Raw genomic sequence first — 57,671 nt, 5'->3', positions numbered from 1 at the left:
AGCGGAAAAATCTTTGGCTTTCCTGCCCAGCACTTTTTCGATATCTGAAATTATACTGGAATTTCGGCCGTCTAAAACCTGTTCAAAAAGATAATTGATCAGCCCAATATGATCCTCAGGAACCTGATATTCCCGAAGCATTGTGCTGTATTCTTCTAAAGTTAATCCCTGAAAAGTGATATTCCTGCCGCTGGCATGGGCAATTTCAGTTATGGCCTGTTCGAAAGTTAATAATGTCGGCCCCGTTAATTCATACGTTTGTCTGTTGTGTTTATCGTCTAAAAGAGCAGCAGTGACGACATCTGCAATATCATCGGCGTCAGTAAAGGGTTCTAAAGCTTCCGCTCTTGGCAAGGCAACGATTCCGGCTAAAACAGGATCTAAAAAGAAGCTTTCGCTAAAATTTTGGTTGAACCAGCTGGCGCTAACAATCGTCCAGTTTTTGGCATTTGTTTTTACGATTTCTTCGCAAAGTTGTGCTTCTTTTTCGCCTCTTCCGGAAAGCAAAACCATTTTTTGTACGCCCAATTTTGTTGCAAGATGCGTAAAGTTCTGAATGGAATCTACGGCCGAAGGAATAGCCAAATCGGGCTGAAAAGTAATATAAACCGAATCGATACCCTGAAGAACAGCTTCCCAGGTTTCCGGTTTCTCCCAATCAAAAGAGATTTTTTCGTTTCTGGAGCCTAAACGAATTTCGATGTTTTCTAATTTTTCTAATCTTTCGACTACCCTGCGTCCGGTTTTTCCGTTGGAACCCAGGACTAAAATTTTTGTATTTTTCATATCAATATCTTTTTAAATGAATACTGATACAAAGATGTTGAGATTAAAAAAAAATCATTTGTCGCAAAAGAATTAAGATTTGTCTGAAAGGAATTGTTGCCGAACTTCATTAGGACGCATTCCAAATTTTTTATAAAAGGCATTCGAGAACGAGCTTAAACTTTCATATCCCACTTCCCAAGCCGATTCCTGTACTGTTTTTTCGCTGTCACGAAGCAATTCATACGCTTTATGAAGCCTTTCTTCCTGCACAAATTTAAAAACCGGAATGCCAAAAAGTTCTTTAAAATTCTTTTTCAGTTTATTGCTATTCAAACCTACCATTTGGGATAATTGCGTAATCGATGGTGGTTTTGAGTAGCTATTGGTCACAATTTCTTTGGCTTTATACAATTTGTTTTTATCGATTTCAGAGAAATCAATTTTTGTTCCTGTAGCTAATAATGCATAGAAATGCGCCAAAAGTTCATTGACCTGACTTTTTAAAAATAACAATCTTGTGTTGCCGGTATAAGTAGTATTGAAAATTTTCTGAACGGCCAGTTGCATGTCTAAAGTCATATAAAAAGACGGACCTTTTACAAAATGCTCTTTCGGGTGTAATAACTCGGGAAGATAGTTTTCGAAAATCTCCTTTTCGGCCTGAGGTAAAGAGTGGAGGTGTTTTGGTTTTGTAAAAATACTGATCGACTGCAAAGGTTTATCCGGTTCTATTTTATGGGAGAATGCTACTTTTTGATTTCCGAAAAAGCAAATCGCCAAACCTGTCGTATTCATTAAATATTTGGTTTGATCATTGTGTTTGATTTCCAGTTCGACATTGCCCGAACCATAAAATGCAAATCCCACAGCATCGCCGTCGATTTCGCATTGCTGAACAAATGGTTTATCGGTATTGGATTGTTCGATTAAAACAATAAAATCATTTAATTCTATGATGTCTGTAGTCATGGATTTTTAAATGTTGGTCTGAAAAAAGTATGAAAAGTTACGATTTAATTCAAATCACAAATAAAAAAATCCCAAATTCCAATTAAGGAATTTGAGATTTTTTATTTCAGTTTTTTAGAATTTGGTCCCGATAGCTATCGGGATAAAAATTGGAATTTAATTTTGTTCTGCAATTACAGATTTATTAAGCTTGATGACCCTAATCGTTTTATTAGTGTTATCAGACAGAAACAAACGATCGTTGAGTTGTGCAACCCCCACAATAGTTCCAAAAGGATTTGCTCCCAAAATATCAGAAGCATTCACGCTGGCAGTATACTTATGTGCCATGAAATCTGCCTTAGGGTACAAACGTAAATAATTGGCACTTCCTGAATTTTCTGAAGTAATAGCCCAATCTTTGCTAAAGCTAATCGCAATTGGCTTTGCATTAAAAGTTTCGGTTACCGGTTTTAATGGTTCCGTAAGAGAAGCTGCAGCATTGGCTTTGATACCGGCAATGTCATAATACAAATAGCTTTTGGCATCTCTTCCGGCTACTACTAAATTTCCGGCTTCTACATCCAGTGAATACACCTGATCAAAACCGTTTAAAGTATTGAGTTTGGCAATTGGTTTTAAATCCCAGGCACTGGTTTCTGTAATCTGAGAAGTTTCGAAAATCTTTATAGACGTTTCTTTTTCTTTTACGAATACCAATCCGTCTTTTACGACAACACCAAAAACGTGTACAAAAGTATTCCACCATTGACCGTTTCCAACTGTACTAATTCCGGCGTTTGTATTTTCATCCATCACAAATAGTCTTGAATCGACACTTCCAATGTAAATTCTTCCGTTATCAACCGCAACAGAAGAAATTTTAGTAAACGGAATTGTAGTAGTGCCTTTTTTATATTCTGTAATGGTTTTGAGATGTGCCAAAGTTACAGCGTTAAAAACCTCTAGTACATCACCATTTGCTACGTATAATTTTTCGTTTGCAATTGTGATGCCTTTAGGATCTAAAGTTCCGGTTCCTGCACCAATTTGTGCTGCCGTAATTGTGGCTTCATCTGTTGGATAGAAATAGTTATAAGTAGTTGGTTCTTCACCTGCTGAATCTTTGCTGCAATTGGTAAACAAGCAAAGTAGTAGTAGTAAAAATGGTATTTTGTTCATGGTAGTTTTATAGGTTATTTCCATTTTCCTTCTTCTTTATATTTTACTAAAAATGGGTTTTTTGGGTCAACTTTAAAAACAGGCTTGCTATAAGTACCTGTTAAATATTTCGTCTTTGTATATCCTTTTAATACATCAGGATCAGTAAAAGGAAGATCATTCAGATAGATTAAATATTTATAAAAATGCGTTAACATTTCTTGCTGACCACCGCCTTCGCCACTATTGGCCAAATTACTGGTATGACTGTAACCACTATGATGTGAGTATTCGTGGGACCAAACTGACATTTCGCCTTTCCAGTGCCCCGTTACATAACCAGATTCCCATTGAGAAGCTAATGCACCGCCTCCCCAGGCAGAACCTCCGCCAACCATGGCCATATTCAAAGTTCTGTTGTCGATGTAGGTGTTGTAAGCCGTTTCAATTTGAGCTTTGGTCAAATAGTCATATACACCGTTTGCGGCATCATCGTCAGCATTTCCGTGCCAGTTTAATGCACCATTTATTGCAGTTCCTGCCGTTGCTGCCTGCTCTCTTTTGTATCGGTCAAAATTCATAAAAGTGTCGTAATACAAAGGATGACTTATTGCATACGAATAATTGATAATCATTGTAATGGCTTCTTTGGCCAAAACAGGATTCATGGGTAAAAATTTATTAGGATCATCAGCAGGATTATTAAGGTGGTATTGCGTACTGAATTGTACCAGTCGTGCCGATTTAATTTTTTTGAATTTTGCAAATAGAGGATCACTTGATTCTACCGAAAATTCGATTGCACCGGAAGAAAATCCGTCAATTTTATCAATAGTAACTGTTTTACCATTCTCTAACTGATAATCATGTTTTCCTTCTACTAAAGGAAGTTGGTGAAATGAACGGTGGAAAGCAGGAACTTTAGAAAATTCGTAAATTAAAAAGCGCTTGTCATAGTTGGCTAATTTAGCATAGACTTTTACGTCACTTAATCCAACTGGGGAATAAAGGGAAACTTGTACGGAATCTTTTCCTTTTTGGATGATTTGCATCGGCTGATTGACACGAAACCAACGGTCTTTGTTATCGTACATTTTTGAAGCACTTTCGTCGTCTTCAAACATCGTCATTGGCCTGTTTTCTTTGGGTAAAGCAGTCGCATCAATGACGGTCAGATAATTGGGATTGTAATTGTCGCCTTTTGAGTCATCATCGCTGCAGCTAAATAGTACGGTTGCGAATAATGCCAATGGCAAAAAATAAGAAATGGTTTTTCTCATAAGGTTTGTAGGTTAAATTTGGGGTTTAATTATAAAACGCAAAACTATCAATATCATTATAAAAAACAAGAATATTGACAGAAAATTGCTGTTTTAATTTGTTATAGAAGTAGGTTTTTTAAGAGTTTGATTGCTATACGGTTATCGGTCTTTCTTTTGTTTTTTTACTAAAACGAAGATAAAAATGAATGGGAATAAGGACTTTCAAATTTGATTAAAAATATTTCGATTTTGTCTCAAACAAAAAGGTGTTTACAGAAAATTTCAACACTTTTTAGTAATCAAAACGTTTAAAGGCTTCGATTGCTTCGTATTCTGCCAATCCTAAATCATCGTATAAGATGGCTGTGTTTTTGTTACGGTCTTCGGCTCTCACCCAGAATTCCCTAGAGTCATTTCCCTGAAACATTACTCTGTCTTTTTGAGACTGGTGGTATAAAATCGCGTGACGTTTCAGTAATACTTCTGATGGAGAAAGCGGAACAGCCATATCAATTTCGTGAATGTCCCATTCGTGCCACGCCCCTCTGTACAACCATAACCAGCAATCGTCCATGTATTTTTCTGGTTTTAATTGTTTCATGGCGGCAAAAATTGCGTTCAGACATACTTCGTGCGTTCCGTGCGGATCGGCAAGATCTCCTGCTGCAAAAACCTGATGTGGTTTTATTTGTGCAATGATATCTTTTACAATCGCAATATCTTCTGCTCCTAACGGATTTTTCTTTACCTGTCCGGTTTCGTAAAACGGAAGGTCTAAAAAGTGGGTATTCTCATCTTTTAAACCAATATATCTTGTCGCGGCATATGATTCTCTTCTACGGATTAGTCCTTTTAATTTTCGGACTTCCAGTGAATCAATTTCGTTTTCTGATTTATGGTTTAAAAATTCAATTACCGATTTGAAGTCGATTCCACTTGCTGCGTCACCAACAAAATCTTTGGCAACCTCAGCAAATTTTAATGCTTCGTCATCTGTAACGGCTATATTTCCGGAGGTTTGATATACTACGTGTACATCGTGGCCTTGTTTTATCAATTTTGAAAAAGTGCCTCCCATAGAAATCACATCATCATCCGGATGTGGACTAAAAAGAATCACTCGTTTTTTTGCAGGATTGGCTCTTTCCGGACGGTGTGAATCGTCAGTATTGGGTTTTCCACCCGGCCATCCTGTGATGGTATGCTGCAAGACGTTGAACATATTGATGTTCAAATCATAAGCAGAACCTTCCTGTGCCAAAAGATCAGACATTCCGTTGTTGTTGTAATCTCTGTCTGTTAATTTTAAAATGGATTGTTTTGTTTTTTGGCACAACCAAACAATCGCTTTGCTTTTTAATTCTTGTGTCCAGATGCATTCTCCTACTAACCAAGGTGTTTTAAAACGGGTTAATTCTGATGCTGCAGACTGGTCTAATACAAAGGTGGCATTGGCATGATTTTGTAAAAAAGTAGCCGGAACTTCTGAACTGATATCGCCCTGAATGGTTCTCTTGATGATATCGGCTTTGTTTTGTCCCCAAGCCATAAGTACAATTCTTTTAGACCTCATAATGGTAGAAACTCCCATGGTAATCGCTCTTTTAGGAACGTTGTCGATACCATTAAAATCAGATGAAGCATCGACTCTTGTAATGTGATCCAGTGTAATAATTCTAGTTCCTGAGTTGATGTGCGATCCCGGCTCATTGAAACCTACGTGACCGGTACGACCAATACCTAATAATTGAAAATCAAGACCTCCTGCGTTTTTAATATTCATTTCGTAATCGATGCAATATTGGTTGAGTTCCTCAATTGCAACGGTACCATCGGGAATATTGACATTCTCCGGTTTGATATCAATATGATTAAAAAGATGCTGGTGCATGAAATAATGATAGCTCTGATTGTTCTCTTTGGTCATTGGATAATATTCATCCAGATTGAAAGTGATCACATTGCTAAAACTTAATCCTTCTTCTCTGTGCATTCTCACTAACTCTTCATAGACTTTTATAGGAGAAGAACCTGTTGCTAAACCTAATACGCAAGATTTTCCTTTTTCTTGTTTAGATCTAATTAATTGCGCGATTTCCTGCGCTACAATTATCGAAGCTTCTGTAGAATTTCTGAAGATTTCGTTGTGGATTTTCTCAAATCGGGTCTCTTCAAATTTTCCCGCGCTTTTATAGCTGATATCAGGTTTGGTTTCTAAATCAGTTTCCATTTTTATTAATTTTATTTGATTGTTTAAATTTGTTGATCAATAGTATTTTAAGAGTCCCATAGGGACGCTATATTTATAGCATTTAGGTTTATCTTATATGAACCCCAAGTGGGGTGGCATATTTTCATAATAAAAATTACAATAGAAATATTGCCCAATATAAGTGTTTGAGATATTACGCTCTTCCGGAGCTTTGATGAATGCTAATGATTAAATATTATGCTCCTCCAGAGCTAATTAGCAGCGCTTTTTATTTATTTCTAAATTTATGTTTCTATGTGTTTAATAATTTTTTTATCAGAAGAAAGAGTGGTGTACAATCCTACGATTACAAATACAACTCCAAAAAGAGTGTACCAAGTAAGCGGTTCATCGACCATAAAATAGGCAATTAAAAATCCGAATATCGGACACAGAAAAAGCCAATACGAAGCTTTGATTGGATTGTTTTTTAATAAATACAGCCAAAACTGAACGGCTCCAATAGAAACTGCAATTGCTAGCCACGAAGTCGAAAACCAAAAATCGCTGTTGAAAATATTCTGATCAGATTCGTACGTTAAAAACAAAACCGGAAGCAGGAATACCCCTCCAATAATGGTTTGCCACCCATTGATGGTAAGAATGTGTAATCCGTTCCAGTTTTGTCTGGAGTAATAAATCGTTCCCAATGAATACGCAATCATACTGGTCACTAAAATAAGTATGCCGCCGGGGGTCGCAAAGCTGCTTTGTAATAATGGGTAAGCCGCTAGAAATACACCAATAAAACACAACATTAAACTAAGGATGTTTTTGAACTTGATTTTATGCGATAACCAAATAGCCGAGATCAAAACAATAAAAACAGGATTAGTAGCAACAGCCAGACTCCCCAAACCGGCAGATACTTTTTGCATGGCAATGACATACAATCCCAAATAAATAGTGATGTTGAACAAACCATAAATACTGATCTGAACCCATTCTTTTTTTTGGGGTAATCGTTTTGCCATTATAATGTGTGAAAGAATAAGCATAATGCTCCCGGCTATTATAAACCTGAAAATAGAAATCACAAAGGGCTGCGCAGCATGTAACCCAATTTTGGTCGCTGTTGAAGCTGATGCCCATAAAAAAGCAAACAATATTCCGGCAATAATGATTTTAAATTCTTTGATTTTAGTAGTAATCGGGAGCATTTTTTCTTTCATCATTTTTTATGAAACAGAAATTGATGATTGAGAAAAATCCAAGGTTGCTATTTCAGATAAATCCTCATTGAACTGAACAAAAGTGGCAGGAAATCCGGCTTTTATTTTTCCGAATTGATCTTGTAAACCAATCGCACTTGCCACGCGTGAAGTGGCCATTTTGATTGCTTCATCTACAGAAACGTCTAAATGTTTGTAGGCATTCTGAACTGCTTCTAACATCGAAATTGTGGCTCCGGCCAAATTGCCATCGTCATTTCTATAAAAACCATTGTCAAGATGCGCATCAAAATTATCCCATTTAAAGTTTGCTACTTTTCGGCCTAAAAAGGTGGCATCACTAATCAAAAAGAATTTTTCCTGTTTTAGTTTATATGCCACTTTTGCAGCAGCATAATCACAATGTGCACCATCTAAAATAACAGGAGCATAAACATTTTCGTTTTCAAAAGTGGCTCCAACCAGACCCGGTTCACGATGGCCGAATTGTGTCATGGCATTAAATAAATGCGTCACGAGTTTTATACCTTTCGAAAAATAAACCTGAGCTTCTTTGTGCGTTACAGTCGAATGTCCAATTGAAATTACGATATCACTTTCGATCAACATATTCAGTTGTTCTTCTGTAAAACATTCCGGTGCAATCGTGATTACTTTGATAACATCTTTTCCAAGTCTGATAATTTCTTCAAGCTCTCGATTCGTTGGTTTGCGAACCTGATCAATACTATGCGCACCACGTTTTAACGGATTCAAAAAAGGACCTTCAAGATGCATTCCGATTACGCCATTATCATGCTTTTTCATGTAACTACGAACCGCTTCAATTCCCTGAAGAATCGTTTCATGCGAAGACGAAATCAAACACGGAAGCACATGAGTTGTTCCGTATTTTAAACTGGCATCATAAATATCCTGAATTGTTTCTTCGGTTGGAGTCTGACTAAAATAAAGTCTTTCTCCGCCATTGATCTGAATATCAATAAAGCCTGCTGCAATATGATTTCCTTTTAAATCGATTGTTTCTATATCCTTTGGGATTTCTTTTTGTACCGAAAGAATAGTTCCGTTTTCGATAATAATGACTCCGTTGGTCATAATTTCATCGCCCGTGTGCACGGTTGTATTGATAATCACTTGTTTCATTTTATAACTGTATTTTTTAATAGTGTTGTCCGGAATAAATCCTGTTCTACAAAATTAACCAAGCCAATGGCTCTTTTCTTTATTTTTTAATTATTTTACGGCTGAGTGTGGTATCTGAATCATTAATTTGTAAAATGTAAATACCACTGGCTTTATTGCCTAACGAAAATGTTTTGCTCGTTTCGAAAGTACTAAGTGTTGTTTTTTGAATTACTTTTCCGGAAACATCTACTATTTTGACGGTAACATTTCCTTTTGCGTTATTAAGGGTCATATTAAAAATATCGCTGGTTGGATTGGGTTCTACCAAAACATCGAATTTTGAATCAATATCAGAAACCGCTGTTTTTTTTGTTGAAAGGTTTGAATAAGCGCTTACCGGATAATCATTAAACGTAAGAGCACCAATTCCTTTTGTATTGGTTAAGTACGGACCAGAATAAATACCCGAATTGTCGTTGTACATACTATTAGATAAATACGATATTTTTTGAGCAGAACCTGAAGCTGTTAGATCTAAAGTCACCGTATTACCAGTAATAGATAAAGCAGAGATTTTTCCCGAAATACCATCCAAATAGAAATAATCTTTTAACGCATAACTTGCTACGTTACTCTGAGCAATTAAATTATTGTTATCAAAAACTAATTTAATTTGAGTTCTGTCACTTTTGCTAAAATAAGCATCGATAATGTTTGGCGCTAATGGATTTTCGGTAAAGGATAAATCATACAGGTCTTTTTCTACCACATACGAAACGCGTTCTCCCATTGTTTTATAACCCTGTAATCCGTAATGGCAATAAGGAGATTCATTGCCGTCTCCGGTTTGCATAGCAGGAGTTCCTACCATTGGAAAAACGGTAATATCACTGTGCAATTGTGGCAAAGTACGTTGCCATTCGCGCATTTTAGACTGATTTACACTGGCAGCTGCATAACACGAATTTAGATTGGTCTGAAAAACATATACTTTATTAAGCGATGGATAATCAGCTTTCCAGCTATTGTACATTGTTTCGAAATTTGTTGGATAATTGGTAAAAGTTCCATCAGCATTTTTTTCTCCCTGATGCCAAAAAACGGCTTTAATATCATTTTGAAGACCTGCTTTTTGGACTCTGTATAAAGTACGACCGTACACGGTTGACAAATCTAAACGGTTTGTGCTGCTTGGGATATTTTGTTCGATTGTACTGGAACCTGCACCACCATTAATAACACAAATCGGAATTTGCAATTCAGCAGACAATTTATCCATCATCTCTAATCCCCAAACACCTACCATATAGGGTCCGGCAAAATAAGTTGGGTTTGCAGAACTTATCGCTCCGGTTTGATTCGCTTGTGCCAATCCCCACGATTGTTGAGTTGGATCACTGGTATTATAGGTATCATAATTGGTATTGCCGGTTTGAATGCCGTAACTCCTTAAAAACGGATTGGTAAAAGTATATCCCGGACGTGTAGGATGCGAATTAGATTGGCCCATAATTACAAATGAATCTCCGGCAACCAAATCTTTTCTTTCTGTTATTACTTTTTTGTTTCCAGACAAATCAATTGTACTTACAATAATTTTATATTGTGCTAATTCTGCTTTAATAGTCCCCGATAAATCAAATGAGGCACTTCCGTTGTTATAAACCAATTTTTGATTGACTGACTTTAGAAAAATATCATTACGATAAAAATCGACTGTTACCGTATTTAGATTCTGAATTTGTGTTACTCCTGCAACTTTAACTGTTGCGGTATTCGTATTGTTTCGGGCATAAAATTGCATGTCCTGAGGTATTGACGAAAAGGTAACCGCACTGTTTGGGGCTGTATACGTATCTGCTCCATTCGTTAACCAATTTAAACTGAAACGAACAAAATACATTTGATAGGTAGAGCTTTCTCCGTTTTCATAATAAATTCCAATTGTTCCGTCGGGCAAAATTGTTAGACTCGAATAAGCCGAAGCTCCTGTAAAAATAGTCTTTGCTGCTCCCCACGTTGTTCCTTCGTCTGTACTCAATTGTACGCTTACATTTTTTCGGCTTCCTGAAAACGGGATTGAATGCAATAATCGGTTTTTGTCATAACCGTCAAGGGTAGAAGTATAGCGAATAAAATCACCATCGCAATTAGGGTCAGTAATACTTGATTGGTTATAAGCTGTTCCCCAGGTTGCGCCTTTATCTGTCGAAACATTAAAACGACGTGTTCCCGGATTACGAATACTCATCATGATATTGCCATTGTTTAGTTCTACAACTTTGGCCTCGTCTCCGTCTAATTCAGCTCTTCCGGTCGAAGCGGTCCAGGTAATTCCGTGATCAGCGCTTGTAATCATATAATTATTGATATGTTCAACTCCAGAAACATTTTCGCGAACAGCAATCGCGGCAACAATTTTTCCGTCACGTAATTGATGTGCTCTTCCTGAAGCTACAAATAAACCTTTCCAACCCGGATTTGGTCCGTAAATCTGATTTGTAATGTCAACTGGAGCTCCCCAGGTTACGCCATTGTCTGTACTATGGATCACTAAAACTTTGGCTGGAGCCGAATTTGTAGAAGCAAAAAAGCCTTTTTCAGCAGAAACCAGACACAATAATTCGCCAGTAGTTTTATCCAAAACCAAAGCTGCATCGCCCGCTCCGGTTGAAGCACCAAAATTGGCAATAACGATAGGAGCAGACCAGGTTTTTCCGTTGTCTGTACTACGACGAACAACAGGATCTATTTTAGCAGCCAAATCTCCGGCACCGTTCCATCTTTTATCCGTTACCGTTACCAATGAACCATCGGCAGCGGTAATAATGGCCGGAATACGATAACTTGCAGAACCTGCATCTCCGGGTGTAAACAATAAAGTATTCGCCAATAAAATAACGCGATTTCCAGAAACCGTATTGGATGTTGTATTGTAAGTAATGCTATTAGCAACAATAGATTCGCAAGTGGCATCGAGTAAATTTCCTTCATTGGCTGTAGCCGAAATATCATACGTAATCCAGAAATAATTATCTCCGTTTACTAATGCTTTTGAGCCATTCGCAACCAAATTTCCGCTTGACGGAGAAACGGTTCCAAACAAAGTTGCCGTTGCTGAATCGAAAATGGCCGTACTTCCGCTAGAATAAATTTTGATATTCGTAACATCAGAAACATTCGTAGTTCCAGACATTGTAAATTTTAAAGCACTAACAGTAAGCGGATTTATTGTGCCGCTTACAGAAGCTTTTACGGCAATAATTCGTTGGTTTACGTCTCCAATTCCGGTTGGCAATTCGGTTTGAACCAATGAAACCGAATTAATCTGCATTTCGTTAGTCTGTGCAATTACCATTGCGCCATTATTTAAAGTTCCCGGATGATTGTTTCCTGAAATATCGGGAACCGTCACACCGCTTATATTTTCGAAATCCCAGGCTGCAATTAAGTTGGTTTGTGGCCCGTTTACAATCGCTGTTTTATCGGTTACAATTTCTGCAGCGGTCATGGCTTTATTCCAAAAACGAATATCGTCTAATTGTGCATTCATATAGGAAGCAAAATTGCTGAGTGTTCCAAATAATAAATCTCCGGTGTTTGAAACCGTATTGGTTCCGCCAATATTGGTTGTGGTTTTGGTTTGTTGTAAAACGCCGTCAACATAAATTTTACAACTCGTTGAAGCAACATCAACAACCATGGCCAAATGATGCCATATATTGTCGGCAATATTGGAAGTTCCGTATGGAGGTCCCGCAGATCCTGCACTTGTAGTTAAATTAACGCCAAATTGCCCGCCACCGGCAGAAGTATTATTGATAAATTCATAGCCAATTCCTGCACCTCCGGGACGTTTGCTTAAAATACGTTTTCCAAAATCTGAAGTTTTAATTTTGCACGTAATCGTTAAACTTTGACCCGCTGCGATATTAAAATCAGCATGATTGGCAACTGACATATAATCGTTTACACCATCTAATGTCAAAATCATTGGGAAAGCATTTGAAGTTGTTGGCGATCCAACCAAAGTTCCGGGATGGTTATTGCCCGAAACATCAGGAACCGAAGTGCCGCTAATGTTTTCAAAATTCCATGCCGCCAGAAGATTGGGTGCAGGAGCATTGACAATGGCAGTCATATCGGTTTGCAATTCAAGTGCTGTCATGGCCTTATTCCAAATGCGAACATTATCGATTTGACCCGCCCATTTATAACTGTTTGAAGCATCAGAAGTTGCTCCAATAACAAAATTTAAAGCATTTGAGAAATCAGAAGTGACAGATGTAAATGTTTTTCCGGTATTGGCCAAAACGCCATCGATATAACCGTACATCGTGCGATTGCTCGACGCATCTAAAACCAAAGCAATATGATGCCAGGTTCCGTCAGCAATAGAATTAGCCGAATATCCTGCCGTACTAATGTTGTTGGGAGTTCCGGTTCCGCTCATGTTCATGGCAAATTTTCCGGCGTTGGTTCCGTTTCCAGTCCAAAATTCGAAGCCGTTTCCTGAAGCTCCGTTTCGTTTGGCAAAAATTCTGGGTGTTCCTGTCGAAGTCGTTGTTTTTATCCAACAGGTGATTGTTTTGTTCTGGCTTGCGCCGAAGTCTAAATCGGGATGATCTGCGACCGTCATAAAAGTTGAAATTCCATCGAGGTTCAAAACCTTACCACTTTGTGCCTTTATACTAATACCGTATAAACACATAAAACACGAACAAAATAAGCGTAATAAATTTTTCATAGTTTTTATTTTGGTTAAAATTGGTTAATAAGCATAAGGTTTAATAACGAACGACTTGATGGAAAAACAGGTTTTTATGATAACATGATGATCGTATTTGTGTTTTTTTTTACGCAGATTTTGCAGATTTTTTTTTAAAATCTGTTTAATCTTTTAATCTGTGGCTTTAATTTAAAACACATAGAAATATACATTTGAATTGATTGTGCCTAACGGCACATCCAAACAATCTGATTTTTCTACCGACCATTTGTGCTAATGGCATATTCAATCATAAATATCGATTTACAAACTTTGATTTTCATGTTTGATTGTTTTCTCAAGATATTCGTTTAATATTTGTGTGCAATACCATTCTTGTCGTGGTAAATGAAAAGGCCCTTTGTATAGATTTCCTTTTGCAGTTTGTGCCACACTTCCGTCTCTGTGTAAATATCCAAACCATTCTCCGTTTTCTTTATCGTGAAATTTACTGTACGCATAATCATGAATCATTTTATGCCATTTTGCATATTTTTCGTCTCCGGTCATGGTGTAAGCCAATAATGTTGCAATAATGACTTCGTTATGTGGCCACCAGAATTTCATGTCCTGCCAATATTCCTGAACGGGTTTACCGTAAACATCACAGAAATATAAAATTCCGCCATGTTCTTTATCCCAACCGCGTTCCCACATATAATCCAGCATTTTACACCCCAATGCAATTAAATGCGGATCATTATTTCTGTATTTTGCTTCGTGCAAAATGAACCACGCGCCTTCAATGGCGTGTCCCGGATTTAAAGTTCTTCCGTCGATATGATCAATAATATCACCATTTGGAGCTACTTGTTCCATCACACATTTAATATCGTCTTTTACAAAATCTCGCTCGATTTCGGCAATCCATTTGGTGATCCATTCGTCGCAACGCGGATCTCCGATTGTTTCTCTCACTTGTTGCGCGGTATTGATCATAATCATCGGAGAGCCAATTCCTTTCGACGGGCGTTCACTTGTATATTTGGGTTCTAATAATCCCGGAGTACTCGAATATTTAATACATTCACCAAATAAATGGCGTGCTTGTTCTGCAATTTTTTCGTCTCCACTAGCTTTTGCGTAAGCGCTCATCGCAATAGTAGCAAAGGTTTCAGAAAAATAATAGCGACGTTTACGAATCGGATTTCCGTTGCGGGTTACGTGAAAAAACATTCTTCCATCAGTATCAAAACAATGCTGATTAATGAAGTCGATTCCGGATTTGGCGCCATCCAGCCATTCTTGTTTTGGGGCAATCGTATTATAAAGCGTCGATAACAACCAGGCCGTTCTTCCTTGAAACCAAACCGATTTATCATCGTCGATTAAATTTCCATTTTGATCACGCATTAGTAAATAACCGCCGTGAATGGTGTCTATAGATTGCGGAAACCAAAAAGGCACGGTATCCTGTAATAATTGGTGCTGATAAAAATCTTTTAATTGTATTAGATCAGTATTTGAATAACTCATTTTTTATATGTTTTTGACTTAGTGTTTAATATTTACTAAGTGTTGATTTTTTTATTTTTTTAGCACGCAGATCACGCAGATTTAAACAGATTTTATTTCTTCCTTCTATCTCTCAAATCTTGCTTCTCACATCTTACTTCTTTCATCTTGCTTCTCACATCTTGCTTCTCACATCTTGCTTCTCACATCTTGCTTCTCACATCTTGCTTCTCACATCTTGCTTCTTTCATCTTGCTTCTCACATCTTACCTTCCTCTATCTAAATCTATTTGAAAAGTCGAACACGGCAAATTTGCTTCATTAACCAGATTTGCTTTTGTGTACGGTTTCCAGGCATACAAAACGGCTTTGATTTTTTCGTCTTTCGGAATCAGGATAGAAACGGCATCTGTAATAATCGTCGCTTTACTTTCGATTCTTATTCCTTTTTCAGTTACCAATTCAAAACCCGTTAGTTCTTTTTTATTGGTCGTAGATAATTGTTTAGCATTCGAAAAAGAAATGATTATCTGATTTCCTTTTTGTATTGCTTTTATTACCGATGGTCTGTTTGCGATTACGTTTTTTCCGTAAGTATATTTTAAGGCTAAAAGCGCCAGACGATCTCCAACCTGCTTTTTTTGAATAGGATGAACATTTGTAGGATCACCATAATCCATACTAATCGCCATGCCGCTATTGGGGATATTTTTCTGAATTTTGGTTTGTGCATCTCTAAAGGACGGCCAGGTCGGACGATCTGTTCCTGACAATTGAACATAATAAAACGGTAAGGAAGTTCCCCAGGCTTTGCGCCAGCTCTCCACCAATACCGGCATTAAATGTTCGTACAATTCGATATTATGTGCGTTACTTTCGCCCTGATACCAAATAATTCCTTTTATCGCGAAATCGGTAAAATGAGTTACTCCGGCTTCATAATTGTAACACGGTCCGTAAGGATGTCTTTGTTTTGGGTTTGTAGCATTTTTTAAGTTTTCATCGGCACGGGATCTTACCCACGGCATCATAAAATCTGATTTTCGCCAGTTGGTTAATACATCAACGACTTTATCATCATGTTCTAAAGTATAGCGATCGATCCAGGATTCTATGGGCGATCCGCCAACGGCAACTTGTATTAAACCAATCGGAACATTTTCTTCGTGGACTATATTTTCTCCGAAGTAATAGGCTATTGCCGAAAAAGCTGCGGCACTTACAGCATCACTTATTTTCCATTTTCCGGAGAAGAATTGTAATCGATTTGTTTTTTCTAAAGTGATAGAATCCCAGGCTTTTTCATCAGTTTCAGCAATGGCTTCAAAATTGAATAAACGAAGATTGGTGTTTTTGATCGCATTTTTTACGGCAGCGATTCCGTTTTCTGATTTCTGAAGCGGGAATGCCATATTTGATTGTCCGGAACAAAACCAAACATCGCCAATCAAAATATTTTTTAGAACGATACTTTTTTCTTTTGATGAAATTGTAATTTCGTGTGTTCCGCCTGATTTCATTGCGGGAAAAATCGCTTTCCATTTTCCGAATTCGTTTGTGGAGACAATTTCTTTTTTATTATTAAAAGTGATTTTGATTTTGTCTCCGCCATTTGCAGTTCCATAAATTACAATCGGTTGGTTTCTTTGCAATACCATATTATCAGTAAAAATGGGAGACAATTTCAATCCTCCAAAATCTTGGGTAATAGTACTGTAAACTGTTTGTGCGAGAATCGTTGCACCTTCTTTTATTGGATGTAAAGCATCGGGGAAAAGATCAGGACGATCGTATAATTTTTCGTGAAGATCAATTAAACCTGTATTATTCGCTTTTGCAATTGCCGAAATATGTTCCTGAATTTGCCAGAACCAATCTCTTGTTCCCGATTTAAAACGTGGATGTTCGTTGAATATCGGCGTCATTTTGCAGATGTAGATTTTAACTTTCGGATTCTGCTTTTTTAACGTGTCTATTAACCACGAATAATCGGCATCAAAATCTTCTTTATAATTGGGCCAGTTTCTAGGGTCTGTATCGTTTAATCCCAAATGAATAATCGCAATATCAGGATGATAAGCGATGGCTTCCGCACATTTTTCGGTTTTAAAATAAGGCGTACTTCCTTTCTTTAAAAGTGTTGCTCCGCTATATCCAAAATTTTTGACTTCATATTGATTTCCCATAAAAACCTGAAGTTGTGAAGGATATGATTCTGTTGAAGGATTATTTAAAAGATAACCCGCCGTAACCGAATCGCCAATACAGGCAATTTTTGTTTGCGCTTTCATTTCAAGATTAAAAATCAGGGAAAGAAGCAGTATTATTATAAAAACATTTCGATTTTTTGTTCTCATTTTTTCTTAGAACTATTATTAAAAAAGTGGCGATTATAAGCTGGGCAGAACGCATAGCTCCGCCCGGGCTTATTGAAAAACCAAAAAACAACTAACTCTTAAATTGTAAAAAGCGGAATGAACTTTATATCCTAAGCATCTGCAAAATCATTGACTTTCGGGCGCAGAAAACCAACCTGAACGAGTAGTGCAACCAACACGACTCCGGCCATTAAGGCAAAACCAAAACCTAAAGTTCCGCTATCAGCAGATTTCCCTAATAATGAAGTAACCAATGCACCGCAGCCTACTCCGGTCATATTCAGAACTCCGTAAGCAGTTGCCCGATGTTTAGAGGAAACAAACTGACAAATGATAGGCATATTATTCGCATCGAACATACCGTATCCGATACCAAAACATAAAACAGCTCCAACCACATGAAATAAGGAATGCCCAAAACCAATCAGCATTAAGGCAGGAATGGTTAAACTTAGTCCGATGGCGCTGGTGTAAACGCGGCCTTTAATGTTTTTTTGAACCCATTTGTCAGATAAAATTCCTCCGAAAATAACGCCTATTAAGGATGAAACTGAAATTGTAATGGTGGCGATAGGTCCGGCCTGATCCATTGAGATATTTAAGTTGTCAGAGAATAGGGTAGGAAGCCAGTTTTTTGTTGCCCATCCCGGTAAACTGATGATGGCGAAATAAAATAAAATCACCCAAAACGAAATATTGGTAAACAATAACGCCAGGCCTTTGAAAAGGGAATCTTTTTCATGGGTTTTATTAAACTCAGGATCAAATACTTTGGTTACTACTTTTTTCTCGTATAAAAAGAAAACCAACACAATCGAATACACAATTCCAACAATACCAAAATGATGAAAAGTAGTATGCCATGAAAACTTTGCGGCGATTGTAGCTCCAAAACCTCCTAAAGCTGAACCTACATAAAGCCCGGTCATGTGAATACCAATTGCCAACGATCTTGTTTTTTGCTGATGATAATCGGCGATTAAAGACAATCCTGCCGGAATATACAAGGCTTCACTCACGCCCATAATGGCTCTTAACCAGTAAATTTGACTGAATGTTGTGGCATATCCCATTGCATAAGTTACGGCCGACCAAACAAATAAACTACCAATAATCAACCATTTTCGGTTTAATTTGTCGGCGATAATTCCGGAAACGGGACTCATTAAAGCATAAATCCAAAGGAAAATAGCCATTAAACGCCCGAAGTTTTCACCCGAAACCAATTCCGGAATGTCGGCTTCCATAGACGGTCGCATGGTTGCCAGCATTTGCCTATCCATATAGTTGAGCAACGCTACAATCCAGAGTAACGCAACGACTAACCAGGGATAATATTTAGAGTTTTTCATATTTTGATTCTTGTCAGACCTAACAGGTTTTTAAAACCTGTTAGGTCTTCTTCGGTTAATTTTAGTTTTTTTGCTCGCAGATTCGGCAGATTGCGCAGATTTTAATTTTGTTAAACCTGTCAGGTTTAGAACTGTTGAATTAATTATTTGATGGTTCCTAACATTACGTCAGGAGTACGGATCCCGGGTTTTATTTCTCCATTCGATAAAACTATTTTATCATTCCAGATCGTTGCGGTTGTTGTGACTTGGGCAAGAAAAGGCAATTCGCCAAGTTTTGACCATTTATTGGTGTGTGTGTTGTATAATAAAATATCGTTGTAAAAACCTTTGTGTGTTGTATTTAAAATGTTTTTTTCGGCGATAAGCTTTAATTTTTCTTCTTCAGAAGTTGCGCTTGCAATTTGAGATAAATAGGTTTCGATTTTATGAAAAGTAGTTCCGTTATCTCCTCCAAGAATTAAAATGTTTTTAGTACCAATGGCAACTCCGGCTCCGGCAGAAAAGTTGGTAGTTTGTTTTCCGTCAGAGATATTCACTTTGGTTTCCCAAGTTTGTTTTTTTAGATCGAAAGCCAAAGTTGTGTTATGTAAATCACTAATTCCCGATGCTGTTTTGGTTCTTCCTCCAATAACATAAATCTTTTTATTTTGAATTATCGAAACTGAATTCGCTAAAGCGAAAGGCAATTTGGTCAACAACTTCCATTCTGGTTTTTCGGCATTCAAATCAAAAGTAAAAACTAAATCTGAGGATTGTTTTGCTTGGTCTCCGCCAATAGCATAAATTATATTGTCTAAATGTGTAAGCGCAATATTAGTAATCGCTATTGGGAAATCGGGTAACGATTTTGTTTCGACTTCATTTTTATCAGCATTCCAATTTAAGATATAAGTTTTATTCGAAAGTCCGTTTTCATTTTCTCCGCCTACATAAACGATTCCTGAATTTGTGGTTACATTTCCCGGATAGGCGATTGGTTCCGGTAATGTATGTATTGCTTTTTTGTTCCAATGAAAATCGTCACCTGATTTTTCTAAAACATGAATTTCATTCGAATACTGTTTTTTTCCTCCTTCCCAAGGCATTTTATCGGGAAAATTAGCTCCTCCGGCAACAATCAAAACATTATTGCTAATTCCGTTTATTGGCCCTGCAAAACCTAAAGAAAGACTTCCGTCAGCATTTTGCAATTGTGCTGCTTTTTTCCATTCGACATTTGTAATCTTTGTTTTTTGCGAAAAACCAACTGTTGTAGACATAATTAAAATAATAAGGATTAAGGAAGAAAAAGACGTATTCATAGGGTTTGTTTTAGAGAAAACGAACTGATTTATTTAGATTTGAAAGCATCAAAATTTAAACCTGCAACATCTTTTTTGAATAATTCAAATTGTTCTGCGCTCATGTTTTTAACCGGTAATCTGAATTCGCCTAAATCCTGACCCACTAATTTCATATACGCTTTTCCCACAGAGATTCCGCCATATTTACCTAAGAAACGAATCATATCAATTGATTTCTGCTGAAGTTGGCGTGCTTTAACCAAATCATTATTATTGAAAGCATCAATTAAATCATAATATAATGGAGCAGCATAATTAAAAGTACTTCCAACAGCGCCTTTTGCACCAAGAACTAAAGCCGATAACATATTTTCGTCACGTCCCCAAAGCATATCAAATTTTCCGTTTTCGTAGCTCATACAACTTTGAAAATCCATAAAATCTTCGTGTGTGTATTTTACTCCCGCAAAGTTTGGAAGTTTATTGTCTAATGCTCTTACCAAATCATACATGGCAACGTTTACGCCTGTTAATACCGGAATGTGGTAATAATAGAAAGGCATATTTGGAACGCTTTCTCCCACTTTAATACAGATTTCGGCAAGTGTATCTACATTGTTTGGTTTGAAATAAAATGCTCCGGTTAAAGAAACAGCATACAAACCAATTTCGTAAGCGTGTTTCGCCAAATCGATACAATCTGAAAGACAAGTTCCGCCAAGGAAAACCATTACTTTAAAATCGGCATCGTGGTTCGAACAATCTGCCCAGGCTTGTGCTACGGCTTTTTTCTCTTCTAATGTAATAGAAACTCCTTCGCCCGTTGATCCGTTAATAAAAGCACCCGTAATTCCGTTTCTTTTTAGAAATGCATAATAAGGCGCAATCAGGCTTACATCTAATTTTCCGTTGCTGTCAAAAGGAGTGAAGGGTGCGGAAATCAGACCTTGTAAATGTTCAATTTTCATGAGTATGTTTTTTTGTTGTTTGTGTGTTTTGTTTGATTAGACTGAGAATTTTTAGACTCCCAGTCTAATTTTAAACTATAGTTTTAATCTTATTTACTAAGCGGATTTTGAACAATTTTCGGATTAAAGTTGATCGTGTTTTGAGAAATTGGAAACAAAACTTGTTTGCCTGCAGTCATTGATGGAACTAAACTTGTTTTATTAAAACGAACCAGATCCCACCATGCTTTTCCTTCAAAAGCCAATTCTTTTAAACGTTCATTTAAAATCACATTATCATTGTTTGCGGGAGAATCATTTGTAAACGAAGCTGAAGGATCTGCTCTTTTCATTACCAAATTCATTTCTGTACTTGGATCTTGTCCTAAAGCATTTTTGATTTCTGCTTTCATCAATAAAATATCTGCCCAACGGTAAATGATAATATCACTTACAAATCGTCTTAAAGTTCCGTCTACAGTTCCGTTATATTTTACTAATCCTGTCACTACAGGAACTGCACCATTGTATAAAGTTAAATAAGTAGCTGCTTTTCTGGTATCTGTAGCGGCAAAGTTAAATCGTGTAATATCCGGCTGAACTCTTGAGATTCCTGCATTTCCGGCCCCAGTTCCCAATGTTCCAAAAGTTGCAGTTGCGGTTGCAGAGGTTAGTGGTGCAAAATCACTTGGACCGACAAACATAAACTGATTCCAGTTGTCTGATAAATTTGATGGTAAATCAGCCAGAGAATAACGAACAGCAAATACAACCTCAGCATTTGCTTTTTTGTCGTAAGCAAAAACATCTTTAAAATTAGGCAATAAAGTTGGAGTTCCGATGGCATCAATAGCAGTTAAAGCTGTATTTAAATCTGTTGTTCCTCCGCCCAATTGTTTTGCTGTCCATAAATTGACATCGGCTTTCAAAGCATAAATTGACGGAAGTGCTAATTGTGTTTTGTTATTTGTAGCGTCCGGAAAACTTGCAATTGCAGCATCGATATCTTTTTTAATGAAAGCAAATGTTTCCTCAATTGTATTACGCGGAATAATGTATTGCGACTGATTGGCATTTTCAGTAGGATCTGTTACGATTGGAACACCTCCCCACGAACGCGCCATGATAAAATAACATAAAGCACGCATTGAATAGGCTTGTGCAATGTATCGTTTTTGCTCGTTTACCGTTGTTGGACTAAAGGTAATTTGTGGTACATATTTTAAAACTAAGTTTGCCGAATGTATTACGGTATATAATCCAGCCCAGTCTACGTCGATATTTTGTGGCGTAAGCAGGTTATTATAATAATTGGCTAATGTTAATGGCGACTGAACACCTCCTGTAATTTCGGCACTTCTGGCTCCGCCCAACAAGTAATAATTTTGTTGTGTCTGGATTCTAAAGTTTACATACATTCCGTTTACGCCAGCTTTGGCATCATCTTCTGTTTTCCAAAAACTATCAGATGTAATGATACTATCAGAAGTTAGTTCTAAATCATCCTGACAGGAATTGAATAGAGAAAGACTAGTGAAAAGTAGTGTATAGAGAAGAAATTTCTTTTTCATGATTTTAGTATTAAAATTTACAAACTGATATTTAAACCAAGGATAATATTTCTGGGAACAGGATAAGTTCCTGTTGAACCTGCTGCAGATAATCCTAAACTAGATCCTCCGTCGATGCCTTGTACTTCAGGGCTCAAACCGCTGTATTTAGTAAAGTAGTATAAGTTACTTCCGGTTACGTACATGCGAAGCGAGGCTAATCTGGCTTTTTCTACCCATGTTTTTGGGAAGTTGTAGCTAAACGTAATTTCTCTAATACATAAGTAATCTCCGCTTTCGTAGTAACGGCTATTTCCCTGAAACATATTCGTGTTGTAAGCCGCTCCACTAGCTTCTGATCTAAATAAGTTGTTTTGGTTGGTTTGATCTGCCCAACGGTAGCGAGGTACATTTGTAATGTCACCTTCTTTTTGCCAGGATTGTCCGCTTTCTGCCAATAATCCGTAGTTACCCTGAAACTGACCTAAGAAACGAGCTCTTGCTTCGTTGTAAATTGTAGCTCCTAGAGAGTAATCTGTTCTTACGGTTAAAGAGAATCCTTTGTATGAAGCATCAAAATTAAAACCTCCCACAAATGTTGGGAACATATTCCCCATATACTTTCTGTCTCTGCTGTCGATTATGCCATTTCCGTCAGTATCTTCGAACACCGCATCTCCGGCGAATTTTTTACCTTCTGGATTACCACCTCCGGCAGCTGTTTTGGTTACATAAGTATCATGAACTTTTAAGTTGTAAGCATCTGCTTCTGCCTGAGTCGAAAGAATGTATAATTGTTTATGTGCATAGAAGTTTCCAATTTTTTGTCCTTCTTGTAAACCTCCTACATATTGGTATGTTCCACTATTTTGATCGAAAATTTCAGTTCCGCCAATTCTGTTGTTTAAATTTCCGTTTGATGGAAGTTTTTCAATCGTGTTGGTGTTGTGAGAAACGTTTGCTCCAACATTAATTTTCCAGTCGTTTTGATTGTAAACATTTGCTTGAATTTCTAATTCGAAACCTTTACTTCTTAATCCTCCAAGATTGGTTAAAACTGTAGAGAAACCACTATTAGAAGGAAGCGTTAAGTTCGTTAATAAATCAGAAGTTAATTTGTTGTAGAAATCCCCAATAATTCTGATTTTATCTTCGTTGAAACCTAAGTCAAAACCACCATTTATGGTTTCAGATTGTTCCCATTTTAAACCCGGATTTGCAATTTGTGAGTTGATAATTGCCGATTGTCCGTTGTAGCTGTTGGCTACACCATTTGTTGAACCAGAATACAATCCGCCAGCCTGAAAATCTCCTAAAGTTCCTAAGTTACCATTTACACCATAACTTCCTCTAAGCTTAAGCGAAGAAACCACTTTTGGCATTGTAGCCGCCCAGAATTTTTCTTCCTGCATGTTCCATCCTGCCGAAATTCCAGGAAAGAAACCGTATCTGTTATCTGGTCCTAAACTTGATGATCCATCATAACGGAAAGAAGCTGTTGCAAAATATCGGTTTTTATAATCGTAATTTAAACGTCCGAAAACACTATTTAAAACCAATTTTGTATTGTTGCTGTAAACCGAAACCGGAACAGGAGAAGAGTCTAAAGTCTGTGCCAAATCTGATGGGCTGCCTTTTCCTGATGCATTAAACGATTTTATAGTACGATCGTATTTTGATGCTCCCAATTTGGCATCAAAATTACCAATGCTTTCCCAGTCTTTTTTATAAGCAAAAACACCTTCGTATTGTACTTGCGAAATTTGATTGCTTAGTCGTGTCGCTGTACGCGTATTGTCTACCAAACCACTGCTTCCGCTTAAAAATGCCTGCTGAAAAGTGTTGTCATTCTCATTTTCGCTATAAAGCGACATCGAAGGTGTAAAGGTAAAATCTTTGGCCAGTTTTAATTCGCCATCAACGCTCATTTGTAATTTATTGTTTTCGTTGATTCCTTTCATTTTACCCATTTGGTACAATGGATTTCCGTTAATGTTATTTTGACCCGGAGCCAATGTTCCGTCTTCTAAATACATTTTTGTAGTGGGCGAGTTTCCTAAATATCGGTTGAAAACAACACTATTGGCAACGACCTGATTGTTGCTTGCTTTAGAAAATAACATTCGACCATTAATCGTAAAATTGTCGGCTACTTTAAGCGAAGCATTCAATTTACTCGTGAACCTTTGATATCCTGTAAATATAGTAATACCATCACCTTTTAAATAGCCTAAACTTAAATCGAAAACTCCCGTATCATTACCTCCGCTAAAACCAAGTGTATGGCTTTGCGTCATCGCAGTCTGAAACAAAACATCGTTCCAGTCTGTGCTTTTGTACATAATAGTACTGTTCGGATTTAAAGGATCTTGTAATTCCTGCCATCCTTTTGCCTGAAGCGTATTAATAGTTTCAGTTGATAAATTAGATTTTAATAAAGTAGCAAACGGAGTATTGTTTTGAAGATTATTTCCTGTACCGGCCGGAGTTGCACCCGTTAACTGACCCAATCTTGCAATACCTGTTGTAGTAGAAAGTCCGGCAAGTTCTGCCGCATTATAAAGACCCTGACGTTGAAATTTGATATAATCTCCGCCATCCATAAAATTATATTTTTTACCAATTGTGCTGCTTTGAGTCGAAACACTATAAGTAACTTTCATTTTACCGGCTTTACCTGTATTGGTTGTAATAATAATAACTCCATTAGAAGCTCGTGCTCCATAAATTGAGGTTGCAGCAGCATCTTTTAAAACCTGAAGCGAAGCAATATCAAGAGAGTTAATATCATCAATTTGAGTACGAATAACACCATCTACTATATATAAAGGAGTAGCACCGGCAGGATTATCGATAGAGGTACCTCCACGAACCAGGATGTTCGAAGCTTTTCCGGGTTGACCAGAAGATGTTTTTACCACCAAACCCGTTACGTTTCCTTGCAAAGATTGTGTTACGTTAGAGTAAGGTACATTTTCTAATACTTTTTTATCCAGTTTAGAAACCGCAGTACTCAAAGTTCTTCTGTTTTGAGAACCGTATCCTACTACAATTACTTCATTCATTTGTTGTCCTATTTCTTTAAGAACAATATTAAGAGGAGAAGTACCAATCGTTACTTCTTGTTCCTGAAGACCTATATAAGAAACGATTAATGTAGTCGCATTATCCGGTACATCAATCGTAAATTTTCCGTCAAAATCTGTTTGAGCGCTAAAGTTGGTTCCTTTAGCCACAATATTTACACCAGGCAAAGCTTCCCCTTTTTCGTTTGTAACCTGACCTGTTACTTTCTTTTGATCCAATTTATTTTTTGCGGGATTTTTATAAGTAAGTGTAGTACTTTTTTCTGTTTTCGCAGCGGTTAACTGCATGGTAAAAACTAAAAGCAACGTGGAGGTTAGTTTTAAAACTTTTCCGTGTTTAGGAGTAAACCTACAATTTATAGGTTTACTTTTAGGCAATAATTTCATACTTTTGTAATGGTTTGGTTAATAATAACTTTGTTAAAGGTCTGTTTATTAATTTTCAAGTCATTGTTCCTGCGAGGGAACCAGCCAGCAATGTTGCAAGCATTCGCTGGCTTTTTTATGACTAAAAACAAATATTTTATGCAATGGTTTGAATTGATATTATAGTTGATCTTTAATCTTTACTTCATATATAAAACTTATATTCTTTTTGTTGTACTCTTTTTGAGAGGATTTCTTTTTACTCCTTTACTGTTTGCCTTTTTATTTTTTAGAATTCCCGATTTAATAAATATTTGAGCCAAGTGCTGATTAAAATGAATTTTGCTTATTATAAGTAATTTGTAAATAAGTTTGTCATTTTGTCGGTCATTTAACAATGAAATTTTACATTGCTAATAAATGTTACCAGAACTTTAACGATAAATTAATTTATTATCATGAGGTAAAGATATAAAATATTTTAAAATAACAATATTGGTTATTAAAATATTTTAATAATTAAGAAGAGGTTGGAAAATTTAGTTATTAATTAACGGGAATAACATCTTTTCTTTGATGACACAACAAGCGCCAATAACGCCCGCACGACGGCCTAAAGCAGACTTTTTAAGCTTCATATCACGGTTTACTAAACCTAGTGAATATTTTTTTAATGCAGATTGAATAGGAAGTAAGGCATAGTCGCCTAATTGTGCGAAATCTCCGCCAATTACCAGTAGATCAGGGTTGAAGATATTTAATAAAATAGATAAATAACGTCCCATTTTTTCGCTTTGTTGTGTAACCAGATCAACACAAAGTGTGTCTTCGAGATTCACGGCTCCGGCAATAATAGCATTATGTTGTAGTGTAGAAGAACTTTCGTCAAGAGTAACTTTGGATTGTTTTCCTTCTTTTACGGCTTCTTTAAATTGATTGATCAACGACCAGCCTGAAATTTCAGTTTCCAGACAACCTAGTTTTCCACATTGGCACATGATCTCATTATTAAAAATGGTACTATGACCAAATTCTCCTGAATATCCTGATTTTCCGTAATATAGTTTACCATCTGTAATCATTCCAATGGCGACTCCCCAGCTGTAATTGACAAAAATGATGTTCTGTTCGTCGTCTACCACACCTTCGCAATATTCGCCAAAGGCCATGGCACGTGTATCGTTTTCTAAATGAACCGGAAGATCTAATTGTTCTGAAATGATTTCGTTTAAAGGCCTGTTTTCACTAAAGAAATAGTTATAACTAAAACCTTCCATCGAATTGATTCGGCCAGAAAAGTTGATGCAAACACCCACAATCAGTTTTTTATCTACAGAACTGTCTTCGATAAAAGAATTGATTAATTCGCAAAACTTTAATAATGATTTCTGAGTATTTTCTAAAATGAAAGAAGTGCCTAATTCTACGCTAACCAATTCATTTTTGATGTTTTGTAAACCAATAGACATGCTGCTGATTCCCACCTCAACACCCAAAAAATAAGCACAAGTTGGGTTAATGCTATATAAGGAAGGTCTTCGTCCGCCGCTGTTGGTAATTTTTCCCATGTCGATCACGTAACCTTCAGTCAATAATTCATTTACCGCTTTGGTTACCGTGGGAACGCTAGATTGTAATTCAGTACTTAACTCGGCAATGGTAGAATTACCGCCCGAAAGCAAACGTTTCGTTATAGATTGTCTTAGCATATGCCACTTTTGGCCGGAAAGACTTTTATCTTTACTATTGTCTAATAAATCTTTTAAACTCATCGTTTTTTATAATTGCGTGTCTCCTACAAACTTACTATATTTTTTAAATAATTATAAGAATTGGCTTTAATTATTAAATTTTTTTTTTTAATGTGACATCTATTTTAAAAAGGAAGAGTATTTGAATTTTTTAGCTGCCTGAAATTACCGAATACTTTTTGGGTTTAATGCCAATATGTTGTTCAAAAACCCTTGAAAAATGACTCAGGTTGGTAAAACCCAATTGATAACCCACCTCAGAAACCGTTAAATGTTTATCTTTTAATAATCTCGCTGCTTCCTGTATTCTTGCCGATTGAAAATATTCAAAAACACCTTTTCCAAACGTTTGCTTAAAAAGTTTACGCAATTTAGGTTCGCTCATTCCGGCTTCTTTTGCCAGTAAAGCAATGTTAGGGGATTCGCTTAAAGCTGATTGCAAACGTAGCTTGATTGCATAGATCGATTTGATATCCTCAATATGCATATTGCTGGTTGGGAGGGTTTCACGTTGTATCAATTGCGCAAAAATGCAGCACAGTAATTCTTCGCATTTGAGTTTACAATAATGACTTTCCAGACTCTCTGATACAGGTTGCAGAATTTCGCTGGCCGTTTTGACCATTTCGGGAGAAATGCCCGTCTCATAAGCAAAATTATCTTTACTATTCAAAATGCTGTCCACAATAGGATGTGTTATATTTCCAAAAGTCCCACGCAGGTATTCACGCGAAACAGCAATCGTAATACTTCTGAAAAAAGTATTCGAAGGCATCGTAATTACAGAAGAAATAGCATGCATACAAATAAACACATTGGGTTGTTCCGGCTGCAATTGTTTTTCGGTTTCTAAAGTGGGCGGAAAAATACCACTTAGCATAAAAACAACATCATCCTGTCCTTCAACAAGTTCATTGGTTCGCTCGATTAGAATTTCTTCCTTCAGGTAATAGTTTCTCAGCATCATTCGCAACTCATTATTTCCCCAGGAAAATCCGGTAATATAACCTCCGCCTTTGCTTGCAGGAATATCTATAAAACGTCCGCGAACAGTTGCACCAATAGCGTGAGCAAACTGAAGTGTAATACCTGTATTTTGTTTATCTGTAACGGATATTTTCATTTGCGACTATTTTAATATTATATATGAATATTTTATTCGTAAAAGTAACAATAATTTTGTCACGACAATAAAATAGAAATCAAACAAATAAAAAATATAAGTATGGTACTAAAAGATAAAAAAGTGGCAATTGTGGGCGGTGGTCCCGGAGGATTGACATTAGCAAGATTGCTTCAGCTTAAAGGAGTTGATGTAAAAGTATACGAAAGAGATGTTCATGCAGAAATTCGCCATCAGGGTTCTACACTTGATCTTCATGAAGAATCAGGATTAGAAGCACTTCGAAGAGCGAATTTAATGACCCAATTCAAAACCAATCACCGTCCAAATGCAGGGAGATTTGTGATTTTAGATAAAAACGGAAATATACTATTAGACGAACATGCTCTGGGAGATGATTATGAAGAAACACGTCCTGAAATAGATCGTCAGGCATTGCGTACTATTTTATTACAGTCGCTAAATCCTGATACGATTGTTTGGGACAGTCATTTTGTTGCTATGGAACCTAAAGGCGAAGGATGGCTATTACATTTTAAAAATCAAACGGCCTATGCCGATTTTGTTGTTGCGGCAGATGGAGCCAATTCTAAAATAAGACCTTATATTACAGCCATTAAGCCCATTTATTCTGATATTACAATTATAGAAGGTAACGTCTATAATGCTGCGAAGAATGCACCAAAAATGTGGGAACTAACCAATAATGGAGCTGGATCTGTAATGATTTTAGGTGACAATCAATCTTTATCGATGAATACAAAAGCTGATGGAACATTGAGTTTTTATTCCGGCAATAAATTCCCTGAAAACTGGGTTGCTGAAAGCGGAATCGATTTTAAGGATAAAAAAGCAGTTGAAGTTTGGTTTAAGGAGCAATTTGGTTCCTGGCATCCTATGTATCAGGAACTTTTGGCAAGTGATGAAGTAAGTATAGTGCCAAGACCTATGTATCATTTTCCTTTTGATCAAACCTGGGAAACTTTACCTAATCTTACCATGCTGGGAGATGCAGCGCACAGAATGCCTCCATACGCGGGAGAAGGCGTAAATATGGCCATGCAGGATGCTTTTGAACTAGCAGAATGTTTGACCAGTAGTGAATTTGACGATATTACAGATGCTGTTTCAAAATACGAATTGAACATGCAAAAAAGAGCTTCAGAAGTGACGCAGGATACTTTGCAAAACACTCAAATAATACATTCTGATGATGCTATCGAAAAAATGTTAGCGATGTTGAGTGGCGAGTAAACTGAATTAGTATTAGACGGAATGTATTGGTGCAGGAAATTTCAAAGGGAATAGTTTTTTAACTGTTCCCTTTTTTTATGGAGTTCATAAACGATATTACACAAATATCTGACACGTAACATCTAAGACACGAAATGTTAATACAATGTTTTATAACCGGACATTTTTATTAATGTAAACGTAACCTTGCAGACCTACCCTGATTTCTAATTTTGGAGACATATATAAAACAACACACTACAGTATATGTCATTTTTAAAATTAAGAATACATCGCAAAAAAATAAGTAAAACAGGTGATTTAGCAACCGCCGCTCATTCGATAAAAAATACAAAAGTGACCTGTTATGTATAAAGGTTTTACCGATGAGCAACTTGTCGAATTATTGCGACAAGGCAAAGACAAAGCATTTGATGAACTGTATTTTCGGTATCGGGATGTATTGGTTCGCTTTGTTTACGTGCGAATGAAATCGGTTCCGGTTGCCGAAGAAATTGTTCAGGAAGTTTTTACCACCATTTGGGAACGCAGGAAGACTTTGGTTATCCAAAAGAAATTCTCAGCTTACATCTATACTTCAGTTCGTTATGTGACTTTAGATTATATAAAATCACACCTTATTACCGATCAATATATAAAGGAAGTTACTGATCGAAATACGAATGATCATAATAGTACAAATGCAACCGAAAATTCCATCTACTACGAAGAACTTCAGGAAGCGGTAGATAAGGCCACTTTATTATTGCCTAAAAAATCCAAGGAAGTTTTTATTCTCAGCCGCATCAAACATTACACCAACAAAGAAATAGCCGAAGAATTGAATGTGTCGCACGAAACCGTAAAGTATCATATTGCCTATGCGCTAAAATTTATGCGAAACTATTTGGGTGAATTCAATTGATAATGGTTTGCTGAAAATTAGGGCTGAACGTTTTTTCTTAACAAAAGCGTAACCTTAAGCGCCTACCTGAAAGTAACAATCCTAAGACATACTATTAAAGAGATAAACAAATTATAATGCCTGAAAAATTACACCAAGATATACAACTTTTTTTAGAAGGGAAACCTTCTGAAAAAGGAGAAGAATTATGGAATAACTGGTACGATCACCCGGAAGAAAATTTAGATCCTGTTTTATTGATACAATCTAATCATTCGAAATTGAAAAAAGAAATCAGACAAATTAAAAAAACAAATACCGTTGTTTTTCTTTCTCCTCGAAATTGGGCTATGGCAGCTTCTTTGATCTTTTTAATGGGTTTATCCTGTTTTTTTTATCTGTCATTTACAAAAACAGTTTCTAAAGAATATGCAACCAAATTGGGCGAACACGCCAAAATAACATTAAGCGACGGAACCCAGATTTGGCTTAATGCCGGAAGTCATTTAAAATATCCCATAAAGTTTAAAGGCGGAACACGTGAAGTATACCTTACCGGAGAAGCTTTTTTTGATGTAGCCAAAGACAAAGAACATCCTTTTATTATTCATACCGATAAAATGGATACCAAAGTTTTAGGAACCAGTTTTAATGTTCAGGCTTATCCGGATCATGCCATGCAGGAAGTTTCGGTTTTAACCGGAAGAGTAAATGTAAAATCGACCGTTACAGATGAAAATGTGTATGTAACTCCGGGACAAAAAGTAGTTTTTAAATCGAAAAATAATAAGCTGCAAGCGTTTACAAACATTCCGGTGAACTCTATTTCGTTATGGCGAAAAAACATCATCGTTTTTGAAGATGCTCCGTTGCCGGAAGTCATCGCAACAATCAATCGCAATTATAATGTAGCGATCCAGATCGATAATAAGAACCTCAACAATTTGAAAATCAGTGCTTATTTTAAAGAGTTGCCTGTTAACCAAGTCGTGGCTTTGGTATGCAATATCATCAATGCTAATTATAAAATCGAATCAGGAATTTATATAATCCAATAAGAGACCTAAGAGGTTTTTAAAAACTGTTAGGTCTGACAAAGTGTTTACAAAAAATAAAATCAATCATCTACGTAGAAACCAAGCAATAATCCAAACACAAATTAAAACTCCAAAAACATGAATCAAAAACAAATGCGGTATGTTGTAAACTGCCAGAGCATTAAAAAATCGGTATTAAGAAAAGCGCTTCTGTTTGTGGCTTTATTTTTTATCGGATCAACAATGAAGGCAGCAAGCGTTAACATTAGCAAGAGAGTAACCTTAAAAGTAGACAATGAAAGTATAAAAAATGTTTTTCAGAAAATCGAAAAACAGGCCGATGTACATTTTATGTACGAGACGAATCAGGTAAACACCAATCAAAAGATTAGTTTAAAACTGAATAACGTAACCTTAGAACAGGCATTAGATAAAATATGCAGCAATTTTTTTCTTAAATATGAAATTGTAAGCAACAATATTGTAATCAAAAAAAATCAAAAAGTGGCTGATGCTGATCAGGGAAAAATAAGCCTTTCAGGAACTGTTTTTGGTGGAGACGACGGAATGCCGTTGCCAGGTGTTGGCATCAAAGACAAAGATTCTGATGCAACAGCCACAACAGATTTTGACGGAACTTTCAAGATGGAAATTAACGCATCTCAAGCTATACTTGTTTTCTCGTACGTGGGTTATATCACGCAAGAAGTAAAAGTATCAAGCCTGGATAAAAACATAAGCGTTAAGTTATTGGCAGATATGAAACAACTACAAGAAGTGGTAGTTATGGGATACGGTTCTGTAAAAAAGAACGAAGTTTTAGGAGCTGTTGGAACGGTTTCTATGAAAGAATCTTCGAGCAGAACCTATAATAGTGCAGCCGAATTATTGCAAGGTACAGTGGCGGGTGTTACGGTAATAAGTAGTGGTGGAGATCCTACGGCTGAGCCAACAATCAACATTCGTGGTATTGGTTCTTTGAATGCCGAAACACCTCTTATCGTTCTTGACGGAATCATCTACAGCGGATCTTTAAACACATTAAACCCAAATGATATTGCATCGATTAGTGTGCTAAAAGATGCGGCTTCGGCAGCAATTTATGGTGCGAGAGCTTCCGGTGGTGTAATTTTAATTACGTCTAAAAAAGGAATTTCAGATCATATTAATGTAAATGTAAATTATCAGGGAGGTTTTCAGAGTGTGGCTAAAAAACTGGATGTTCTGGATGCAGCAGGATATGCTGATGCGATGAACACGGCGAGAGATAATGCCGGAATGCCAAGAATTCCTGCTTTTGATCCTGCTTTTGAACCAACAGCAAGAACAACAAAAACAAACTGGATGGATGAAATTTTCCGTACAGGAGAAATTCAGGATTTATCTATTTCTGTAAAGGGAAAAACAGAGAAATCGAATTTCTTTTTATCAGGAAGTTATAGAAAAAACGAAGGTATTTTATTAAATACTTATGGGACAAGATATACGGCAAGAGCGAACTCTTCTTTTAAACTGGCGCCTAATTTTACCTTTGGAGAAAACTTTTCTTATTCCTTAACCGATGGTCAGGCGGCAAACACAACAAGTGGTTATACAGGAGCAATTTTGGCAGCGATTTTTTATCCGCCCAATGCTACCATTTACAGAGAAGACGGTTCAGGGCAATTTGGTGGAGTTCCTGAAAAATACATTGGTTCTTATGGAGACGTAATTAATCCGGTGGCCTATTTAAAAAGATTAGACAACAGAAATCCTATTTCGACAGTTTTAATTAATCCTTATGCCGAATGGGAAATTATCGAAGGTTTAAAAATAAAATCGAATTTGGGGTATACCAGAATACAAAATAATTCGACAGACTTTGCAACTAAAATTACCGAGCCTGGAAAAATATTTGATTTTAACAGATTAACTTTAACCAACTCAACAACAACAGATTTGTTAGGCGAGCAAACGGTTTCTTACGAAAAATCATTAGGCAAGCATAACTTCAAAGCTTTGGCAGGATATACGTATCAACAAACCAAAAGAGATTTTTATACCGTGCAAGGTACAGGTTTTGATAGCGAAGATCCTTCGCAACGTTATTTATTGAATGCAAAATTGGTTCAGCAAATAGAAGCAGGTATGGCGGAAGAAATTATCTCTTCGTATGTAGGAAGGCTGAATTATGACTTTAACCAAAAATATTTAATTTCTGGAATTGTTCGTCGCGACGGAACTTCAAAATTAACATCTGAAAATCGTTGGAAAGTATATCCATCTGTTTCTGCAGGTTGGTTAATCTCTGAAGAAGGATTTATGAAAGGTATTAATCCAATCGTAAACAACTTAAAATTACGCGGAAGCTGGGGACAAATAGGAAATTTAGGAAACCTGGGACCTTACCAATTTAGTGTCCCATTAAACCAGACACAATCTCTTATTGGTTCAAGTCCAACAATTAATTACGGATATTCAGAAAGCGAATTATCGAACCCTAATTTAAGATGGGAAAGTTCTGAGCAAACCAACCTAGGTTTAGATTTTAGCTTATTCAATAATGCTTTATCAGGATCTGTAGATGCTTATGTAAAAACAAACAAAGACATGTTGGTTCGTGATCAGCTTCCGGGTGTTTCAGGAACTCCAAAAGGTAGAATTGTAAACTCTGGAGATGTAGAAAATAAAGGTCTTGAATTGAGTTTAATGTATCAAAAAACGCGCGGGGATTTTAAATTTGATATCACAGCCAACGCAGCCTTTTTAAGCAATAAAATTGTTTCGATCAAAGACGATTTAACGTCACTTGAACCTTTAAATTTAAGCAGAGTTCGTAGTTTGCCTTTAGCCAATATTTATCAGGTCGGAAGTCCGGTTGGTGCTTTTTACGGATATTCGACTGATGGATTATTCCAGAGTAATGCCGAAGCAAAAGCGTATGTAAATGCAAAAGGTGAGGTATATCAGCCAAATGCTGTTGCAGGAGATATTAAATTTAAAGATATAAACGGAGACGGTGTTATCAATAACAACGATAGAGTAGTACTAGGAAATCCTTTTCCTAAAACGACTTTTAGTTTAAACACCAACTTTAGATACAAAGGTTTTGATATGAATATCTTTTTTAGCGGAGCAGCCGGAAATAGTGTTTTTAATGCTGTAAAACATACCGGTTTAAACGGTTCTTTTCCTGGATATAATTTATTGGCTGAATCTAGAAATGCCTGGTCACCAACGAATACCAATACTAATATTCCGGTACTTTCTGCAACAGATAACAACAATAACTTTGGTAGAATCTCTGATTTTTATATCGAAGATGCTTCTTTCGTAAGATTAAGAAACGTTTCTATAGGTTATACAGTAAATGACCAATGGTTGCACGGAAAAGCGAAACTTAGATTTTTTATCTCAGGACAAAACCTTTTTACGATCACCAATTATTCAGGAATGGACCCGGAAATTGGACTTAAAAACTTTGGTATGGACTTAGGGAAATATCCACTTTCCCGTATTTATATGACGGGTGTAAATGCAACTTTTTAAAAAACATAAAACAAATAAAATGAAAAATTTAAGTCTTTTAGTATTGAGTTTTGTGCTTTTATTAAGCACTACAGCTTGCGAAAGCGAACTTGATCTGGTTCCGCAAGGAGCGCCGTCAAGTTCCAATTTCTGGAAAACTCCAGCAGATGCAAAAGCAGGAGTAAATGCTATTTATGCTTTGTATTCTGATGATAATATGTACGGTCGTGGTTTTTTCTGGCTGAACAATGCAAGTGATGATATAGGGACAAAACCAAGACAAAATGCAGAACGTATCAAGAATTTTATTGTTGATGGAGCAGAGTCTGATACCAAAGATATCTGGAGGATTCACTATGAAATTATGAAACATTGCAACGATGTGATTCGTAATATTCCGAAGATTTCATTAGATGAAAAAACAAAAAATATGATGCTGGGTGAAGCATACTTCAATCATGCCGTAATGCATTTAGAACTGGCGTATCATTACGGAGATGATCGGGCCGGAATCCCCATTCAGGACAGAGAAAATCCTACGAATGTTTATGTGCCACGCGCTAAAAATGTAGCTGAGAATTATGCTTATATTGCCGCAGATTTAATAAAAGCTGCAGATTTATTGCCTTATTTCAATGAGCTCACTTCAGACAATTACGGACGTGCCCACAAAACAGCGGCCTGGGGATATTTAGTTCGTACTTATTTGTATGCAAAAGATTGGGACAATGCGATTAAATATGCCAATATGATTGTGGCAAGCGGAAAACATAAGTTGCTGGATAATTTTGAAGATGTCTTCAAAATCAAAAATAACTGGTCTTCAGAATACATTTGGTCGGTAACTTCAAGTGCAGAAAACACTTCTTTAGGATCGATTTTTCCGGGAGTTTGTCTGGAGGATAAAGGTTGGGGCGTTTATAATGGCTGGGGGAATTTTTATCCTACTAAAGAGCTGTTTGATACCTATGATCCCACAGATAAAAGACGCAGTGCTACGATTTTGCAAAAAGGAGATAAATTCATGTATTTTGGTGAATTAGTAACTTTTAATGAAGGAAAATATATTGTAAGTTCCAGTAACAGAACCGGTTATCAGTTTAATAAATACATGGAGCCGTTTGGTTACGCTAAAACAACTTCTGGCGGAATCGATATTCGTTATGTAAATGCTAATGGGAGATAAACCTTCGACTGCCTTAAACGTGCCTCTTTTACGTTATGCCGATGTGATTTTGATGCTAGCAGAAGCCAAATTAATGAAAGGTCTAAATGCTGATACCGAAATCAATATGATTCGTCGTCGTGCAGGTTTAGGAAACCTTGCCGGAGCAACATTAACCGATTTAAAAAGAGAAAGACGTTGCGAATTGGCCGGAGAATGGACAGACCGTCATTTCGATTTAGTACGTTGGGGAGATGCTCAGGCAACCTATGCAAAACCATTACACCATTATAACGGAACCGTAATTTATCCTGCTCGTAATTTTAACCCTGCAATTCACCACGTTTGGCCAATACCGCCAGATGAAATCGCAGTGAGCAAAGGAGTGCTTACGCAAAATCAAGGCTGGTAGTTTCAGTTTGTTTATTTTGTTTTTTTCTACGCTGCAAGCTTGTCGGAGCTTGCAGTTGTACGAAAAAGCAAATGAATTTTATATAAAAGTAAGCCAGTCTTTTTTTAGGAAAAGGCTGGTTTGTGTTTAAATTTTATAGCCACAGATTAATAAGATTAAAATGATTTTTAATCGGTGATAAACAATTTTAAAGAGTAATTAAAGTAAGTCCCAGCGGGACGATATATTTATAGCAATTCAATTTTAGATAAAAAAAAAGCCCCATCGGGGTGACCTATGTATCGCTCCGCTGGAGCTTTAATTTGAGAGAACGTAATAATTGCTATAAATATGGCACTCCGCTGGAGCTTTTATAATATGCAAAAACAATCCCAATATTTCATTTCGAGGAACGATAAATCACACTAGAAATGCCTAGCCCCGATAGAAGTGGAAATCCTTTTGTGTCCACCGCGGCGGATACAAAAGATTGGAACGTATAGCGGGATTAGCTCCTGAAAAAAAAGAATATAATAAATAAAGTCACCTACAACTTTAGAAAATAAACAAACCCAATTTTTCCCATGAAAAAAATAATCATCCTTTTTTGCCTTCAATTTTTCCTGTTTGCACAAGCGCAGGAATACAGTTCATCCAACATTCATTCGCATAATGATTATGCAAGCAAACTTCCTTTTTACGAAGCTTATTCTAACGAAACCGGTGTTATCGAAGCCGATGTTTTTTTAGTAAATAATGAGCTTTTTGTGGCACATACTTCTAAAGAAATTAATCAGCAGAATACGCTTAAAAGCCAATATTTGGATCCACTTTCTGTAAAATTAAAAAGCTTGGGAGGAAAAGCGTATCCAAGTAATAAACCATTGATTTTAATGATTGATATCAAGACAGAAGCTGATGCAACTTTAAAATTAATTGCCCAACAAATCAAAACCTATCCTGATTTAATTTCGAATAAAAATATAAAAGTGGTTATTTCAGGAAACCGACCATCTCCAACAAATTGGAAAGAGTATCCGGAATTTATTTATTTTGATGGAAGACTGAACGAAAATTATTCGGCTGAGCAATTGTCACGTGTCGAAATGATCAGCGAGGATTTAAAAGAAATCACCATCTGGAACGGTAAAGGAGTAATGACACAAACCGATGCCGAAAAAGTGCAGGCGATTATCAAAAAAGTACACGATCAACACAAAAAAGTCAGATTTTGGGCGACACAGGATAATGTAAATACCTGGATGACGTTGATGAACCTGAAAGTTGATTTTATTGGTACTGACAATGTTCCGGAACTAACACATTTCATTAACAATATCAAATCTACGTTTTATCAAAATACCGAGTTTCATGAGGCTTATGTCCCTAAAAATGTTTCGGCTTTCGCTAAAAAGAAACCTAAAAATGTAATTCTTCTTATTGGTGACGGAATGGGGTTAACACAGATTTATTCCGGTTACACGGCCAATAAAGGTCAGTTGAGTTTGTTTAATATTCCAACGCAGGGATTTTCGATCACCAAATCTTCAGACAGTTATATTACCGATTCGGCTGCGGGAGCAACAGCAATGGCAACAGGACATAAAACCAATAACCGTTTTATTAGTGTTGACGAAAACGGAAAACCTCTGGAATTAATCACACAACAATTGGCAAAGAAAAACTATAAAACGGCCATAATTTCAGCAGGAAATATTACCGATGCTACTCCTGCTTGTTTTTACGCACATCAGCCAGAGAGAAGTTACAGTGAACCTATTGCCGAAGATTTCTTATCGAATCCGTCAGATATTTTGATTGGAGGGGGAACAAAAGAATTTACATCCCGAAAAGATGGTAAAGATTTATCGAAAGTTTTAATACAAAAAGGCTATACTTTTTCGGATAAATTTAGTTCACTTGACACGATCAAAAACTTCAAATTTGTTGTTTTAGACGATGCTTCGATGGTTTCTATGAAAAACGGAAGAGGAGATTTTCTAACGAAATCTTTGGCGAAAGCAACCTCAACTTTTACCAAAACAAAAAATCCGTTTTTTATCATGGCCGAAGGGGCGCAAATTGATTATGGCGGACATCAGAATAACGTAGAATATGTGGTTCGTGAAATGCTGGATTTTGACAAACTGGTAGGACAGGCAATGGAATTTATAGATAAAAATCCCGAGACATTATTAATTGTTACGGCAGATCACGAAACTGGTGGACTTTCCTTAATTGACGGAAGCATAGAAAAAGGATTTGTACACGGAAGTTTCAGTACCAATGATCATACGGCAGTTCCGGTTCCTGTTTTTGCCTATGGACCGGGAGCGAAAATTTTATGGGAGTGTACCAGAATACTGAAATTTATATTAAGATTTTAAAGCTGCTATTTAAGAAATAAAGCGCTGTTTAAGAAATAAAAGCTGCTTCTTCAAGTAACCATGAAGAAGCGGCTTTTTTTGTTTTTTTTAATAACGCTAATTGTTCTTAATTGATACTGGCAGCTTTAGTTCAACCATCGTTTTTAAGAGCTTCTGCATGAGTTTGAATATAGTTTCTAACTTTTATTTTTCAACTGATTGCTAACAATTATTTTAGATAGTTAACCCAAAGTCCTAAGAGTGAGAATAACACGGTTGGCTTTGTTTCTTTTCCTGCTTAATAAGATGCTTTGTGAGGTTGAATATTTTGTTTCTGCAGTTTTTTTCTAATGCAGGTTTAAGTCAAAATAGCCAAAAATCTTCCGAAAATAATTAATTATACTTTTTTTGATTGCTCATAAGCTCTTCAATTTTTTTTAATTCTGAAGTTATTGATGTACAAAGAACTTCATATAAAGTGGTTCGTGAAATGGGATAAACCGGGTAAATGTACTTGCGCCAGACAACCGTTGTAGGGATGTCATCTGTTTTGTGCTTCTGATACAGTTCTTTGACAAGTTTGTAGCGTAGTAGTTTATTTTTTTGAATTCCGAGACTTCTGTTTGCAGATATAGGCATGAGGATATGGTATTATAAGGTGGCAGAAAAGATGAAGAAAGTTTTTTTTAAAAATTAAAATAAGGATTAATACAATGAGGATATAGTATTTTTTAATTCATTCAGAAACATTTATCTTTTAATCTCTAGATAAAAGAAAGTCCTTTGAATCTTTGTAAGTAGCTTTGGTGTGTTTCTTAAATCTGGGATTTTTAATTACTATATTTTCATACTGATCAAAAGCATAACGCTCTTGATGGGAGAGATCATTTTTGGAAGTCCATTTGCCATGTCCATCCTTAAAAACAGTATGATTATTTACCTCATAGCTTGTATGGTCCTTAATAGGTCTTATTTTTACGCTCATTTATATATTGTTTAAAGGTTGTTTTTATTCTAAAGTGAAGCCATTCCCGAAATAGTAGTATTGGCTTTAAGTTTGTTGTAATTAATAAAATAGCTAAAAGCGCTGATGCGTAAATATCATTATTAGGCTGCATTTGTATGTTCGTTTTGTTGATTAAAAAAATTAAAAGCATAACCATTTAAAAACTCAACAGATGACATCGATAACGGAATATTCATTTTCGTACCATTTTCGTTGATTAAGCTTGACTCGATAAACCAACTTGAGCGTATAGGCTTAAAAGAAGATGCAATAATTTCTACACCATCAGTAAACTCGTCATTATTAAAATCTTTTGTAAGTTTCTGCAGTTCGAGAACTCTTGAGCCCTTTAAATTTCCCTTTGCATCTTTTTTAAGAAGATTAAAAACAATTTTGACCAGTGAAGCCGTTTCTTTGCTTGTAGAAAGTGATGAAATATAATTCTGAACTTTTTCAATTCCAATAGTTACTGTATCGTCCCAGCCTTCGTTAATACGGTATCCAATTATAATTTCTTCTTTTTCATTAGAGAAAGTATGCGACATTTGTTTTTCTTTAAAACCGTATACTTGATTTTTTAAATCCAGAATAGTTTCAAAAAGCTGGAACGTTTCAGTCTTTACACGGCTAATCATTTCAGAGGTTTTATGTAATTTTAAAATTGCTTTGGGAATTGTTTCTGCTACTAATTTTTTGTAGGCATCTCTTTCTTCATTTTTTTTGTTTTCTATTTTTGTCAGGGCTTCCTTTAGTTGTTGTGCAGAAAATTGAGATAAGTCAATGGTTTTTTTCTGTGTGTTTGGAATTGATGTGTTCATAGATTTTTTGGTTTAAATTTTAGTTAAGCGATTTTAATTTCTTCTTTAAGAGGATCTCCGTAATAAGGTTTAAAGTTTTGCAGAAGGGCTAGTTTTGCAATATTTTTTATTTTGTTTTCGATAACCGATGAAACCGGTCGGGGAGAAGCGGTCTCATCTTCCAGGATATGCATCCATTGAAATCGTTCTTGATTAATACAGATTCTTTCTCCTGTTGTAAACGCTTTTGTTCTTTCAGAACAGAACTGCAGAGCGAGATATAATAGTGCGATGCGTTCTTCGATTTGTTTTTTACTCATGATTTTTTTTCTAAAAAGGTTCGTAATTTTTTTATGTCGGATTCTATTAAATTTCTTTCGGAACTAGTTGAATTTTCAATCAGCCAGTTTTCCAGTTCCCGGATTTTTTCTTCAATTTGATCAGTTTTCATTTTTAATTGATTTAGATTAATATGCGTTTTTATTAAAAATAGATTATTAGTTAATGGTCATTTAGGGCTGCTTTTATTTTAATGTTTTTACAAATAATAAATTTTGTACTGAAATGTTTTATTTTCCTTTTTTATTTCTTTACTTTGCAAATATAATGTAAAATAATACATCAAAACAAATAATTAACGTAAAATAATACATCTTTTTATGGGGTCAACTGAAAGAATGAAAGAATATCTTGATTATAAAGGGATTACGAAGTATAAGTTTTGTAATGACATGGGATTTTCAAATAAATTTTTAGACAATAGTAGCAACATGGGAACTGATAAAGCGTGTAAAATTTTACACTATTATCCAGATATAAATTCCGAGTGGTTGCTTACCGGAAATGGATCAATGCTGAAGGAAAATAGTACAGATATTGTTATCATAAATAATGATAGAAAGACCGTTGATGCCTTACATATCAATCAGGAAATACCATTGTATGATCTTGAAGCTGTGGCCGGATTGAGAGAATTATTTAATAGTGGAAAACCACAAAGAATTCTAGATACCATCAAGATTCCGAATTTGCCAAAATGTGACGGAGCAATTTCTGTAACTGGAGATAGTATGTATCCGTTACTAAAATCCGGAGATATAATTTTATATAAAGAAACTGAATTTGAGAATATCTTTTTTGGAGAAATGTATCTGTTAAGTGTTAGATTAAATGACTGGGAAGAATATATAACAGTAAAATATGTTCAAAAATCAGAGCAGGGTCAGGATTTTGTAAGACTGGTAAGTCAGAATTCTCATCATCAGCCTAAAGATATTCATATCTCAAAAATTTCTGCATTAGCACTTATTAAAGCCAGTATTCGTATCAATACAATGATGTAAATTTTTTCAGGAGTCAGTTTTTTATATTTAAATGGCTGTACTATTAATAGTTGTGTTGATTTATTAACTTTACACCTCTAACCATAACCACTCATTAAATGGAAAAAATTGAACACATTAATTATATCAAATCGTCCATCGCGGATGTTTATAAAGTATTAACAACACAAGAAGGCCTTGGTGCTGTCTGGACAGAGGAACTGATTGTAAAGCCGGAAGTGGGTTTTATTAATGAGTTTGATTTTGGAGATAATTATGCTACCAAAATGAAAATTATAGAATTATCTCCAAATAAAAAGATATTGTGGGAATGCATCGCATCTGACCCGGAGTGGATTAGAACAAGTGTTTCATTTGATCTTACTGAAAAAGACGGAGTAACGGCAGTCGTTCTCAAACATTTTGATTGGCGTGAACGGACTGAATTCTACCAATGGTGCAATTACAATTGGGCAATGTTCCTGTTAAGCCTCAAAAGCTATTGTGAAGAGGGTGAAGGAACGCCTTATCAAAAGAGGAAGTTCTAGTTATAAAATAAAGAAAGTTTATTTAACGTATTAAATCCGGTTATTATCGGTAGAAATGACATTTTCGTCGGTAGATTTTTCAGATGATAGATTTGAAAAATACTTTTGAAGAAAATTAAATAACGATGTCACTATTAACGCCACTTCTTTGGGTTTTATTAATCCTTCCTCTTATCATTTTAGGCTTTATTACAAGCAAAAAGGTAAACCTGAAATTTCTTGCTTTTTTTGTCCTGTACTTTTTAGCAGATTGTTATATACAGCATTTTAGCCAGAAATACATTTCCTTAGAATTTATAGGGTTAAAATTTGCCTGGGCTGGTAAAGTATTATGCCTTATTTTGTCCCTTGCTATAATCTTTTCACTGAATAAAAAAGATCGTGAAGAAATTGGCTTTACAACAAAAATTAACACGAACAGACAAGTGAAATTTGGGATCTTGTTTTTTCTTGGTTTCCTGCTTTTTGATTTTGTGTTTAAGTTCATTTTATTCCCAAAAGGAGGAACTTTTGATCTGGAGACTTTTGCATTTCAGTCCACAATGCCTGGTTTGGCAGAAGAAATCACTTTTAGGGGAATCAGTTTATGGCTTCTGGATAAAGCATTTGAGCCAAAATGGGATCTTAAAGGAATCAAATTTGGCTGGGGTTTTATTATCGTCACTATTTTGTTTGGAGTGGCACATGGAGCAGTTTTAACCGAAAACCACCAGTTTAAATTTGACATCATTACCATCATTTATCTCACCTTAATCTCTTCTTTAAGTCTCGGGATTCTTAGAAAATTCTCCGGTAATCTTATTTATTCAGCTCTTGGACACAATTGTATTAATTTGATGAACGCAATTATTAGAATATTATAGTTAAAAATTAAGAAGCAAATTCAAAAAAACTATCTTTGAATTTGCTTCTTTTAAATGTATTAAATGCAGGACACACAAGTTTTTACCAGTTATCTGACCAGTAGAATAGCTGAATTTAATTTTGATAAATTTTATACCAGAAGAAACCGAATTTTGCTTCATATTGCTATGTGGCTAGGTTTTTCGATACTATTGTTTCAGAGTTATGTTCTGGCGTATGATCTTACCTATTTTAATGCTTTGATATTAACGCTTAGAATGGCAGCGGTTAATACGATTGTGTTTTACATGTTTTTCTATTTATTTCTGCCAAAGATTTTTTTAGGAAGCGGGCGTAGAATAATACTATTATTGGTTATTACTTTTCCGGTATGTATTTTTGTCTGGATTGCAATCACCTATTTTATTTCGCTATTATATCATTCTCTTGGGTTCGAAATATTAACCGGAGAACTTAAAGGAGCCATAAAAATGAGTGCCGATCAAACTTTTGAACAAGCAGTTTCAGTAAAACGAATGATTTCGCAATCTTTTATTATTATCTCGATTTTATCCCCTTTGTTTTTTGTTAAAATTCTTTTCGAAATTTCCAGACTTTACAACAGAACCCTGAACATCCGGAATCAAAAAGCAGCTTTGGAAATTCAAAACATAAATATTGAAAAAAAATTTCTAACCGCCCAGCTCAACCCACATTTTCTGTTTAATACACTAAACAATCTTTACGGTCTTGCTATCAAAAAAGACGATTGTGCGCCTGAGGTTATTTTGAATCTTTCAGATATTATGAGTTATACTTTGTATGAATCTAATCATGAAAAAGTATCAGTAGGGAAGGAGTTGGACTTTATCAAAAATTATTTTGAATTAGAAAGAATGAGATATGCCTCGGGTAAAAATATTCGGTTTTCTTTTCCTGAGGAAAAAGAATTGTTCGGACTTTTTATTGCTCCGCTTCTGACCTTTACTTTTGTAGAAAATGCATTTAAATATGGGCTTAAGAGTAGCGCTGAGCAATTTATATATTTGGAGATAAAAGTGGAGGACAATGTGTTTTATTTTTATCTTGAAAATGATAGGGAGGAAGATATAGAGAAAAGTGAATTTGGAGGAATCGGAATTGCAAATGTTTCTAAACGATTGCAACTTTTATATCCCGATAAGCATCAGTTAAATATCGAAAATCTTGCTACAAAATTTAAAGTCAGTTTAAGAATAGATTTAAAAAGTGAATGAAAAAACTAACCTGTATTATTATAGATGATGAACCTCTTGGTAAAGAGGTTGTCGAAACTTTTGTAAAAGAAATTCCTTTTCTAAATCTTTCTGCATCATTTGAAGATCCTGTTGAAGCATTGGCTTACTTACAGGATAATAGCGTAGATATTGTTTTTAGCGATATTCAGATGCCAAAAATTAACGGGATGGAATTACTACGTTCCTTATTACATCCTCCGTTAGTTATCTTTATTACGGCCCATCGTGATTTTGCTTTAGATGGTTTTGAAGCAGGAGTAACAGATTATCTGATTAAACCTGTTCGTTTCGACCGGTTTTTGAAAGCAGTTAGCCGTGCTAAGGACCGAATCTCAGTTTCTCAGGCTTCAGTTGAAGAACAGCCTGCTACAGACCGGATATTTGTAAAATCAGAAGGAAAAATAATAAAACTTTTACTAAGTGAAATTCTTTATGTAGAAGCTCAGGGAGATTATCTGAAAATTGTTACCGCTTCAGCGTCTTTTTCAACACAGCTAACCCTTAAATCAATGGATGAAATTCTGAATAAAACTATCTTTTTTCGTGTTCAGCGTTCCTTTATTCTCAATTTAGAGGCAGTAAGAAGTGTAAACGGAAATACTGTTGAATTAATAAATGGTAAATCGATTGCTGTAGCCTTGAACAAAAAAGAGGAACTTTTTGAATTGTTGGGTATAAAGTAACTATTTGAGCCAGTTTTAAGTATACTTGGGAGAGGTTGGAGCCACAATTCGACACGTAATAGCTATACTAATATTATAGACAAGCTTGGTAAAATGCCGTAACAGTTTTTATTTATAAAAGATTTATGTTGTTCTTAAATTTTTTAAATTGGTTTTTCGAGATCAATATTCGTGGTACTGTTTCAAAGTTATTTATATTCACAACATTTTGATAAATAGTAATTTTAATTGCGTCGTATTGTCACAATTCTGAAGAACGTCATTCGATTTTATTTGTAGAATGTCGCTTGTATATTGAAATGAATGAATTTAATTATATACCACTTTCAATACATAGTAAAGATCAATCTAAAAAAAAAACAATATTTTGATTATTCCAAATCAGGTAGGTAAGTTTATTAATTTGCTATATTCTATTTTAGATCTGAGATAAAATAATTTTAAAATTATATTTTTAGTGGCATTAGAAACAAAGCTTCAGAGTAATCCGGAGCTTTTTTTATTAAAATCAATTTGAAAAATGCAGTTGATTTAGTATTCTTAATTATTTGTGTATTATGTTGTTTATTGTACTTTTTTTTAAGGTTATGTTTTTTTAACGTTTAAAAAAATAGATATAATATAAGTTATAGACTTTAATATACCCAAAAATGTATTTTATTACTCCCTATTAAAATCGTTATTAATCATTTTTGCATCGAAAATCACTTGTCGATTAAACCAACGTTAAAGTGTTTTTCAAAAACTAACTAATAACCAAAAATCAAAACCAAAATGACAAATTTTATTAGGATTAAAAAAAGTCCTAATGGAGTATCTGGATTTAATTTGAAAAAGAAGATGATACTATGCTGTGTATTATTTTCTTTATCTCAAGTTTCCGGCTATGCTATTAGTGCTAAGAGTACCACAAAATCACAAAATGTACAACCGCAAAAAAATATTCAGGGGCAAGTTAATGATGAAAACGGTTTGCCGCTTCCGGGTGTAACAGTTTTAGAAAAAGGAAGTAAAAATGCTGCGTTAACAGATTTTGACGGAAGATTTACTTTAAAAGTAGAGAACGAGAATGCTGTATTAGTAGTTTCTTATTTGGGTTATGTAAGTACAGAAGTTGCTCTAAAGGGACAAACTTCGATTAATGTAAAAATGCAAAGAGCTACGGCTTCATTAGACGAAGTTGTTGTAGTTGGGTATGGTAAAATGAAGAAAAAGGATTTGACGGGAGCAATTGTTCAGGTGACACCTGATAGATTAGCAAACCAGAATCCGCAGACAGTTCAGGATATATTGAGAGGTACTCCTGGATTAAATGTAGGTTATGATCCTTCTGCAAAAGGAGGAGGAAGAATGCAAATTCGTGGACAAGGTTCTGTTTATGATCCTAAAAAAGAGGGTGTGCACAATTCACCGCTTATTATTCTGGACGGAATGCAATTTTATGGTGAACTTTCAGAAATTAATCCGGATGATATCGGACAGATCGATATTTTAAAAGATGCATCGGCAGCATCTGTATATGGGGCGAAAGCAGCAGCGGGGGTTATTATTATTTCGACCAAAAAAGGTAAAGCAGGTAAGCCTATTGTTAGTTTTACAACCAATACTACAATTAGTAATAAAAGTGCTTATCGTGGTGTGTATTCTCCAGAGGGGTATTTAAAATATCGTGAAGATTGGGAAACTGCTCAAACTTATGGTCCTAATACAGCAACAGGGCAATACGAAGCATGGATAGCAGGAAGTGTTGCTGCTGGTAAGCCGGGTTATTTTTCTAGTCCTAACGATTTAGGCAAATGGGGGATTACTGAAGCCCAATGGCTGGCTTATCAACCAGCTGCGCAAACAACAGGAAAAAGTTCGAAAGAAGTATGGGGAACACGTTTAGGATTGAATTTCGATCCTTCGTTAATGGCTAATTTTCTGGCAGATAAAACACACGATTGGAGCAATAGCTCTTTTAGAACAGGAATTAATCACGATTATAATTTGAGTGTTTCCGGAGCAAGCGACAAGGTAAATTACTATATGTCTTTTGGTTATTTGAATTCCGAAGGAGCTATTGTAGGTAACGATTATAAATCAGTTCGCTCTAATATGAAAATTGATGCCAAAATTACTAGTTGGCTTGATTTTGGGGCAAACGTTAATTTTCAGGATCGTTCAGATGGAGATGTTACTCCTTCGTTGGATACTCGTTCTGGGTTTAATAATATGATGAGAACCAGCCCATTTGGAACCTTTAGAGATGCAGATGGTAACTATGAGAGACAGCCAATGGGTAAAAATGTTTCGGGACAGAATTATAACTATTACTACGAACGTCAATTTATTGAGAAAGAGACAGGATTTACGACATTGAATACCATTTTTAATACAAAGGTTACTTTGCCTTTAGGAATCACTTATAGCTTTAATATTGCTCCTCGTTATCAATTTTGGCACGATCGTTATTTCAAGTCAACACAGAATCCAAATTTCCCTGCAGCTACCAATGGGGTAAATAGAAATAGTTCTACAAGTTTTGATTATAACCTGAACAATACATTAGCGTGGGATTATACATTTGCTGAAAAACACCATTTTATAGTAACTTTTGTTCAGGAAGCAGAAGAACGCCGTTATTGGTCAGACGGGATGGATGCATATAATATTCAGCCTTCAGATGCTTTAGGGTTTCACAATGTTGAAACTGCAACAATGGCAAATAGCAAACTTAGATCAAAAGACACACATGAAACGGCAGATGGCTTGATGGCAAGACTTTTCTATTCGTTTGATAATCGTTATATGCTAACAGCAACTGTTCGTCGTGATGGATATTCGGCATTTGGAGCTTCAAATCCTTATGCTACTTTCCCTTCTTTTGGAGTAGCATGGAGCTTTAAAAACGAAAACTGGTTTAATTGGGATGTGATGTCTACAGGTAAATTACGTTTGTCATGGGGTAAAAACGGAAACAGATCGCTTGATGATCCGTACATTTCTTTGGCAAACCTGCTTAGTACCGGAACAATGGGGTATTTAGATCCTTCAGGAAAAGCGCTTGAGCTGAAGTATTTATCACTTGATCGTATGGCAAATCCAAATTTAGTATGGGAAAAAACAATTTCAGCAAATATTGGTCTTGATTTAGGTTTTTTGCAGGATCGTATTACTGCTACTGTCGATGTTTACAGAAAGAATACGCATGATATGATTATGAGTCAGGCATTACCTGGTTTTACAGGGTTTTCATCTATTGCAACCAATCTGGGAGAAGTTCAAAATCAAGGTTTTGAATTGAGTATTAATACTGTTAATATGAAAAGACCAAATTTTGAATGGCGTACTACATTTGGAATATCTTATAACGAAAATAAAATTATTTCACTATACGGTAATATGGTAGATATTAAAGATGAAAATGGTAATGTAATTGGCAAAAAAGAGGGTGACGATTCAGCTAATGGATGGTTTATAGGCAAGCCAATCTCTCAAATTTGGGATTATAAAATAGATGGAATCTGGCAAAAAGACGAATGGAAAGAAGCTCAAAAATACGGGCAGCGTCCGGGAGATCCAAAAGTAGCAAACAGCTATACTGCAGACGATGTAGATGCAGTAGGAGCAGACGGTGTTCCTTATAAAAAAGCAGTTTATAATGAAAAAGACAAACAGTTTTTAGGAACTTCAAGTCCTCCTGTGCAGTGGTCGTTGCGCAATGATTTTAAGATTTACAAAAATTGGGATTTAGGCATCAGTATGTATTCTTATATGGGACACAAATCACTTGATTCAAATTATATGAATAATTTCAACGATTCCAGTTTGTATAAATTCAACTTCAATCCGTATGTAAATCCGTATTGGACACTTGACAATCCAACCAATGATTGGGCACGTCTTGATGCTAAAGGGCCTGCCGGAACTCCGGTTGCACCAGGAAAATTGTACGATCGCAGTTTTATTCGTCTGGACAATATTTCGATAGCTTATACTCTTCCTAGAGATCTTTTAGACCGCGCACATATTAAAAATATCAAAATTTATGCTTCAGTTCAAAACGTAGCAACATGGTCGGCTTCTAAAGAATGGAAATACTATGGAGATCCGGAAACAGGAGGATTGGCAACGCGACAGTTTAATTTAGGCTTTAATTTCCAACTTTAATAATTACTCAACAATGAAAAGATATATAACAAATAAAATTACAAGACTAGTGCCTTTTATTGCATTGGCGGTGTTGTCTGGTTCTTGTTCAAAAGATTTTCTCGACGCAGACCCACTTTCGTTTTATGAACCTGAAGCTACATTTAATACCGAAGCCGGACTACAGGCAACTTTGGCACTATGTGATAAACAACTGCGTAATAATTATATTCACTTTAATGGGGCAAGTGTTAGTGTGCCTATTGGTACAGAATATCTTTTCTCTGATATGGCACAATATGGAAAAACGGATACGGGAAGTAATATTGCTGATTATGCTGCTACTGTTGTTCCTACCGGAACTTTTCAAAGAGAGGTAGGCGAGGCGACTTACCTTGGTTTTTTCTGGACTGAAGCTTATACAGGTATTAAGAATGCTAATACCGTACTAACGTATATTGGTAATGTAAAAACGTTATCTGAGGATGTTAAAAATAAATATGTCGGACAAGCTTATTTTCATAGAGCATACCGTTATCTTAATTTGGTTTATCAATTTGGAGACATACCATTGATTACTAAAATTCTGGATGTTCCAAAGCAGAGTTATTATTCTACAAAAAAGGAAGCCATTATAGAAATGATTACTGCCGATATGGAGAAAGCCGTACAATTTGTGCCAGAGCAATCAAAGATAGGTTATATAGGTATGGTGAGTAAAGGAGCCTGTCGTCAGTTATTGATAAAGTGTTATTTAGCATCTGGCAGATTTGCTGATGCCGAAGCACAAGCTAATATTTTGATTAATCAATCTGGTTACTCTTTGGTACAAAATTCTTTAGGTATTTTTGATCCGGGTGGAAACCCTACAGCATGGCCTATTACCAGAAATGTGATTTGGGATTTGCACAGACCTGAAAATAAAGTAATTACTTCGAATACTGAAGCGATCTTGGTTGCGCCAAATGGAGGAGCACAGTCCTTTTTAGTATTTAATTCGATGAGAATTTTTGGACCTAACTGGAACGATGCTAATTTAATTACGCCTGATGGTAAAACAGCAGCGCCGCGTTTCCCATTGACGGATAAAACAAATTATAATGCAAAATATGATTATCAAAGAGCAATAGGACGTGGTATTGGTACGATTAGCGGTTCTTATTATTCGCAACATCCTATGTGGGTAGTAAACGGTGTCGAAGATAAGGTGGATTTGAGACATAACAGTACCGTTGGTAACTGGGTGAATATGGAAGATCTTAAATATGCTCCCGGGGCAGGTGGTAGCGCGACATGGGCTGGACAAAATTTTAGAATGAGAGATGCAACCGGCAAACTGTTAGCTCAAGATTCTATTCGTGACTGGTATGATTTTCCGCATTATAAAATATTTATGCACGACGTGGTAGCTGAATCTACTCCGGCAGCAAATGATTTTCAGGGAGCTACAGCAGGAGCTAGTGCGCATTTGTACATATATCGTTTGGCTGAAACGTATCTATTACGTGCAGAAGCGCGTTTTTATCAAGGTAACACTGCTGGAGCAGCTCAGGATGTAAATGTTGTAAGAGCAAGAGCTAAAGCATCAAAAATGTATGCCACAGTAACTATTGGTGATATTTGTGCCGAAAGAGGAAGAGAGCTTTATCTGGAAGAATGGAGAAATGTGGAATTAAAACGTATTTCGCACTGTCTGGCTCTTAGCGGAAAACCAGATGAATGGGGACATACTTACAGTATAGCCAATTGGGATAAGCAATCCGGAACAGATGCAACAGGAGGTAGCTATTGGTATCAGCGTATTGTGCATTATACCCTTTACAACAAATATCCGGCTGGTATTGCTATTAAACCGGGTGTAAAGTTTTATACTATGGATAAACGTAATAATTACTGGCCAATTCCGTATAGACTCGCTATCGAGCCTAATATCAAAGGTCAGTTAAGTCAGAACTTTGGTTATGATGGCTACAATGCCGGGGTTAAAGTCTGGGATAAATGGCAGGATGCTGTTGATGATGAAAGTAAAATTTAGATCTTTTTTATTTTCCTCATATTGAATTTGAAAAATAAATTAATGGCTTCATACTATTCAAAAGAATGTTAAAGCAAAAACGGGTTAAGAATACTTAACTCGTTTTTTTTATTTGTATTTGCGAAATTAACACAACTACAAAATCATCTGGATTTGCAAAATATATAAAGTTATCCTGCATAGTTTTGAAGCACGAATTCATATAATGCCAGTTTAATCAAAAATAAAAATAGATAGGATAGATTTGTTTTTTGTGCTTGTTTTTATAATGTGTTAATCAATTGAATCGTTAACAATGAAAATATCAACCGAAAAACAAAAAGCCTGTAAGCATTGAGTTTACAGGCTTTTTTGTAGACTTGATGGGATTACAATGGAACACCTAATTCCCATATTAATGTTTATTGACAGACTCGGTAAAAAGCCTTGAAACCTTTTTATTTAATAGGTTTTTCGATTTTTTTTCTAATCAATAATATTATTTTCTTTTGAATATATATTCTTCAAAGATTAATGTTTTTTAATTAAAAAATGTTCTGAAAAAATTAATCGAGGTGTTCGATAGTTGAACACCTTTATTTTTTAGAGATGGGAGTGTAAATAATTATTGTATGGTTTTTCTCAGAATGGGAAAGACTGCGCTCATATACTAGCATTGTAATTATGAATAATGAACGAAAACAATCGATTCACTGCATGTGAGCCACGAAATACCTCTATATGATTTAGAAACTGTGGCGGTTTTACGAGAATTATTTAACAGCGGAAAACCGCAAAGAGTTTTGGATACTATAAAAATTCCCAATTTGCCAAAATGTGATGGAGCAATTTCTGTAACGGGCGATAGTATGTATCCTCTCTTAAAATTTGGTGATATTGTCTTATATAAGGAAACTGAATTCGAAAATATCTTCTTTGGTGAGATGTATCTTTTAAGTGTAAAACTAAATGAGTGGGAAGAATACATTACAGTAAAGTATGTTCAGAAATCAGATCAAGGGGCGGATTTTGTGAAATTGTTAAGTCAGAATTCGCATCATCAGCCAAAAGATATTCATATTTCAAAAATTTCAGCATTGGCACTTATAAAAGCAAGCATTCGTATAAATACGATGATGTGAAATTGATGATTCTTAGTGATGAAATCTAAAAGCTTTTAAATGATTAGTTTAGGGGTTTGTTATTTATAAAACATTTCTATAATAAGTACAAATACACCCCATAAAAAGAAAAAATAGCGACATCTCTTTTTTTGTATTAGATTTATCTTGCAGTGCGTTTGGTTTATTTTTTTCTAAGTTTAGAGCAAATAAACCAATCGCATTAATTAATCATTGATATGTAAGTAAATCAATTTATGAAGAACATTAAAAGCTGTATTTTAAGTCTTGTATTATTTCTTTCAATTCCTTTTCACAGTAGTGCTCAGGGATCAGATTTGTATTTTGATCATATCGATTACGATGTGAGTTTTTCGCAGAGCATGATTTCGAGTATTCACCAAACCAAAAAAGGATTTATCTGGATAGGAACTGCAAACGGATTAATTAGTTACGATGGCTACAGTTTTTTAAGATATGCTTACAATAAAGACATTTTAAATACCATAAGCAACAACCATATTAATGTTGTTTTAGAAGATAACGAAAAGCAGCTTTGGGTAGGAACCAATAACGGTCTGAACCTTTTTAATAAAAGAGAACGTGATTTTTTAAGAGTCGATGTTCAAAAAGTAAAAGGCGGTAGGAACTACATTTCATCTATAATTCAGGACGACCAAAACCGAATCTGGATTGGGACATTTGGAGGCGTCAAACGCTTAAATAAAAAGCAGTATTTATTAGAAGAAATTTCAAACGATCATAATTCCCCTTTTAGAAAAAGCAGGGTTTTATCACTCTTTTACGATCGCAATTACGGTATTTTAGTGGGCACAGCAAAAGGACTGGAATGTTTCGATCCTAAAAATTGTTCAAAAAAAGAATTTCCTAAAGCTTTAAAAGAAAATGAAGCTTTGATCCATTCTAAGATTTGGAAAATAATAAAAGAAGAAAATGGTGATTTATGGTTTGCGACCGAAGCAAACGGAGTTTTTCATTATAATGCAGCCGCAAATTCCGTAAAAAATTATCTTCAGAATTCCGGCAATAAGAAAAGTTTATCATCAAATTGGGTCAATGATATTGTGGCTGTAGATGCCAATACGATTTGGTTTGCCACAAAAAATGGATTATGCATTTATAAAAAAGACAAAAATGAGTTTACAAAATACCAGCACAATCCGCTTACAAGTTATAGCTTGTCTGACGATGATGTAAAATGTTTTCTAAAAGACCGTCACGATGATATCTGGATTGGAACCAATGGCGGAGGTGTGAACTTTTTCCAGAAAACCAATACCAATTTTGCAAATGTAAGAGAGGTTATAAAACCTAATTTCGGATTAAACAGTGCCTTGATAAATGTCGTTTCAAAAGAAAGCAACAATGCTGTCTGGGTAGGAACAAACGGCGGCGGTTTGAATTTTCTGGATTTCAGAAACAACAAAAATTCTTCGTATTTAATCGATACCAATGATTTTGATAAAAGTGTGAATATGATTACGGCTTTAGTAAATCAGAATCAGGAAAGTTTGTTTTGCGGAACTTTCAACGGATTATTTAAGTTTAATAAAAATAGCAAAACCTTTAGCAAAATTCCGCTTTCTCCAAACCCCAAAGAACGTAACCGACCGATAACTTCTTTGTTACTCGATAATAATGATTTATGGGTAGGAACAAACGGAAATGGATTAAAAAAAATACTTCCGGACGGAACCATAGAAAGTTATATGGCCGATGGAACTTCAAACGCGCTCAGCGATAATTTTATTACAGATATCGCAAATCGCGAAAATGGTTTGTGGATCGCCACACAATACGGTTTGAACTTTTTTGATAAAAAACTTAAAAAAGTTACCAAAATCTATAAATCAGGAAAAGTCAGCGGATTACCCAATAACAGCCTTACAGTTATGTTTACTGATTCCAAGAAAAGATTTTGGGTAGGTTCTGAAAGCGGTGGAATCAATTTGTTGAATGAAAAAGCAGGGCATTTTTTCGAAATCAACCGCGCGCTGGGTTTTACAGATGAAACCATAAAAAGCATTTCAGAAGATGCAGAGGGAAATATCTGGATCAGCGATAATAATTTGCTGTATAAAATCAGAACAAAGAAATTGAGAACAACTCCCGCTATTTCTGATTTTGAAATTACTTCTTATTCCGTAAAAGACGGTTTAAAAGTAAAACAGTTCTCGAACAACAGCAGTTTAAAATTAAATGATAACCAATTGATCTTCGGATCTTCAAACGGATTGATTGTTTTTAATCCGTCCAAACTCATAAAATCTCCGGATAATGCAGAGATTGTTTTAACGAAGCTGATCGTGAACAATGAAGAAATCAGACCCGGAAGTAAAGAAGTGGAACTAAAAGAAGATATAAGCGAAACTCAGGAAATTACCCTGCATCACGATCAGGGATATATTGGATTGGAATTCAGTGCAATGAACTTTGTTTCTCCCGAAAAAAACGAATATGCCTATAAACTAGAAAGTTCCTTTAATAAAGACGATTGGCATACCATTGGTTCACAGCATTATATCAATCTTACCAATTTAAATTCGGGAACATATCTCTTAAAAATTAAAACGGCAGATGGAGGAGGAAAATGGAATCCAGCCATTAAAACCTTAAAAATAATCATGTTACCGCCCTGGTGGAAAACATGGTGGGCGTATATTTTCTATTTCGGATTATTACTTGCCGGATCCGTTTTATTATTTAGATTTTTAAGAAATCGTGAATTATTAAAACAAGCTTTTTATCTGGAACAAGTCGAAAAAGAAAGACAAGAGGAATTGTACAAAATGAAACTGGATTTTTTTACCAATGTTTCGCATGAAATCAGAACACCGTTAACGCTGATAAGCGGTCCGGTTGAGGAACTTTTAAATAGTGCCGAAAAGAATTCGAATCTCGAACACAAACTCAAGGTCATCAAAAACAATTCTGACCGCTTATTAAAATTGGTCAATGAATTAATGGATTTTAGAAAAGCCGAAAAAGGAAGCATGAAAATTTATTGCGAACAGCAGGATATTGTTTCTTTCTGTTTTGATATTTACGAATCTTTCCGCGGATTTGCTGTCGAGAAAAAAATCGATTACAAATTCGTTCTCAACATCAATACCGCTTTGATTTATTTTGATAAAAATCAGATGGAAAAAGTGATTTATAATCTGCTTTCGAACGCCTTTAAATTTACCAGTAAAAACGGCCGAATCACTTTGGCCGTAGAACAAAAAGAAGATTCAGATTCCATAGAAATAAAAGTAAAAGACAACGGAATTGGAATTCCTGAAAATAGAAAGAAGAAAATCTTCAAAAACTTTTTCCAATTAGGCGATCGCGGAAGCGCGAATTTGGGAAGCGGTATTGGTCTTGCTTTAAGCAAAAGTATTGTAGAATTGCATCATGGAGAAATTAAAGTACAAACAGAAGCCGATGCCAATTTCAACACCATATTTACTATTACTTTAAAGAAAGGAAAAGATCATTTTAAAAAGTCGCAGATTGTTGAAAATGCCATTAAGATAGAAGAAAATGCAAGTCCAATCTCGGATGTAAAAACCGAAATTGAAACGTATGAGGCGGAATATATTGAAGAACCGGAAAACAGCAACAAAAAGACCATTTTGGTTATTGAAGACAACGAAGAAGTATTGTCTTTTGTCTATGATATTTTATACAGCGATTATAAAGTCCTGAAATTTACAGACGGAATAAAGGCGCTCGAATATATGGAAAAAGAAATTCCGGACCTTATCGTAACCGATGTTATGATGCCGGAAATGGACGGTTTTGAGCTGTGTAAAATTCTAAAAACAAACCTCAATACCAATCATATTCCGGTTATTCTGCTTACGGCGAAATCATCAACTTTAAACAGAATTGAAGGACTTTCAACAGGGGCAGATGCCTATATTTCAAAACCTTTTAGTATTGAAGAATTAAAACTGACAATAGCAAATTTATTATCGGCAAAAGAAATAATGCGTCAGAAATACGGAGAAGGATTTGTTACAGATGCTGAGGACGAAAATGTAAACACGCCCGAAGGTTTATTTGTAAAAAAACTAACCCAGATCATCGAAGCCAACATCGATAATACAGATTTTGATGTCAATGATTTAGTTCGTGAAATAGGAATGAGCAGAACCGTACTTTACAAAAAAGTACAAGCCCTTACCAATCAATCCGTAGCCGGTTTTATAAAAAACATGCGATTAAAAAAAGCCGCCAATTTATTAATGAACACCAGCTATTCAGTATCAGAAGTTACCAATATGGTAGGTTTTAACGATCGAAAACATTTCAGTAAAGAATTTAAAAGGTTTTATAATTTATCGCCTACTGAATATAAAGGGTCGAAAAATTAACCGCTAAGGTTTAACCGCAAGGTTCGCTAAGATTTACGCAAAGTCCGCAAAGTTTAATTTAAGCTTTGCGGACTTTGCTTTTTTATTCTTTGCGTGCTTTGCGGTTAAACTAAATTTAAAACATGAAAATTAATCGAATTTTAAAAATTTAAGTTTTTTATTACGAATACCGTTTTTTTAAAGCCTTAAACT

General features: G+C 35.6%; 37 protein-coding genes (1 of these 37 only partly in view). 16 read left to right on the top strand and 21 right to left on the bottom strand.

Translation table 11 applies throughout. The features are described from left to right. From ACQY44_RS01610 to ACQY44_RS01530, 17 genes are all read right to left on the bottom strand, one after another. Positions 1–786, bottom strand: the 5' portion of a protein-coding gene (locus tag ACQY44_RS01610; protein ID WP_428228674.1) for an SDR family oxidoreductase. The gene continues 42 nt to the left of window position 1, outside the view; 786 of the gene's 828 nt are visible here — the first part of the coding sequence; it begins with the start codon at positions 784–786; the stop codon falls past the left edge of the window. A 72-nt stretch (positions 787–858) separates the two neighbouring features. Beyond that, positions 859–1,737: a helix-turn-helix domain-containing protein gene (locus ACQY44_RS01605; RefSeq protein ID WP_428228673.1), complete on the bottom strand. Its 879-nt coding sequence runs from the start codon at positions 1,735–1,737 to the stop codon at positions 859–861. 156 nt (positions 1,738–1,893) lie between these two features. After that, positions 1,894–2,922, bottom strand: a complete 1,029-nt coding sequence (locus tag ACQY44_RS01600; protein WP_428228672.1) for a hypothetical protein — start codon at positions 2,920–2,922, stop codon at positions 1,894–1,896. Then, a complete protein-coding gene (locus ACQY44_RS01595) occupies positions 2,913–4,157 on the bottom strand; it encodes a hypothetical protein (protein ID WP_428228671.1) in 1,245 nt (414 codons plus the stop codon). Before ACQY44_RS01595 ends, ACQY44_RS01600 begins: the two co-directional genes overlap by 10 nt. 274 nt (positions 4,158–4,431) lie before the next feature. Then, positions 4,432–6,369: a glucosamine-6-phosphate deaminase gene (gene nagB / locus ACQY44_RS01590; RefSeq protein ID WP_428228670.1), complete on the bottom strand. Its 1,938-nt coding sequence runs from the start codon at positions 6,367–6,369 to the stop codon at positions 4,432–4,434. A 266-nt stretch (positions 6,370–6,635) separates the two neighbouring features. Further along, complete coding sequence (locus tag ACQY44_RS01585) at positions 6,636–7,565, bottom strand: DMT family transporter (protein WP_428228669.1); 930 nt, start codon at positions 7,563–7,565, stop codon at positions 6,636–6,638. A 3-nt stretch (positions 7,566–7,568) separates the two neighbouring features. Next, entirely contained in the window at positions 7,569–8,708 is a 1,140-nt protein-coding gene (gene nagA / locus ACQY44_RS01580; protein WP_428228668.1) for an N-acetylglucosamine-6-phosphate deacetylase, read from the bottom strand. A gap of 79 nt (positions 8,709–8,787) precedes the next feature. Then, entirely contained in the window at positions 8,788–13,437 is a 4,650-nt protein-coding gene (locus ACQY44_RS01575; protein WP_428228667.1) for a LamG-like jellyroll fold domain-containing protein, read from the bottom strand. A 285-nt stretch (positions 13,438–13,722) separates the two neighbouring features. Continuing rightward, entirely contained in the window at positions 13,723–14,934 is a 1,212-nt protein-coding gene (locus ACQY44_RS01570) for an AGE family epimerase/isomerase (RefSeq protein ID WP_428228666.1), read from the bottom strand. 245 nt (positions 14,935–15,179) lie between these two features. Beyond that, positions 15,180–17,270: a GDSL-type esterase/lipase family protein gene (locus ACQY44_RS01565; protein WP_428228665.1), complete on the bottom strand. Its 2,091-nt coding sequence runs from the start codon at positions 17,268–17,270 to the stop codon at positions 15,180–15,182. A 131-nt stretch (positions 17,271–17,401) separates the two neighbouring features. After that, a complete protein-coding gene (locus ACQY44_RS01560) occupies positions 17,402–18,643 on the bottom strand; it encodes an MFS transporter (protein ID WP_428228664.1) in 1,242 nt (413 codons plus the stop codon). A gap of 143 nt (positions 18,644–18,786) precedes the next feature. Then, on the bottom strand, positions 18,787–19,947 hold the full coding sequence (locus ACQY44_RS01555; RefSeq protein ID WP_428228663.1) for a galactose oxidase: 1,161 nt from the start codon (positions 19,945–19,947) through the stop codon (positions 18,787–18,789). A 29-nt stretch (positions 19,948–19,976) separates the two neighbouring features. Further along, a complete protein-coding gene (locus ACQY44_RS01550; RefSeq protein WP_428228662.1) occupies positions 19,977–20,897 on the bottom strand; it encodes a dihydrodipicolinate synthase family protein in 921 nt (306 codons plus the stop codon). A gap of 89 nt (positions 20,898–20,986) precedes the next feature. Continuing rightward, positions 20,987–22,447, bottom strand: coding sequence for a RagB/SusD family nutrient uptake outer membrane protein (locus tag ACQY44_RS01545; protein ID WP_428228661.1), 1,461 nt, complete (start codon positions 22,445–22,447; stop codon positions 20,987–20,989). A gap of 17 nt (positions 22,448–22,464) precedes the next feature. Further along, a complete protein-coding gene (locus ACQY44_RS01540; RefSeq protein ID WP_428228660.1) occupies positions 22,465–25,899 on the bottom strand; it encodes a SusC/RagA family TonB-linked outer membrane protein in 3,435 nt (1,144 codons plus the stop codon). 518 nt (positions 25,900–26,417) lie between these two features. Then, the gene (locus tag ACQY44_RS01535) at positions 26,418–27,650 is read right to left on the bottom strand and encodes an ROK family transcriptional regulator (RefSeq protein ID WP_428228659.1); all 1,233 of its coding nucleotides are present in this window, start codon (positions 27,648–27,650) and stop codon (positions 26,418–26,420) included. Positions 27,651–27,780: 130 nt separating this feature from the next. Continuing rightward, positions 27,781–28,752 carry a helix-turn-helix domain-containing protein gene (locus tag ACQY44_RS01530; RefSeq protein WP_428228658.1) on the bottom strand — a complete coding sequence of 324 codons (972 nt, stop codon included), beginning with the start codon at positions 28,750–28,752 and terminating at the stop codon, positions 27,781–27,783. Positions 28,753–28,854: 102 nt separating this feature from the next. Here ACQY44_RS01530 and ACQY44_RS01525 point away from each other — a divergent pair, with 102 nt between their 5' ends. From ACQY44_RS01525 to ACQY44_RS01495, 7 genes are all read left to right on the top strand, one after another. After that, positions 28,855–30,006 (top strand): FAD-dependent oxidoreductase, encoded by a 1,152-nt coding sequence (locus tag ACQY44_RS01525; RefSeq protein WP_428228657.1) that lies wholly within the window; start codon positions 28,855–28,857, stop codon positions 30,004–30,006. Between the two features lie 346 nt (positions 30,007–30,352). Continuing rightward, entirely contained in the window at positions 30,353–30,910 is a 558-nt protein-coding gene (locus ACQY44_RS01520; RefSeq protein ID WP_428228656.1) for an RNA polymerase sigma-70 factor, read from the top strand. Positions 30,911–31,026: 116 nt separating this feature from the next. After that, complete coding sequence (locus ACQY44_RS01515) at positions 31,027–31,947, top strand: FecR family protein (RefSeq protein ID WP_428228655.1); 921 nt, start codon at positions 31,027–31,029, stop codon at positions 31,945–31,947. 117 nt (positions 31,948–32,064) lie between these two features. Next, on the top strand, positions 32,065–35,454 hold the full coding sequence (locus tag ACQY44_RS01510) for a SusC/RagA family TonB-linked outer membrane protein (RefSeq protein WP_428228654.1): 3,390 nt from the start codon (positions 32,065–32,067) through the stop codon (positions 35,452–35,454). 19 nt (positions 35,455–35,473) lie between these two features. Then, on the top strand, positions 35,474–36,619 hold the full coding sequence (locus tag ACQY44_RS01505; RefSeq protein ID WP_428228653.1) for a RagB/SusD family nutrient uptake outer membrane protein: 1,146 nt from the start codon (positions 35,474–35,476) through the stop codon (positions 36,617–36,619). Then, the gene (locus tag ACQY44_RS01500; RefSeq protein WP_428228652.1) at positions 36,609–37,010 is read left to right on the top strand and encodes a RagB/SusD family nutrient uptake outer membrane protein; all 402 of its coding nucleotides are present in this window, start codon (positions 36,609–36,611) and stop codon (positions 37,008–37,010) included. The genes ACQY44_RS01505 and ACQY44_RS01500 overlap by 11 nt, the downstream gene beginning before the upstream one ends. Positions 37,011–37,573: 563 nt before the next feature. Beyond that, positions 37,574–39,376: an alkaline phosphatase gene (locus tag ACQY44_RS01495; RefSeq protein ID WP_428228651.1), complete on the top strand. Its 1,803-nt coding sequence runs from the start codon at positions 37,574–37,576 to the stop codon at positions 39,374–39,376. A 736-nt stretch (positions 39,377–40,112) separates the two neighbouring features. On the opposite strand, the gene ACQY44_RS01490 is transcribed toward ACQY44_RS01495, so the two are convergent. The 4 genes from ACQY44_RS01490 to ACQY44_RS01475 all read right to left on the bottom strand — a co-directional run bounded on the left by ACQY44_RS01490 (position 40,113) and on the right by ACQY44_RS01475 (position 41,609). Next, positions 40,113–40,340: a hypothetical protein gene (locus ACQY44_RS01490; RefSeq protein WP_428228650.1), complete on the bottom strand. Its 228-nt coding sequence runs from the start codon at positions 40,338–40,340 to the stop codon at positions 40,113–40,115. Between the two features lie 122 nt (positions 40,341–40,462). Then, positions 40,463–41,179: a DUF3164 family protein gene (locus ACQY44_RS01485; protein WP_428228649.1), complete on the bottom strand. Its 717-nt coding sequence runs from the start codon at positions 41,177–41,179 to the stop codon at positions 40,463–40,465. 23 nt (positions 41,180–41,202) lie between these two features. Further along, the gene (locus ACQY44_RS01480) at positions 41,203–41,478 is read right to left on the bottom strand and encodes a hypothetical protein (RefSeq protein ID WP_428228648.1); all 276 of its coding nucleotides are present in this window, start codon (positions 41,476–41,478) and stop codon (positions 41,203–41,205) included. After that, positions 41,475–41,609, bottom strand: coding sequence for a hypothetical protein (locus ACQY44_RS01475; protein ID WP_428228647.1), 135 nt, complete (start codon positions 41,607–41,609; stop codon positions 41,475–41,477). Before ACQY44_RS01475 ends, ACQY44_RS01480 begins: the two co-directional genes overlap by 4 nt. A gap of 208 nt (positions 41,610–41,817) precedes the next feature. Between ACQY44_RS01475 and ACQY44_RS01470 the strand changes: the two genes are divergently transcribed. The 9 genes from ACQY44_RS01470 (at position 41,818) to ACQY44_RS01430 (ending at position 57,479) form a co-directional block, all read left to right on the top strand. After that, on the top strand, positions 41,818–42,501 hold the full coding sequence (locus ACQY44_RS01470; RefSeq protein WP_428228646.1) for a S24 family peptidase: 684 nt from the start codon (positions 41,818–41,820) through the stop codon (positions 42,499–42,501). 98 nt (positions 42,502–42,599) lie between these two features. Continuing rightward, a complete protein-coding gene (locus ACQY44_RS01465) occupies positions 42,600–43,028 on the top strand; it encodes an SRPBCC family protein (protein ID WP_428228645.1) in 429 nt (142 codons plus the stop codon). A 125-nt stretch (positions 43,029–43,153) separates the two neighbouring features. Continuing rightward, positions 43,154–43,891, top strand: coding sequence for a CPBP family glutamic-type intramembrane protease (locus ACQY44_RS01460; RefSeq protein ID WP_428228644.1), 738 nt, complete (start codon positions 43,154–43,156; stop codon positions 43,889–43,891). A gap of 63 nt (positions 43,892–43,954) precedes the next feature. Continuing rightward, complete coding sequence (locus ACQY44_RS01455; protein WP_428228643.1) at positions 43,955–45,127, top strand: sensor histidine kinase; 1,173 nt, start codon at positions 43,955–43,957, stop codon at positions 45,125–45,127. Further along, entirely contained in the window at positions 45,124–45,831 is a 708-nt protein-coding gene (locus ACQY44_RS01450; RefSeq protein WP_428228642.1) for a LytR/AlgR family response regulator transcription factor, read from the top strand. The genes ACQY44_RS01455 and ACQY44_RS01450 overlap by 4 nt, the downstream gene beginning before the upstream one ends. Positions 45,832–46,605: 774 nt before the next feature. Next, positions 46,606–49,983 carry a SusC/RagA family TonB-linked outer membrane protein gene (locus ACQY44_RS01445; protein WP_428228641.1) on the top strand — a complete coding sequence of 1,126 codons (3,378 nt, stop codon included), beginning with the start codon at positions 46,606–46,608 and terminating at the stop codon, positions 49,981–49,983. A gap of 13 nt (positions 49,984–49,996) precedes the next feature. After that, positions 49,997–51,997 (top strand): RagB/SusD family nutrient uptake outer membrane protein, encoded by a 2,001-nt coding sequence (locus ACQY44_RS01440; RefSeq protein ID WP_428228640.1) that lies wholly within the window; start codon positions 49,997–49,999, stop codon positions 51,995–51,997. A gap of 698 nt (positions 51,998–52,695) precedes the next feature. Next, complete coding sequence (locus ACQY44_RS01435) at positions 52,696–53,118, top strand: S24 family peptidase (RefSeq protein ID WP_428228639.1); 423 nt, start codon at positions 52,696–52,698, stop codon at positions 53,116–53,118. 236 nt (positions 53,119–53,354) lie between these two features. After that, positions 53,355–57,479 (top strand): hybrid sensor histidine kinase/response regulator transcription factor, encoded by a 4,125-nt coding sequence (locus ACQY44_RS01430; protein ID WP_428228638.1) that lies wholly within the window; start codon positions 53,355–53,357, stop codon positions 57,477–57,479. Positions 57,480–57,671 lie beyond the last annotated feature (192 nt).

Origin of the sequence: Flavobacterium sp. (assembly GCF_965277525.1) — a bacterium.
Classification (GTDB): Bacteria; Bacteroidota; Bacteroidia; order Flavobacteriales; family Flavobacteriaceae; genus Flavobacterium.
This window is presented reverse-complemented; position numbering and strand designations above follow the sequence as displayed.

Coding starts and splice junctions, on each gene's coding strand:
- ACQY44_RS01570 (WP_428228666.1), bottom strand. CDS start 14,934: ATGAGTTATTCAAATACTGATCTAATACAATTAAAAGATTTTTATCAG.
- ACQY44_RS01485 (WP_428228649.1), bottom strand. CDS start 41,179: ATGAACACATCAATTCCAAACACACAGAAAAAAACCATTGACTTATCT.
- ACQY44_RS01525 (WP_428228657.1), top strand. CDS start 28,855: ATGGTACTAAAAGATAAAAAAGTGGCAATTGTGGGCGGTGGTCCCGGA.
- ACQY44_RS01460 (WP_428228644.1), top strand. CDS start 43,154: ATGTCACTATTAACGCCACTTCTTTGGGTTTTATTAATCCTTCCTCTT.
- ACQY44_RS01495 (WP_428228651.1), top strand. CDS start 37,574: ATGAAAAAAATAATCATCCTTTTTTGCCTTCAATTTTTCCTGTTTGCA.
- ACQY44_RS01605 (WP_428228673.1), bottom strand. CDS start 1,737: ATGACTACAGACATCATAGAATTAAATGATTTTATTGTTTTAATCGAA.
- ACQY44_RS01480 (WP_428228648.1), bottom strand. CDS start 41,478: ATGAGTAAAAAACAAATCGAAGAACGCATCGCACTATTATATCTCGCT.
- ACQY44_RS01565 (WP_428228665.1), bottom strand. CDS start 17,270: ATGAGAACAAAAAATCGAAATGTTTTTATAATAATACTGCTTCTTTCC.
- ACQY44_RS01545 (WP_428228661.1), bottom strand. CDS start 22,447: ATGAAAAAGAAATTTCTTCTCTATACACTACTTTTCACTAGTCTTTCT.
- ACQY44_RS01520 (WP_428228656.1), top strand. CDS start 30,353: ATGTATAAAGGTTTTACCGATGAGCAACTTGTCGAATTATTGCGACAA.
- ACQY44_RS01535 (WP_428228659.1), bottom strand. CDS start 27,650: ATGAGTTTAAAAGATTTATTAGACAATAGTAAAGATAAAAGTCTTTCC.
- ACQY44_RS01500 (WP_428228652.1), top strand. CDS start 36,609: ATGGGAGATAAACCTTCGACTGCCTTAAACGTGCCTCTTTTACGTTAT.
- ACQY44_RS01445 (WP_428228641.1), top strand. CDS start 46,606: ATGACAAATTTTATTAGGATTAAAAAAAGTCCTAATGGAGTATCTGGA.
- ACQY44_RS01600 (WP_428228672.1), bottom strand. CDS start 2,922: ATGGAAATAACCTATAAAACTACCATGAACAAAATACCATTTTTACTA.
- ACQY44_RS01475 (WP_428228647.1), bottom strand. CDS start 41,609: ATGAAAACTGATCAAATTGAAGAAAAAATCCGGGAACTGGAAAACTGG.
- ACQY44_RS01510 (WP_428228654.1), top strand. CDS start 32,065: ATGAATCAAAAACAAATGCGGTATGTTGTAAACTGCCAGAGCATTAAA.
- nagB (WP_428228670.1), bottom strand. CDS start 6,369: ATGGAAACTGATTTAGAAACCAAACCTGATATCAGCTATAAAAGCGCG.
- ACQY44_RS01555 (WP_428228663.1), bottom strand. CDS start 19,947: ATGAATACGTCTTTTTCTTCCTTAATCCTTATTATTTTAATTATGTCT.
- ACQY44_RS01440 (WP_428228640.1), top strand. CDS start 49,997: ATGAAAAGATATATAACAAATAAAATTACAAGACTAGTGCCTTTTATT.
- ACQY44_RS01585 (WP_428228669.1), bottom strand. CDS start 7,565: ATGATGAAAGAAAAAATGCTCCCGATTACTACTAAAATCAAAGAATTT.
- ACQY44_RS01595 (WP_428228671.1), bottom strand. CDS start 4,157: ATGAGAAAAACCATTTCTTATTTTTTGCCATTGGCATTATTCGCAACC.
- ACQY44_RS01455 (WP_428228643.1), top strand. CDS start 43,955: ATGCAGGACACACAAGTTTTTACCAGTTATCTGACCAGTAGAATAGCT.
- ACQY44_RS01550 (WP_428228662.1), bottom strand. CDS start 20,897: ATGAAAATTGAACATTTACAAGGTCTGATTTCCGCACCCTTCACTCCT.
- ACQY44_RS01540 (WP_428228660.1), bottom strand. CDS start 25,899: ATGAAATTATTGCCTAAAAGTAAACCTATAAATTGTAGGTTTACTCCT.
- ACQY44_RS01450 (WP_428228642.1), top strand. CDS start 45,124: ATGAAAAAACTAACCTGTATTATTATAGATGATGAACCTCTTGGTAAA.
- ACQY44_RS01515 (WP_428228655.1), top strand. CDS start 31,027: ATGCCTGAAAAATTACACCAAGATATACAACTTTTTTTAGAAGGGAAA.
- ACQY44_RS01490 (WP_428228650.1), bottom strand. CDS start 40,340: ATGAGCGTAAAAATAAGACCTATTAAGGACCATACAAGCTATGAGGTA.
- ACQY44_RS01530 (WP_428228658.1), bottom strand. CDS start 28,752: ATGAAAATATCCGTTACAGATAAACAAAATACAGGTATTACACTTCAG.
- nagA (WP_428228668.1), bottom strand. CDS start 8,708: ATGAAACAAGTGATTATCAATACAACCGTGCACACGGGCGATGAAATT.
- ACQY44_RS01470 (WP_428228646.1), top strand. CDS start 41,818: ATGGGGTCAACTGAAAGAATGAAAGAATATCTTGATTATAAAGGGATT.
- ACQY44_RS01430 (WP_428228638.1), top strand. CDS start 53,355: ATGAAGAACATTAAAAGCTGTATTTTAAGTCTTGTATTATTTCTTTCA.
- ACQY44_RS01575 (WP_428228667.1), bottom strand. CDS start 13,437: ATGAAAAATTTATTACGCTTATTTTGTTCGTGTTTTATGTGTTTATAC.
- ACQY44_RS01465 (WP_428228645.1), top strand. CDS start 42,600: ATGGAAAAAATTGAACACATTAATTATATCAAATCGTCCATCGCGGAT.
- ACQY44_RS01505 (WP_428228653.1), top strand. CDS start 35,474: ATGAAAAATTTAAGTCTTTTAGTATTGAGTTTTGTGCTTTTATTAAGC.
- ACQY44_RS01560 (WP_428228664.1), bottom strand. CDS start 18,643: ATGAAAAACTCTAAATATTATCCCTGGTTAGTCGTTGCGTTACTCTGG.